Below are 55,295 nucleotides of genomic sequence, written 5' to 3'. Positions count from 1 at the left end.
GTTATGGCGATCTGGGCTGCCGGTCTGGGTGCGGCGGCGCAGTTCGGCAAGATTTCCGTTCTGTATGATGTGCTTGGGGCTGCCTATCCCGACCAAGCCGGGGTGGGTATTGCGCTTATGGTCTCCGTCGTGGGCATGGTGGGGCTGGTCTTCGGCACCACCGCCGGCATCCTGGTGACCCGCATCGGGCCGCGCCGGGCCATGCTTGCGGCTTTGGTGCTCGGCGCGGCGGTCAGCGTGGTTCAGTCGTGGTTTCCGCCCTTTGGCGTGATGATGGCAAGCCGCGTGCTTGAGGGTGTTTCGCATCTGGCCATCGTAGTGGTAGGCCCCACGGCGATTGCCGCTGTTGCGCCTCCGGCGCGGCAGGGGCTGGCGTTGTCGCTGTGGTCCACCTTCTTTGGGCTGACCTACGCCGTACTCTTCGCGGTTGCCCCGCCGCTGGTTGGGGCTGCGGGGCCTTCGGCGCTGTTCCTGGCCCATGCGGGCTGGATGCTGGCGATGGCTGTCATCCTGGCGGTGCTGATGCCGCGCGATCCGGCGAAGGCTCCGCCTGTGCCTGGTGGCTGGCTGCGCCGGCACATGGAAATCTACGCCTCGCCCCGTATCGCGGCGCCGGCGACAGGCTTTGTCTGCTATACGGTCACCTATGTCGCGCTGCTGACGCTGTTGCCTGGCGCTGTCAGCGAAGGCTGGGGCCAGGCCGTCGGCGTTGCGATGCCGCTGGTCTCGATTGCCGTTTCGCTCAGCCTGGGTGTCTGGCTGTTGGGCCGCATGTCGGCCGTCCGCGTGGTGCAGACGGGATTTGCAGCGGCTCTGGTCGGCGGTTTGGCCCTGGTTCTGGGCTGGGGCGTGGGTTGGGCGGAACTTACGGGGGCATTGATGCTGGCTGGGGCGCTTGGTCTGGTTCAGGGGGCAAGTTTCGCCGCGATTGCGCAACTGAACACCTCTGACGCCGACCGGGCAGGGGCGTCGGGGGCAATTGCCCAGCTTGGCAACCTTGGCACCACCACCGGCACGCCGCTTCTGGCATTCCTGCTCGTCAAGGCGGGTTTGACCGGCCTTGGCCTTTTCATCCTCGGCTTTTCCGCCCTTGGCATCGCCATCCACGCGGTGCAGGCGCGGCGCCGTGCGGTCAGCGGCTGACTGCCCCGCCGCCCTTCACCCAATCCCCCAGGCCGCCAAGGTTGTAGACCTCGCCATAGCCAAGGCGCTGCAGCAGCTGCGCGGCCATGCCCGACCTTGCGCCCGAAGCGCAGTAAAGCGCCACGGCCTTCGACGGGTCGAGTCGCTTGTCGTGGTCCGGATGCCTCGGGTCGGCCCGCATCGACAGAAGCGCCACGGGGATGTTGATCGCACCCTTCGCCATGCCCGAGGCGCGAACCTCGCCGGTCTCTCGGACATCCACAATGACAAGATCTCCCCGCGACAGACGGTCTGCGGCATCCTTGACGGTCAGGCGGGCAGCCGGGGCAGAGGGGCGGAGAAAGTTGAACATCGAAGGGTTCCTCGGACAAGCTGGGTTGTGCCGGCAATATATGCGAAAAGCAGAATATGTAAAGAGTGCTCGCCCCGCATTGACCGCCCCGGAATCCGGGCGACCGGCACAGTCACCGACGTATCGGCGGGCGACATCGGACAATGTTCACCCCTTGTTCACTATTTTCGGTTGGAGACTCGCCACGGATGACCTATCTCTTGTGCGCTGACCGGGGGCGCAACATGGCCGAACAGAAGTTCATCGAGGTGCGCGGCGCGCGCGAACACAATCTGAAAGGCGTGGACCTCGACATCCCGCGCGACCAGTTCGTGGTGATCACCGGCCTCTCGGGATCGGGCAAGTCCTCGTTGGCTTTCGATACGATCTATGCGGAAGGCCAGCGCCGGTATGTCGAATCGCTTTCCGCCTATGCCCGCCAGTTCCTGGACATGATGGGCAAGCCGGATGTGGACCATATCAGCGGCCTAAGCCCGGCCATTTCCATCGAACAGAAGACCACCTCGAAGAACCCGCGCTCGACCGTCGGCACGGTAACCGAGATTTATGACTATCTGCGCCTGCTGTTCGCCCGCGTCGGCACGCCCTATTCCCCGGCTACGGGCCTGCCGATCGAGGCGATGCAGGTGCAAGACATGGTGGATGCGGTGATGCGGATGGCGGAAGGCACGCGCGCCTATCTGCTGGCGCCCATCGTCCGCGACCGCAAGGGCGAGTACAAGAAGGAATTCCTGGAACTGCGCAAGCAGGGCTTCCAGCGCGTCAAGGTGAACGGCGCCTTCCATGATCTGGACGACCCGCCCATTCTGGACAAGAAGTTCCGCCACAACATCGACGTGGTGGTCGACCGCATCGTCGTCCGAGAGGGGCTGGAAACGCGGCTGGCCGACAGTTTCCGCACGGCGCTGAACCTGGCTGACGGCATCGCGATCATCGAAACCGCGCCTTCGGAGGGGGAAGGCGAGCGCATCACCTATTCCGAGAACTTCGCCTGCCCGGTGTCCGGCTTCACCATCCCCGAGATCGAGCCGCGCCTGTTCTCGTTCAACGCTCCTTTCGGCGCTTGCCCTGCCTGCGACGGCCTTGGGGTAGAGTTGTTCTTCGATGAACGGCTGGTCGTCCCCGACCAGAACCTGACCCTGTTGCAAGGCGCCATCGCGCCGTGGTCGAAGTCGAAAAGCCCCTACTTCACCCAGACGGTCGAGGCGCTGGCCAAGCACTATGGCTTCGACAAGAAGAAGAAGTGGAAGGACCTGCCCGAAGAGGTGCAGCACCTCTTCCTCTATGGCTCCAAGGGGCAGGAGATCGAGTTCCGTTATGACGAGGGTGGTCGGATCTACCAGGTCAGCCGCGTTTTCGAAGGCGTCATTCCCAACATGGAACGCCGCTACCGCGAGACCGATAGTGCATGGTCGCGCGAGGAGATGGAGCGGTATCAGAACAACCGCGCCTGCGGCACCTGCCATGGCTACCGCCTGAAGCCCGAAGCGCTGGCGGTCAAGATCGCCGGGCTGCACATCGGCCAAGTGGTCCAGATGTCCATCAAGGAGGCTTATGCCTGGGTCGGTACGGTGCCCGAAAGCCTGACCAACCAGAAGAACGAAATCGCGCGCGCCATCCTGAAGGAGATCGGCGAGCGCCTTGGATTCCTTGTGAATGTTGGCCTCGACTACCTGACAATGGCGCGCGCCGCCGGCACGCTTTCAGGTGGCGAAAGCCAGAGAATCCGCTTGGCCAGCCAGATCGGATCGGGCTTGACCGGAGTTTTGTACGTGTTGGACGAACCCTCGATCGGCCTTCACCAGCGCGACAATGACCGGCTTCTGACCACGTTGAAGAACCTGCGCGACCAGGGCAATTCGGTTCTGGTGGTGGAACATGACGAAGATGCCATCCGTGAGGCGGACTACGTCTTCGACATGGGCCCCGGCGCCGGTGTGCATGGCGGACAGGTCGTGGCCAAGGGCACGCCTGCAGAAATCGCCGCCGACCCGGCCAGCCTGACCGGCCAGTATCTTTCGGGCACCCGCCAGATCGTCGTTCCGCGAGAACGGCGTAAGGGAAGCGGGAAAAAGCTCACGGTGGTAAAGGCTTCAGGGAACAACCTGAAGAATGTGACAGCGGATTTCCCTTTGGGCAAGTTCGTCTGCGTCACGGGCGTCTCCGGCGGTGGCAAGTCCACGCTGACCATCGAGACACTGTTCAAGACTGCCGCGATGCGGCTCAATGGCGCTCATGAGACGCCGGCGCCCTGCGAAACGATCAAGGGGTTCGAGCATCTCGACAAGGTCATCGACATCGACCAAAGGCCCATCGGGCGGACTCCACGTTCAAATCCGGCCACTTACACCGGGGCCTTCACGCCGATCCGCGACTGGTTCGCCGGTCTGCCCGAAGCCAAGGCGCGCGGCTATCAGCCGGGTCGCTTCAGCTTCAACGTGAAGGGCGGTCGCTGCGAGGCGTGCCAGGGTGACGGCGTCATCAAGATCGAAATGCACTTCCTGCCGGATGTCTATGTGACCTGCGAAACCTGCAAGGGCCACCGCTACAATCGCGAGACTCTCGAAATCAGGTTCAAAGGCAAGAGCATAGCGGATGTTCTTGAGATGACTTGTGAAGATGCGCAGGACTTCTTCGCCGCCGTGCCCGCGATCCGCGAGAAGATGGATGCGCTGTGTCAAGTGGGTCTTGGTTACATCAAGGTCGGCCAGCAGGCCACCACGCTTTCGGGCGGCGAGGCGCAGCGGGTGAAGCTTTCGAAGGAGTTGTCGCGCCGTGCGACGGGGCGGACACTGTACATCCTGGACGAGCCGACCACCGGCCTGCATTTCGAGGACGTGCGCAAGCTTCTGGAGGTGCTGCACGAACTGGTGGAGCAGGGCAATACGGTGGTGGTGATCGAGCACAACCTTGATGTCATCAAGACTGCGGACTGGATCATCGACATTGGACCCGAAGGCGGCGATGGCGGGGGCGAGATCGTGGCCACCGGGACGCCCGAGGAAGTGGCGACGAATGAGCGCAGCCATACCGGACGTTACCTGAAGGACATGCTGAAGCCACGGCGGGTGGCGGCGGAATGATCGCGGCCACCTTCCGGCTTTTCATGGTGCTGGTCGGCGCGCTTGCGGCCGGGGTCACTCTGTTCTGGTTCTGGCTTGCGGTGGGGGTTCATCTCGACGGCTGGACGCTGCGTGTGGCGCAGCTGACGATCGGGGCGGCGGGCTTTGCCGCGCTGGCCTTTGTCGCGGGGCTGCGTTGGCAGCGGCTGGTGGCCCTGTCGATTGCGGGCATCCTGCTCGGGCAGTTGTGGTGGGCCTTCGTGCCGGTTCCCCATGAAGCGGACTGGGCGCCGGAGCTGGCGCATGGGGTGACGGCGACCGAGAATGCCGATGGGACCATCACGCTGGAGAATGTGCGGAACTTCAGCTGGACCTCGGAGGAGGACTTCGTTCCGCGTTGGGAGGCGCGGACGGTCGATCCGCGGAAGGTCGTGTCGGTGGATGTGTTCACGTCGGTCTGGGGCAATCCGCTGATCGCCCATACCATGCTGTCCTTCGGGTTCGAGGACGGGCAGCACGTGGCTTTCTCCAGCGAGATCCGGCGCCGGGAGGGGCAGGTCTATTCCACGCTTGGCGGCTTTGTTCGGGAGTTTCCGCTGATCCTGATCGCGGCCGACGAGAGGGACGTGATCCACGTGAGGACCGACGTGCGGCGGGAGACGGTGTCGCTTTATCCTCTGACGCTGGAGCCGGCGCAGAAGGAGGCGTTGTTCCGGGGGTTCGTGGATTTTGGCAACGGGCTGGCCGAGCAGCCTCAGTGGTACAATACCCTGACCGAGAACTGTACCACGGTGCCGTTCCGGATCGTGCGGCATCTGGGGGACCGGATTCCGCTGGACTGGCGGATCATCCTGTCGGGCAAGCTGTGGGAGTACCTGCATGACCGGGGGGTGCTGGCGCCGGGTCTGACGCCGGCCGAGATCCAGGAGAGGGCGCGGCTGCCGGTGTTCGGGCCCTTGCCGGCCACTGGGGTGGAATACTCGGCGGCGATCCGAAAGCCCTGGGACGGGCAATAGCGTCCGAGCTCGGACGCTTCATCGGATCGAACGATATCAATAACTTGCGTGACCACTTTAACTTGGACTTAACGCTTTGCCAAGGTTGCGGAGAAGCCTGGGCGCAGGCTTCGCAACCGCGCCTGGCCTATTCGGCCGGTTCGTGCGGAATGTGGACCAGATGGTCCAGCGTTTCGGTCGATTTGCCGCGATAGGACCAGGAGATCAGCGCCTCGTTGCCGTGGAGCGCCACGATGACGCCGGCGACATGGCCGCAGGTGGTTGCCACGTCATCGCCGACGTGGAAGGGGCCGTCGTCATGCGGCACGTCCTGAACATGATCTGCGCCTTCCTGTTGCCGGAAGGCCTCGAGCGAACGGGCGATGCTGTCATGGGGGACAGGGATTTTGGCTGTCATATGCGCCTCCTTTGCGATGTCCGCCGCACCGGCGCCGCCGTCGCGGCGGGTGGCGGGACTGGAACGATCCGAAGGGCGGACGGGGCGCCGCCTATGCGGAACGCAGCACCAGACTGCGCCGAGCGGGTCGCGGCGCCTTGATCTGCGTCAAGGAGGCGGGAGTTGACGTGACGTCAAGGGTGCGAAGGCCCCGGCAGGATTGCCGGGGCCTGGGGCGCAGGGATCAGGAAGCGGCGAGGTTGCGCAGAACGTAGTGCAGCACGCCGCCGTTTTCGACGTATTCGATCTCGATGGCCGTATCGATGCGGCACTTGATCTGGATCGTCTTCTTCGAGCCATCGGCATAGGTGATGGTGCAGGGCACCAGCGACAAGGGCTTCAGGTCGCCTTCCAGCCCTTCGATCGTCACCGTCTCGTCGCCCTTGAGGCCAAGGGTCTTGCGGTTTTCACCGGGCAGGAACTCGAACGGGATGACGCCCATGCCGACGAGGTTCGACCGGTGGATACGTTCGAAGCTCTCGGCGATGACCGCCTTGACCCCCAGAAGGGCCGTGCCCTTGGCCGCCCAGTCGCGCGAGGAGCCGGCGCCGTATTCGACCCCGCCAAAGATCACCAGCGGCGTGCCCTGGGCCTGATAGGCCATCGAGGCATCGAAAATCGAGGTCTGCTGGCCATCCGGTCCCTTGGTGTAGCCGCCTTCGACACCATCCAGCATCTCGTTCTTGATGCGGATGTTGGCGAAGGTGCCGCGCATCATCACTTCGTGGTTGCCGCGGCGGGCGCCATAGGAGTTGAAGTCGCGGGGCGCGACCTGACGTTCGGTCAGATACTTGCCGGCGGGGGTGGTGGGCTTGAACGATCCCGCGGGCGAGATGTGGTCGGTGGTGATCATGTCACCCAGCACCGCGAGGATGCGGGCATCCTTCACGTCCGAAATCTTGCCGGCGGTCTTGGCCATGCCGCGGAAGTAGGGCGGGTTCTGGATATAGGTGGAAGTCGGCGGCCAGTCATAGGTCTGGCTGTCCGTGGTTTCGACCGCCTGCCAGCGGGCATCGCCCTTGAACACGTCGGCGTATTTCTTCTGGAAGGCGGCGCGGGTGACGGTCGCCTCCACCAGTTCCGCGACTTCCTGGTTGGTCGGCCAGATGTCCTTCAGGTAGACCGGCTTGCCGTCCTTTGACGTGCCGATGGGGTCCTTGGTCAGGTTGATGTTCACGTCGCCCGCGATCGCATAGGCCACGACGAGCGGCGGCGAGGCCAGGTAGTTGGCGCGCACATCCGGAGAAATGCGGCCTTCGAAGTTGCGGTTGCCCGACAGCACGGCGGTGGCAACAAGGTCGTTGTCATTGATCGCCTTGGAGATCGCCGGATCGCCGAGCGGGCCCGAGTTGCCGATGCAGGTGGTGCAGCCGAAGCCGGCAAGGTTGAAGCCGAGGGCATCCAGGTCTTCCTGCAGGCCGGCAGCGTTGAGGTATTCCTCGACCACCTGGGATCCGGGGGCGAGCGAGGTCTTGACCCAGGGCTTGCGGGTGAGGCCGAGCGCGCGCGCCTTGCGGGCCACGAGGCCGGCGCCGATCATCACATAGGGGTTCGAGGTGTTGGTGCAGGAGGTGATGGCCGCGATCACCACCGAGCCGTCGCGGATGGTGAAGTCCTTGCCCTCGACCGGGGCGGATTTGCGGGCATCCTGATCGGCGGTTATGACGCCGCCGCCTTCTTCGGCCATGTCCTGCGCCGCGACGCTGGCATCCATGCCGCGATACTCGGCGACCGTCTTGTAGAAGGCACGGGCGGCGAGGTTCAGCGGCGTGTAGTCCTGCGGGCGTTTCGGGCCCGAGATCGCCGGCACGATGTCGCCCATGTCGAGGTGCAGCGTGTCGGTGTAGACGGGTTCGTAATCGTCCCCGCGCCACATGCCGTTGGCCTTGGCATAGGCTTCGACCAGGGCGATACGCGATTCTTCGCGGCCGGTGTTGCGCAGGTAGCGCAGGGTTTCATTGTCGATGGGGAAGAAGCCGCAGGTCGCGCCGTATTCGGGGGCCATGTTGGCGATGGTGGCGCGGTCTGCGAGCGGCAGGTGGTCGAGGCCCGGCCCGTAGAATTCCACGAACTTGTTGACCACGCCCTTCTTGCGCAGCATCTGCACGACCTTGAGCACGAGGTCGGTGGCGGTGGTGCCTTCCATCATGCGGCCGGTGAGCTTGAAGCCCACGACTTCCGGGATGAGCATGGAGACGGGCTGGCCCAGCATCGCGGCCTCGGCCTCGATGCCGCCGACGCCCCAACCGAGGACGGCGAGGCCGTTGACCATGGTGGTGTGGCTGTCGGTGCCGACGAGGGTATCCGGGTAGGCGACCATCTCGCCGTTCTGGTCGGTGTCGGTCCAGACGGTCTGGGCCAGGTATTCCAGGTTGACCTGGTGGCAGATGCCGGTGCCGGGGGGCACGACGCGGAAGTTGTTGAACGCCTTCTGGCCCCATTTCAGGAAGACATAACGCTCGATGTTGCGTTCGTATTCGCGCTCCACGTTCAGCTGGAAGGCGCGGGGGGTGCCGAATTCGTCGATCATCACCGAGTGGTCGATGACCAGATCGACCGGGTTCAGCGGGTTGATCTTCTGCGCATCGCCGCCAAGGCCGATGATGCCGTCGCGCATGGCGGCGAGGTCCACCACGGCGGGGACGCCGGTGAAGTCCTGCATGAGCACGCGGGCGGGGCGGTAGGCGATTTCGATGGGGTTCTTGCCGCCCATCTTGGCCCAGTCGGCGAAGGCCCTGATGTCATCGACGGTGACGGTCTTGCCATCCTCGAAGCGCAGCATGTTTTCCAGCACGACCTTCAGCGAGGCCGGGAGCTTCGAGAAATCGCCGAGCCCCGCGGCTTCGGCGGCGGGGATGGAATAATAGGCGACAGTCTGGCCGCCCGCAGACAAGGTCTTGCGGGTCTTGGCGCTGTCATGTCCGACGGTGACGGTCATGCGGGGCTCCTCTGGCGTGGCTTGCGGCGACGGTTTGGCGTGCCGGATTTTCCGCAGTGCAGCATGGTGTGCGAATGGGGAATCGGCAAGCTCTGGCGCCAATGTATGCAATTGTATGCCGAAACGCCAGTGCGGCATTCGTGCAAGTGCGCGCCGCGTTGTCGCGGGGACACGGGGGGCGAGGCTCGCAAAACCTTGATTGGCGGGCGGGCTTCGGGCGTTGGTAGAACGAGGCAGCCTTGGGGAACGGGACTGACCAGATGAAGGATGTGATCGGCGCAGCCTGTGGGCTGTGGATCGGGCTTGCGCTAGCGGCCCAGGCACAGTCGCCCGTTGTGGTGGAGCTGTTCACCTCGCAGGGGTGTTCCTCCTGTCCGCCGGCGGATGCCTTCATGGAGCGGCTGGTCGAGGATCCGGGCGTGATCGCGCTGTCGCTGCATGTGGATTACTGGGATTACATCGGTTGGGCCGATGCTTTTGCCAAGCCCCAGTTCACTGAGCGGCAGAAGGCCTATGCCCGTGCGGTGGGCAGCCGGATGATCTATACGCCGCAGATCGTGGTGGGGGGGCTGGACCGGGTGGAGGGCAGCCAGCCCGCCGTGGTGGAGGGGCTGGTGCAGAAGCACAACGCCGTTGCGCAGCCGGTGACGCTGGCGGCGACGCGGACGGGCAACCGGCTGGTGGTGCGGGCCGAAGCGGCGGCGCCGCTGGCGGGGCCGGCGCGGGTGCAGCTGGTGCGCTATCTGCCCGAGAAGACGGTGACCATCGAGCGGGGCGAGAATGCCGGCAAGACGGTGACCTATCGCAACATCGTGACAAGCTGGACGGTGCTGGGAGAGTGGGACGGTGCCGCCCCCTATGAGGTCGAGGCCGAGGTGGCGGGGCCCGAGCGGGCGGCGGTGATCGTGCAGGCGGCGGGGCCGGCGGGGGTGCTGGCGGCGGCGCGGGCGGATTAGCCTGCGGCTTCGCGGGCGAGGCGCTGGTCGTCGGATTTCCAGCGGCGCTGGCCCCAGAACCACTGGCCGGGATGGCGGCGGACCATGGCTTCGAGGCTGTCGTTCAGGGCCTGGGTCATGGCTTCGGGGGTGGTGTGGGGGATCGGGTCCTCGACCACCAGATCGAAGCTGAGGCCGTCTTCGCGGCGCAGGCCATAGACCGGGACCACGAGGCAATCGTATTTCAGCGCGAGTTCGGCGGCGGAAAGCGCGGTGAGCGCGGGGCGGCCGAAGAAGCGCAGTTCGGCGCCCTGTTTCAGGTGCCAGTCCACCAGCATCCCTGCCATGCCGCCGGATTTGAGGTGCTTGACCAATCCGCCCGTGCCGCGGCGGCCGCGGGGGAAGACCGGGCTGCCGAAGACCGAGATCAGGCGGCGGTAGCGGTCGTGGATCAGGGGGTTCAAGGGCGGCTGGTAGATGCCGCCGACCTGGATCCCGCGCGAGGCGAGATGGGCGCGCGGCACGTCGTAGCTGCCGAAATGGCCCGAGACGAGGATGACGGGCCGGCCCGCGGCGTGGGCGGCCAGGACGGCGTCGAGGCCCGCGCCTGTCACGCGCGCCTTGGCGGCCTGGGCCAGGAAGTCGCGGCCCGAGGCCAGTTCCACCATGGTGCGGCCCGTGTTGTCGGAGACTTCGTGCACCAGGCGGCCGATCTCGTGTTCGGAGAGGTCCGGCAGGCTGCGGGTGAGGTTCTGGCGGATCAGGGCGGGGATGCGAAAGAGCGGTGAGCCGACGCGGGCCGAGAGCCAGCCGCCAAGGCGCACGCGGCTGCGGTAGGGCAGGAGGAGAAGGCCCGCCAGAAGGGTGGCGAGGATGCCATAGGCGAGCCGGTCCCGAAGGGTGGGCGGCGCATCCTCGTCGCGGGGCTTGCGGCGCGCCATGTCAGGCCGCCGCCGGAACGGTTCGCGCCTCGGACCGCCACAGGAGGATGCCGGCCGAGACGATCAGACCGGCGCCGAGGATCGTGGTGATATCCGGGAATTCGCCGAAGAACAGGATGCCCCAAAGCGTGGCGAAGACCGTGCCGGCATAGCCGAAGGGGGCCAGCACCATCGCCTCGGCCTGCGAGAAGGCGCGGATGATGCAGAGCTGGGCCGCGGTGCCAAGCGCGCCGAGCACCAGGAAAAGGCCAAGGTCGGCCAGTGCGATCGGCTGCCAGTACCAGGGCAGGGCCAGGCTGGCGAGCGCGGTGGCGATCAGCGCGCCGAGGAGCATCGGTGTCCAGGCGGGTTCGCGCGGGCCGATGGCGCGGGTGAGAAGCGCGTTGATGGCATAGGAGGCGGCCGAGGCCAGCGGCAGGAGTGCCGCCCAGGTGAAGACCTCGGCGCCGGGGCGCACCACGACCAGCGCGCCAAGCGCCGCCAGCATTACGCAGAAGAGGCGGGCGGGCCCAAGCCTTTCGCCCAGGAAGACGGCGGCGCCAAGGGTGATGAGCACGGGGTTCACGTCGCCCAATGCCGTCGCCTCGGCCAGGCCGATGTGGTTGAGGCTGGCAAAGAAGAAGAAGGTGGATCCGATGGCCGTCAGGGCGCGGAAGAAGTGCATCGCCGGATAGCGGGTGCGGGCGTAGGTCACGGCGCGGCCGCGCAAGAGGAGCATCACGATGACAAGCTGGCCGACAAACCGTGCCCAGACCACAAGCGGCGCCGGATACCGCGCGACAAGGCCCTTTGCCGCCGCATCCATCGCGGTGAAGAGCACGACAGCGAGGAGGAGCAGCAGGATGCCACGGGTGGTTGGCGAAAGGGCGGCGAAGCGGGTCATGATGGGGCGCGACCCTAGGGGCGAGCCGGGGCAAGGGCAAGGCAGGCTTTGCCCCGTGTCCGGGACTTCGCCGGCGGATGATCAGGCGGCGCGCGGCCTTCGGGCCGCGCAAGACCTGTCTCTCCGCCGCGGCCAGAGCCGCGGCGGAGCCTGGGGGGCGTTCCGCCCCCGGCCCCGGCTTTGGCCGGGTCCTCCCCCCGAGGATATTTGAGAACAGAAGAAGGGGATTTTCGCCCCTAGTCCTCGTCCCGGCGCAGGACGAGTTCGCCCGCGCCCTCCAGCTGGCGAATGACCATGACGACGGCATTCGTCGCCTCTTCGCCCTCGCGCTCCTTGACGCGGCCACGGGCGGCCATTTCCTCGCGCAGTGCCTCGGCCAGGCGCTGCGAGATGTTTTCGAGGATGAAGTCGGCCACCGGCGCAAGATCGGGCTGGCGCTGCGCCCAGGCAACCGCGGTCACGGTCGTGAGCTGGTCAAGCTGGCGCAAAACCTTGGGCACATCGCGCGGCAGGAGCCGTTCGGGGATATGGCCGAAGGTGAAGAGCGCGCGGCGCACCTGTTCGGCGAAATCGGTGTCGGCTTCGGCCAGGCCCTTCAACACCTCATCCCGGGTCTGGGCCGGGGAGACATTCAGGATGGCGCCGACCCGTTCGACGGGGCCGGTTTCGAAGGCGCGGGGCGGGATGGCATCGAGCTGGGCCACCAGCGAGGCGCCGATGCGGCGCACGGTTTCGGGATCGACATTGCCGGTCATCGACACGGCATAGGCCACGCGGCGGGCGCGGTCGCCGGGCAGTTTGCCCAGAAGCTCGGCCGCCTTGGGGACGGGCAGCTTGGACAGCATGACCGCGGCGATTTCGGTGCTTTCCGCCTCGATCACCGGAAGCAGGCGGTCGGTGGCAAGGTTGGTGAGCCGGTCCCAGGGATCGGCCTTGGACGAGGCCCCGGCGAGGCGGCGCAGGCGGTTGGCGGCGGTGGTGCTGATATGGCCATCCATCATGCCAAGCGCGCCTTCGATCCCGCCAGGGAAGGCAAGGCCGACCTGTTCCAACTCATTCAGGAATTCGTCGACCACGGCGCCAAGGGTGATGCGATCGACCAGACGCATCTGGCCGATCTGTTCGGCAAGGGCAGCCTGCATGTGTTCTGGCAATGTGGCCAGCGGCAGGGTGGCCCCTTCGGCCAGCAGGAGCCGCACGATGACGGCGGCCTTTTCGCGAGGCGAAAGAAGGCGGGGGCCCCCCGGCGATGGGGGCGCCGGAGGGAAAGGACGCGCAGCCGGGGCTGGAGCGATGCGCGCAAGTTGGATGCCGGTTTCCGCGTTCATCTGGACCCCCTGATTCCCGATGCGGAAAGACTGGGGCCGCGCAGGTTAACCGGCGCTGAAGCCTAGCTGGTCGTCTTCATGCAGGTGCCGGTTTCCGCGTTCCACACCTGGTCGGCGGGGCAGGCCGAGGCGCTTTCCTGCTTGACCTCGTGGCCCGAGCACATGGCGAAAGCGAAGCCGGGCGCCAGGGTCAGGGCGAGGGCGGCAAGGGTCAGGCGTTTTTTCATCGTCGTCCTCCTTCGGGTTGGTCGGTATCGGGTTGTTCAGAAGCTGTAGGTGACGCCGGTGGCAATGGCCGTGGCCAGCGCCTGTTCGGCCCAGGTGCCCGCGCCGCCGCGGGCGCGGATTTCGTCGAGCTGCAGGCTGGCAAGCTGCACCTCGTTCATCTCGACCAGCATCTGGCCGAAATAGCTGCGGGCGAGGATGTTGTCGGGGTTCTGTTTCAGCGCGGCCTCATAGGCGGCGAGGCCGCCTTCCAGGTTGCCGGACTTGCGCAGGGCAAAGCCGCGATAGGTGAGCACGCGGTCAGTGTCCCCCTCGGTCATGGTGGCGAGGACGGCGAGCGCATCATCGGGGCGGCCGGCCCAGGCGAGTTCGCGCACGGCGCGGAAGCGGGTGTCGTCGTCGAGGCGCGAATCCTCGGGCATGGTGCAGGCCTTGAGCTTGTCGCTCCAGACCTGGCCCTTGGGGCAGACGGTGGTGGTTTGCGTCTGGGTCGGCGGGCTGCTGTCATCGGAGCCCACGGCGAAGGCGCCGGCGGGCAGAATGGCGAGGACGGCGGCGAGAAGCGGGTGGCGGAAGCGGGCAAGCTGCATCTGATCCTCCTGTCTGATGGGAGGGTAGCACGATTGACGCCGCGGCAAGGGGGGAATCATCCGTGACCGGACCATGGTCCGATCACGGATATGCGATCAGCTTTCGCCGAAGACCCGGGCGAAGATGCGGTCCACGTTCTTGGTGTGGTAGCCCAAGTCGAACTTTTCCTCGATCTCGGCGGGGGAGAGGGCGGCGGTGACTTCCGGATCGGCCAGAAGCTCGGACTTGAAGTCGGCGCCCTGTTCCCAGACCTTCATCGCGTTGCGCTGGACGAGGCGGTAGGCATCCTCGCGGCTGACGCCGGCCTGGGTGAGGGCGAGCAGCACGCGCTGGCTCATCACCAGGCCGCGGAACTTGTTCATGTTCCGCATCATGTTTTCGGGGTAAACCACGAGCCTTTCGATGACATTCGCCAGCCGGTGCAGGGCGAAATCCAGCGTGACCGTGGCATCGGGACCGATGGCGCGTTCGACCGAGGAATGGCTGATGTCGCGTTCGTGCCAGAGCGCCACGTTTTCGAGCGCCGGGGTGACGGCAGAGCGGACGAGACGCGCGAGGCCGGTGAGGTTTTCCGTCAGCACGGGGTTGCGCTTGTGCGGCATGGCCGAAGAGCCCTTCTGGCCGGGGGAGAAGTATTCCTCGGCCTCCAGCACCTCGGTGCGCTGCATGTGGCGGATTTCGGTGGCGATGTTCTCGATGCTGGAGGCGATGACGCCAAGCGTGGCGAAGAACATGGCGTGGCGGTCGCGCGGGATGACCTGGGTGGAGATGGGTTCGGGGGTCAGGCCCATCTGGGCGCAGACATGTTCCTCGACCGCGGGGTCGATGTTGGCGAAGGTGCCGACCGCGCCGGAGATGGCGCCGGTTGCGATTTCCGCGCGCGCGTTCACCAGGCGGGCGCGGCCGCGCGCCATTTCGGCGTGGAAACGGGCGAAGGTGAGGCCCATCGTGGTGGGTTCGGCGTGGATGCCGTGGCTGCGGCCGATGCGGACGGTGTCCTTGTGTTCGAAGGCGCGGGCCTTCAAGGCGGCCAGAACGCGGTCCATGCCGATGAGCAGCAGGTCGGCGGCGCGGGCGAGCTGGACGCTGAAGGTGGTGTCCAGCACATCCGACGAGGTCATGCCCTGGTGGACGAAGCGGGCCTGGTCGGGGCCGATCAGTTCGGCCAGGTGGGTGAGGAAGGCGATGACGTCGTGCTTGGTCACGGCCTCGATCTCGTCGATGCGGGCGACGTCGAAGGTCATGTTGCGGGCCTTCCAGACGGCCTCGGCGTTTTCCTTGGGGATGACGCCAAGTGCGGCCTGCGCGTCGCAGGCATGGGCCTCGATCTCGAACCAGATGCGGAACTTCGTTTCGGGCGACCAGATCGCCACCATCTCGGGGCGGGAGTAACGCGGGATCATGGCGGCGTCCTTCTGCTGGCTTGGGCTCGCGCCAGCCCTTAGAAGGCTTGGGGGAAGGGTGCAAGGGATGGCTGCGGCAATGCGGTGGGTCTGGGCGGCGACACTGGGGCTGGCGGGCGCGGCGATGGCGCAGGAGGCCCTGCAGGGCGAGGCGTTGGCAGCGGCCTTCGCGGCGCGGACCATCGTTGTGGAGGGTGTGACGATGGGCTTCCGGCAGGATGGCACGCTGCTCGTGGAGACGGGGGGCGGGGCGGCCCAATGGGGAAGCTGGCGGGTCGAGGGCGACCGGCTCTGCTGGCAGGCGGGCGGGCCGGAGGACTGCGGGACCGTTCGGGTGGACCGGGCGCATCTGTGGCTGACGGGACCGGGCGGGGTGCGCGAAGGGGTTTACGTGGACCTCTGAAACCCGTTTGCGGCCCGCGCGTTCCATGCCAGTCTGGCGCCACGACGGATCGGTAGCAGGAGAGCCAGGATGGTCGAGGTGGTGAAGGGCCGCGAGGTGACGGTGACCTTCGACGGGTCGAAATGCGTGCATTCGCGCAACTGCGTGCTGGGAAATCCCAAGGTCTTTGTGCCCAACGTCAAGGGGGAGTGGATCTTCCCCGATGCCGCTCCGGCAGAGGCCGTGCTGCGCCTTGGCTTCAACTGCCCGTCCGGCGCGATCCGGGTCAGCCGCAATGATGGCGAAGCGGGGTCCGAAGTGGCGCCGGTGGTGAACACGCTGCGCGTGCGCGAGAACGGGCCGCTGGCCCTGGAAGCGCCGATCCTGGTGCGGGGCGAACCGGCCGGAATGCGCGCCACGCTGTGCCGGTGCGGGGCATCGAAGACCAAGCCCTATTGCGACGGCAGCCATGCGGCGGCAGGGTTCGAGGCGACGGGCGAGCCGGCCGCGAAGGACAGCGTTGCGCTTGAAGTGCGGGACGGGCCGGTGGACGTGCAGCCGCAGCCGAATGGATCGCTGAAGGTGGTGGGCAATCTGGAGATCGTCTCGGGCACGGGCCGGACGGTGAACCGGGTGACGCAGACCTGGCTTTGCCGCTGCGGGCAGTCGAAAAACAAGCCCTACTGCGATGGCAGCCACAAGGCGGCCGGGTTTTTGGCGGAGTGAGGCGCGGAGCGGTGCGTGCAAGCACGCACCCTACCCACCCATGAGCCGCGCGTCGAACGGGTAGCTTGTCAGGTTCTCGCATCCCGTCTCGGTGATCAGCACCTGGTCTTCCAGCTTGATCGAGAAGTCGCCGCCTTCGGGCGACACCAGGGCCTCGACGCAGAGGACCATGCCGGGTTCGAGATGGGCGTCGAAGGCGCCTTCCATCCAGCCGTCGGGGTAGTGGACATAGGGCCATTCGTCGCAAAGCCCGACCCCGTGCATCTTGCAGGAGTACTTCTGCTTCCAGTAGCGGTCGTCCAACTGGTGGCCTTCGAACACAAGTTCGCGGATCGTCACGCCGGGTTTCAGCCGGGCCTGATGGTCGCGGATGTGGTCGAGCGCATGGGCGTAGGCCGAGATCATCGCATTGGTGGGCCGCGCATCGCCCACCCACCAGGTGCGCGAGATGTCGATGCAGATGCCATAGGCGCCGATCAGGTCGGTGTCGAAGGCGACGATTTCATTGTTCTGCACGATGCGGGGGCCGCATTCCTGGAACCAGGGGTTGGTGCGGGGGCCAGAGGCGAGGAGGCGTGTCTCGATCCATTCGCCGCCGCGGCGGATGTTGCCGGCGTGCAGTTCGGCCCAGATCGCATCTTCGCTGACATTGCCCTTCGGCACGTTGTCCCGCGTGAACGCCTCCATCTCGGCCACGGCGTTCTGACAGGCGACCATGGCGCAGCGCATGGCGAGGATCTCGTCGGGGGTCTTGATGGCGCGGGTGCGTTCGGTGACTTCCTCGCCTTCCTCGACGGTGAAGCCGATGGCTTCCAGCGCGCGGAGCCCGTGGACCATGATCTTGTCCACCGCAAGATGGCGGTTGGTGCCGGCATGGGCGCGCATCACCTCGTCCACCTGGGCGGCGAAGCCCTTGGCCGCCGCTTCGCCCCGGTCGCCGGTGGAGTTGTAGAAGAAGGTGGCGCCCGAGCGGAGTTCCTTCACCAGCGGGTTGAAGGTCACGAGAAAGGGCGAGTTCTTGTATTCCCACATCACCATGTGGCCATCTGCGCACAGAAGGCAGGCGCGGAACGGGTTGTGGGTGTTCCAGATCTGCATGTTGGTGGTGTCGGTCGCGTAGCGGATGTTCAGGGGGTCGAACATCAGAAGGCCGCCGTAATCGCGGTCGATCAGGGCTTGCGTCAGGCGTTTCCAGCGGTTTTCCCGCATCCGGGCAAGGTTGGGCGGCGTTAGGCCTGCGGCCTGGAACTCGCGGAAGGCAAGCTGCGTCGGGCCGATTTCCACCCGGTCGTTGTCGTTGGGGCTGCCGTCGCCAAGGCGGTCGCCGCGGCTCGGGTCGATCTTGCGGCGGTCGCGGTGGTAGTCGGTCATGGCGTTCTCCTGGCTGGCGGCAGGATCGGTCTGCTCGGAGGGGCGGGGCGCGTCTTCTAGCGACGGGCGCATGTCGGAAACCTGCGCCTGCGGCCGCGAGGGACGTGAGTATCTGGGCAAAGAAGAAACCGAGGTGGTGTTTTCTTTCCATCGGGCTTTGGCTAAGGCCTGCGCGCATGAGCGAACCGATCCTGCAATCCCGCCTTCCCTATGCCCCCTGGATGGAACCGCGCACCTGGCGTTTGCCGGGGATCGTTCCCGCCGAGCCCGGCAGCTGGCTGAGCGTGGACGATGCCTTTGCGGGCCAGATGGCCGAACGCGACCGGCTGATCGCAGAGCGTCCCGACGCGGTGGTGGGGATGCTGGAGCGGGCGCGGCCGGCGGCGGAGGAGCTGCTTGGGATGGTGCTGGAAAAGCTGCGGTCGGTGCCAGGATATGCCGTCGGTGGGGCTGAGGTCACCCGGCCCGATGGCGTGACGGTGCCGCTGGACAGGGCGGCGCCGATGCGGGTGCTGGGCCGCCTGGTGCAGGAGGATCTGTGCCTGCTGATGCAGGAGGGCGAGGAAGCGGTGCTGGTCGCCGCGGCCTTGTGCTTTCCGGCCAGCTGGACGCTGGCGGAAAAGCTGGGCCGGCCGATGGTGCGGATTCACGAGCCGGTGACGCATTACACGGAGGATGTGGCGAAGCGGGTTCAGCGCCTGTTCGATGCGATCCGGCCCGAGCAGCCGCTGCAGCGCTGGAACGCGCTGGTCTATGACGACCCGGAGCTGCATCAGCCGCGGCTGGAGGGGCAGCGCCGGCCTAGACCGGTGCGGCGGGATTACCTGCGGTCGGAGCGCCAGGTGCTGGTGCGTCTGCCGCAGACGCGGGCGGTGCTGTTTTCGATCCACACCCATGTGGTCGAGATCGCGCGGCTGGATGCGGCGGCCCGCGACTGCATGGCCGCCGCGGGGCTGTAAGCGTCAGAACGGCAGGCGCGTCACGATGTCGGCGGCGGCTGCGGCATGGGCAAAGCCGAAGACGGCTCCGGTAATGGCCATCGCGCGGGCCGAGGTGCGCAGGTCAACCCCCTGGCGCCAGGCCGAGGCGAGCAGTGTGGCGCCCACGGGTGGCATGACGATGGTGAGCGTGGCATTCATCGTCATGGCGGCGATGCGCTGTGCGTTGCTTTGGCCGTCTTCGTCATCCGCAGGATCATAGAGCGCGTCGCGAAGGCCGGCGAGTTCGGCCGAGCCGTGGCGGTGCTTCGGCGCCGGGGCCGCGCCTGCGGCCTCGATCCGGCGCAGGGCGCGGCGGCGCGCGGCCTTGCCTTCGGGCTTTGATTCCGCAGCCGGGGCGGCGGCCGCTGCCGCGGGGGGCTCGGTCGGTTTGCGCGGCGCGATGACCAGTTCGGCCTCGGGCAGCACATCCGGCGTGGCGGTCTCGTTTGCGGCATTGGTGCGCAGGGCGGCCTTGCGCGCGACCTGGGCGGTCTTTTCGGGGAAGGGGTGGCGGCGCAGCAGGCGGTCGACCAGGTCTTCCGTCACCGGTTCGGGCGGCACGGGCTTGCGTTCCGCCGGCGGCAGGGCATCGATCAGCGCGTCGATCAGATCCACGGTGACGGGCTCGGTCACGCGATGGTGGATCACCTGGTCGGCACCGAGGCTTTGGGCGGCGCGGCTGGCAATACGGTCGCACAGGCTGGCGTGACGGTCCGGATCGAAGGGCCCGGTAGCGGTTGGCGCGGGGCCGACCGAGATGGTCAGGCAGGCGGCGTGGCCGTTGTCGAGGTCGTCCGCAAAGCTCATTCCGACACGGGTGCCGTCCATGTCCATGAAGACGATGTCGTCGTGGTCCCAGGTCGTTTCACGTTCGCCGCCGATGCGGGCCAGCGCAGCGTCGAGGTCGCGCACGAGGGCGGCGAAAGGCTTCGTCGGGACGCTCGAAAAGAGGAGCTGGGCAATCGTGCTCGGAGTTTTGCTGCTCATGGTTTCGACTCCTTGGGCGTTCTTCATCCACAAGTTGCCGAGCAAATGTGCCGTGTTGATGCTCAATTTAGGAAAAATGAAGGGAATTGGTGGGGAGACGCCCGGGAGCCTGTCCATTTAGACAGGTTGATTACTTGAAGAATCTGGGGGCGCCAACCGGAATCGGTGCGAAAATGTGGCAGAAACCTGGCGACGACCGGTTGAACGCTGGGTGCCCCAGCCTTGCCCTTGTTCGGCAGCACGGGACAATTATTGGCTCCCGGTGCAAGGATATCGGATGAATGCGAACAATGCCCAAGCGGCGCCCATAGCATTGGGGCGGCTTCTGGGCGCGGGGTCCGCGAATCAACGGGAAAGGCGGAGATCCTCGCCGGAGAGATGGGAGTGGAGGGCGGCAGCGGCCCCGAAGGGCAGGAGCGCGATCACCATGGCTGTCGCGACCAGACGGGCCAGTGCGCCGCCGGGCGCGTGGGGTGCCTTGGGGGAGGGTTGGGGCGCGGGCCGATGGATTGCCTGATCCTCGCGAAGGACGGCCCGGATGGCGGCCAGCGTGGCATCGTCGTCCGAAACAGTCCGCGACGGCGTCGGTGCGGCCGGGCGCGGGAAGGCTCCGGCCAGGACTGCCCTGATCACCTGCGTGTCGGCGTCGAAGCCGGGCGTTTCTGCGCACAGCGATCTTGCGGCACTGCTGCAAAGCGACTGGGTTCCGGCTGCGAGGCGCGGCATGGTGTTGCGGGCTGCGGCCGCGCGCTCGGCACCCGCTTCCAGCCCGCGCTTTGTCGAGGCACGGGCATTGGCGAGCGAGACGCGCAGAAAGGACTTCAGGTCGAAGGGAGGTTGCTGTCGACCGTCAGCCCAGATCGGGGGGCGGTCAGGATGGGTGATGGCCCGGGACCGGGCACGAACCGGCTTTTGCACTCGCAAAGACATGTGGCACCCTTGTGGCGGCAGGCAGAAAAAAGGGCAGGAATGTGACGCAGCATGGCAAGAAAGCTGCCAAAATGTGGCAGGGGGCGGCCGGAAATGTGGCAAAAATCGGGCAGCCCCTGAACAAAGTGTTTCCAGCCTGGCGGAAGCAGGTGGCTCTGCTTGTCGTGGGGATGTTGGTTCAGCTTGCAGGGGCCGCTTCTGCGGGGCAAGCGGCTGCGCAGGAAAAGGCGCGGGCGCTGGAGCCCGAAGAGGCACTGGCCTATCGGGCCGTGGGGCGGGTGAACCTTGCGGGCAACCGCAGTTGCACGGGCACGCTGGTCAGCGAGCGGCTGGTGCTGACGGCGGCGCATTGCCTGTTCAACCCGGTGACCGGACAGCGCAGCGTGGCCGCGTCGATCCGCTTCGTGGCAGGTCTTTGGCAGACCGACTTTGCGGCGTTGCGGGGCGTGGCGAGAACCGCGGTGCTGCCGGGTTTTGCGCCTGGGGGCGACGTGGCGGATCTGGCGGTTCTGGAGCTTGATGAGCCTGTGAAAGACGTGGAGCCGATAACGGTGGCGCCCTGGGACGCGCATGGCCCGGTCGCCGTAGTGGCCTATGGACGCGACAGGGCGTGGCGGCCCTCGATCCGCGAGGGCTGTGGGGTGAGCAGGGCCGATATAGCCCTGGCCGTCCTGGATTGCACCGTCGTGCCGGGCGTGTCCGGGGCGCCGGTGCTGGTGGGGCAGGGCGATGCGATGCGTCTGGTTGCCGTGGTGTCGGCCAAGTACGGCAAGCCGGTCGAGGCCGGGCCGGCGCTGGTGGTGATGCCGGCGGAGCTGATGGCCGCGCTGGTGGCGGCACTGGAATGAAAAGGGCGCACCGCGAGGCGCGCCCTTCGGATGCCGGGGTGTGTGCCCTCAGCAGGAATAGTACATCATGTACTCGACCGGGTGCGGCGTGTGTTCGAAGGCATAGACCTCTTCCCACTTCAGCGCCATGTAGCCTTCCAGTTGGTCCTTGGTGAAGACGTCGCCGGCGAGCAGGAAGTCGTGATCCTTTTCCAGCTCTTCCAGGGCTTCACGCAGCGAACCGCAGACCGTCGGGATCTGCGCCAGTTCTTCCGGCGGCAGGTCGTAGAGGTCCTTGTCCGAGGCGGGGCCCGGGTCGATCTTGTTCTTGATGCCGTCGAGGCCGGCCATCAGCAGTGCCGCGAAAGCCAGATAGGGGTTCGCCGCCGGATCGGGGAAGCGGGCTTCCACACGCTTGGCCTTCGGGCTTTCCGTCCACGGAATACGGACGCAACCCGAGCGGTTGCGGGCCGAGTAGGCGCGCAGAACCGGGGCTTCGAAGCCGGGGATCAGGCGCTTGTAGGAGTTGGTGGACGGGTTGGTGATCGCGTTCAGCGCCTTGGCGTGCTTCAGGATGCCGCCGATGAAGTACAGGGCTTCCTGCGAGAGGTCGGCATACTTGTCGCCCGCGAAGAGCGGCTTGCCGTCCTTCCAGATCGACATGTTGACGTGCATCCCCGAGCCGTTGTCGCCCTTCATGGGCTTCGGCATGAAGGTCACGGTCTTGCCGTAGGCGGCCGCGACGTTGTGGATCACGTACTTGTACTTCAGGATGTTGTCGGCCTGCTGGGTCAGCCCGCCGAAGATCAGCCCGAGTTCATGCTGGGCGGTCGCCACCTCGTGGTGGTGCTTGTCGACCTTCATGCCCATGCGCTTCATCGTGGACAGCATTTCCGAACGCAGGTCCTGCGCCGCATCCACCGGGTTCACCGGGAAGTAGCCGCCCTTGTAGTTGGCGCGGTGGGCGAGGTTGCCACCCTCGAACACGGTGTCGGTGTTCCAGGCCGCGTCTTCGGCGTCGATCTGGAAGGACACCTTGTTCGGCTGCACCGAGTAGCGCACGTCGTCGAAGACGAAGAATTCGGCTTCCGGGCCGAAGTAGGCGGCGTCACCGATGCCCGAGGACTTCAGGTACGCTTCCGCCTTGAGCGCCGTGCCGCGCGGGTCGCGCGAGTAGGGCTCGCCCGTGTCGGGCTCGACCACGGTGCAGTGCACGCACATGGTCTTTTCGGCATAGAACGGGTCGATGTAGACCGAGGTCGGGTCCAGGATCAGCTTCATGTCGGACTGGTCGATCGACTTCCAGCCGGCGATGGACGAGCCATCGAACATGAAGCCTTCCTCGAACAGGTCCTCGTCGACCAGATCGGCAACCAGCGTCACGTGCTGGAGCTTGCCCTTCGGGTCGGTGAAGCGGATGTCGACATATTCGACCTCCTCTTCCTTCATCAGTTTCAGAGCATCCTTCACTGCGCTCATCATGCTGCCTTTCGCTGGTGTTTCCCTCTCGCCCGGCACAAGCCGGGCGCATTCCTCTTGGCGTCCGCGCCCTAGATGGCGTCGTCGCCGGTCTCGCCGGTGCGGATGCGGATGGCCTGTTCGACCGGGCTGACGAAGATCTTGCCATCGCCGATCTTGTCGGTGCGGGCAGCCGCGACGATCGCCTCGATCGCCGTGTCCACCATGTCGTCCGACAGGACGACCTCGATCTTCACCTTGGGTAGGAAGTCCACGACATATTCCGCGCCGCGGTACAGTTCCGTATGGCCCTTCTGGCGGCCGAAGCCCTTGACCTCGGTGACACTCAGACCCTGGATGCCCGCTTCCTGAAGCGCTTCCTTCACCTCGTCGAGCTTGAAGGGCTTGATGATCGCTTCGATCTTCTTCATGGGCGACTCCCTGCCTTTCGTCCCTTGTCGTCTGACCACTTCCCGCGGGAAGGGACAATTGGCTAGGGTGGGGCGTACCGGCGACCTTCGGGGATTCCGGGGGTGTCGCACAAATTTTATGCAAGCAGGTGAATTGATCATCGGTTTGCGAACGGAATGGGCATCTCCATGACAGAACTGCTGACCGCTGCCCAAATGCGCGCCATCGAACAGGCGGCGATTGCCAATGGCGAGGTCACAGGACTGGAGCTGATGGAGCGCGCGGGGCGTGGCGTGGTCGAGGCGATCTTCGCGGAATGGCCGGAGTTGCGGGCGGGGACGTTCCGGGCGGTCGTGCTCTGCGGGCCGGGCAACAACGGCGGCGACGGGTTTGTCGTGGCGCGGCTGTTGAAGGAGTGGGGGTGGGGGGTGGAGGTGTTCCTGTACGGGGACGCCGAGAAGCTGCCGCCGGATGCGCGGGTGAATTACGAGCGGTGGCGGGGGATGGGGGAGGTGGGTTGGATTAGGGCAGCCGACTTCAACAGGGCAGATGTGGTCGTGGACGCCATATTCGGCATCGGGTTATCGCGCGGGTTCGAAATTCCGGCGGCACTTAATCATGAGTATCACCACTTCCTGAGAGATGGGCTTTGGTGGACGGGCGAGACCCGCCCGCCATACATCGTTGCTATCGATATTACGTCTGAGTTGGACGCGGACTCCGGTCGCCGGCTGGAAACCTCGCAGGAATGGGGCGGGGAAATGGGTGCGCATCTCACGGTTACTTTCCACGCTCCTAAAGTCGGGCATTACCTCGACAGCGCTCCTGCCGCAGGCGGCCGACTTCGCGTCGTCGATCTGGGGATCGACGTTCCAGAACTTGATTCTTGGGACGAACGCCAAGTGAGGCAGCGGCAAATCGTCCAGCGCGTGGAACGACCCGAATGGAACATCTGGGGTCCATCCCTGACCAAGCGAAATCCTGAACCATCTGCGCCAGCCCACAAATTCTCTCACGGCCACGCCCTCGTCCTATCCGGTCCCCCCGGCCATGGCGGGGCAGGGCGTCTGGCCGCGCGCGGGGCGCTGAGGATTGGGGCAGGGCTGGTGACGGTGGGCTGCCCGCCCGAGGCGGTGGCGGAGAATGCGGCGCGGCTGGATGCGGTGATGCTGCGCGGGGTGGCGGATGGCGAGGTGCTGGCGCGGGTGCTGGAGGACCGGCGGATCAATGCGCTGTGCCTCGGGCCGGGGCTGGGGATGGGGGAGCGCGAGGCGGGGCTGGTGGCGGCGGCTTTGGGGCTGGCCGAGTGCCCCCCTCCCCCAACCCCTCCCCACAAGGGGGAGGGGGGCCGAGATGATCTGCCGACCCGCGGGACGGATGCCAGTGGAGGACTTCCCCTCCCCCTTGTGGGGAGGGGTCAGGGGAGGGGGGCGCGGGCCGTCGTGCTGGACGCAGATGCCCTGACGATGCTGTCACGCTCGCCCGAGTTGTTCGACGCCCTGCACAAGACCTGCGTGCTGACACCCCATGCCGGGGAATTCGCGCGGCTGTTCCCCGACATCGCGGCTAAGCTGGAGGCTCCGGCAGTGCGGGGGCCGGCCTATTCCAAGGTCGATGCCACGCGCGAGGCGGCGGCGCGGGCGGGCTGCGTGGTCTTGTTCAAGGGGCCGGATACGGTGATTGCCGCGCCGGACGGGCGCTGCGCCATCAACTCGGCGCATTACGACCGGGCCGCGCCCTGGCTGGCTACGGCAGGGTCGGGCGATGTGCTGGCGGGGTTCATCGCCGGGCTTCTGGCGCGTGGCTTTGCGCCCTTCGACGCGGCCTGCACCGCGGCCTGGCTGCATGTGGAATGTGCGCGAAGTTTCGGGCCGGGGCTGATTGCCGAAGACCTGCCCGAGGAATTGCCGAAAGTGTTCCGCGCGCTTGGGGTGTGAGGCAGATCGCCCCGGCCTGCGCCGGGGCGAGGCTCAGTACTCGCCGCCCTGCTGCCAGGGCTGGACGAGGTTGCCGAAGCGGGTAAAGCGGCCCTCGAAGCTGAGTTCCACCGTGCCGATGGGGCCGTGGCGCTGTTTGCCGATGATGACCTCGGCCTTGCCATGGGTCTTTTCCATGATCTCCTGCCAGGCGGCCATCTTGTCGAGTTCGTGGTCGGCGGGTTTTTCGCGTTCGCGGTAGTATTCCTCGCGGAAGACGAACATCACCACGTCCGCGTCCTGTTCGATGGAGCCGGATTCGCGCAGGTCTGAAAGCTGCGGGCGCTTGTCGTCGCGGCTTTCGACCGCGCGCGACAGCTGCGACAGCGCGACGACCGGAATGTTCAGTTCCTTCGCGATGGCCTTAAGGCCTTGCGTGATCTCGGAGACTTCCTGAACGCGGTTCTCCTTGGACGAGCCGCGCAGGAGTTGCAGGTAGTCCACCATCAGCACGTCGAGCCCGTGTGTGCGCTTCAGGCGGCGGGCGCGGGCGGCGACCTGGCTGATGGGCAGGGCGGGCGTGTCGTCGATGTAGAGCGGGCAGGATTCCAGCGCCTTGGCGGCCTCGACGAAGCGTCGGAACTCGGCCTCTGTCATGTCGCCGCGACGGATCTGCTCGGACGGCACTTCCGAGGCCTCTGACAAGATGCGCGCGGCCAGCTGTTCGGACGACATTTCCAGGCTGAAGAAGCCCACCACGCCGCCTTCGACAGCGCCTTCCGTGCCGTCGTGCGTGCGGCCGCGGCGGTAGGCCTTGGCGATGTTGAAGGCGATGTTGGTGGCGAGCGAGGTCTTGCCCATCGACGGACGGCCCGCGAGGATCAGCAGGTCCGACGGATGCAGGCCCCCCAGCTTCTTGTCGAGGTCGACCAGACCGGTGGAGATGCCGGCGAGACCGCCGTCGCGCTGATAGGCGGCGTTGGCGGAATTCACCGCCTCGGTCACCGCTTTGAGGAACGAGACGAAGCCGCGCTCGGCCACGCCCTGTTCACCCAGCTTGTAGAGCTTCTGTTCCGCCTCGATGATCTGGTCGCGCGGCTCGTTGTGGATTTCCACCTGCGCCGCCTTGGCCGAGATGTCGCGGCCAAGGGCGATGAGTTCACGGCGTACGGCCAGGTCATAGACCATCTGCGCATAGTCGCGCGCGGCATGGGCCGAGATCGCGGCGCCGGCAAGACGCACGAGGTAGGCCGGCCCGCCCAGTTCCTTCAACCCCGCGTCATCTTCGAAGAAGGGTTTCAGCGTCACAGGCGAGACGAGCGCGTTCTTCTGGATGCGGGCGGCCGAACGTTCGAAGATGCGCTGGTGGACTGGGTCGAAGAAATGCTCGGCGCGCACCAGGCTCGCGATGCGGTCATAGACATCGTTGTTGGTCAGGATCGCACCGAGCAGTTGCTGCTCGGCCTCGATATTGTGCGGCAGGACGTGTTCGGCTGTCTCGGCCGGAATCGGTTGTACTGGCGCAAGCGCCCGTATGGCGGTCTTGTCGGTCATTCCCATCCCCTGTCCCTGACCCCCTGCTGCCCGAAACCGCGACCGCCCGCAATCTGGGTATCTCTGGGGATAACCCTTGTGCCGGGGCGGGCCGAATCGTGAGCCGCCAAAGAGGGCGGATCGTCAATCTACCACATCTAGCGGCCGCAGCGAGGCTGACCCACCAGAGAGGTGAGTCGTTGAACGGAGTTATCCACGCTCATCCACAGCTGCCCGCCCGAATGGGGTGGCTCAGGGTGCCTTTCGTGCCTCTTGCCAGGCCCGTGGCGCCTTGAGAAACGACTCAACCTCGGCGAGAGTGGCCGGATCGAAGGCAGATTGCGCCCTCGCCTCGGCCAGAACGTCCCACCAGGTGCAGAGGTGGTGCAGCTTGACGCCGTGTTCGGCCAGCCGTTCCTCGGTGCCGGGGAAGATGCCGTAATAGAAGATCACCGCGGTATGACCGCAGGTGGCGCCCGTCTCGCGGATGGCATCGACGAACGAGAGTTTCGAGCCGCCGTCGGTTGTCAGATCCTCGACCAGCAGGACGCGCTGGCCTTCGGTCATGGCGCCTTCGATGCGGGCATTGCGGCCGTATCCCTTGGGCTTCTTGCGCACATAGGTCATGGGAAGCGCCAGGCGTTCGGCCACCAGCGCGGCAAAGGGGATGCCCGCGGTTTCGCCACCGGCAATGTTGTCGAAGGCTTCCATCCCGGCGTCGCGCATCACGGTGGCGGCCATGAAATCCATCAGCATCGACCGGATGCGCGGATAGGAGATCAACTTGCGGCAATCGATGTAGGTGGGCGAGGGCAGGCCCGAGGCGAGCGTGAACGGGGTTTCCGCGTTGAAATGCACCGCCTTGATTTCCAACAGCGCGCGGGCGGTCAGTCGGGCGATTTCGTCCCGGGGCGGGAAGCTGGCGGGGATCATGAGAACCTCAGTTGGCAGGTGCGGTGGGGGCGGGCAGGGGCCCAAGGCGTTCGGCCAGTTCCAGAAGGAAGCCGTGCAGCGTTTCGGTCAGGACCTCGCCGCCATTGTCGCGCAAAGCCTTGGCCGTACCGTTCAACTTGTCCACCGAGGCGGTCAGCGTCTGCACGTCGGTGCGCAGCCCGGTCAGTTGGGCCACCGCGGCGCTGTCGCCGGTGCCCGCCTTCGCGATAACGTCGGAAAGCCGTGCATCCAGCGTGGACAGATTTTCAAGCGTTGCGCTCAACGTGGCGACCTCGCCGGTCATCTGGCCCTTCAGGTCGGCGCCAAGAGCGGTGGCGGCGGCTTCCGCCGTGTCGGTGGCGAAATGCTGCACCCGGCCGATCAGGAGCCAGGTTCCGAACACCAGAAGCACGGCGAGCAGGAGCGTGGCGTTCAGCATCGCAAGGGCAAGCTGACGGAATGTCTGGCCGAAGGTGCGGTCTGGCATCGGGCTATCCTCAGAGGGTGACGGACCAGTGCAGGGCAAAGCCGGGGTCGAAAACGGTGACGGGACCTGCGCCGCTCTCGATCTTTGCCGGGTAGGTCACGGGTTCGCCCTTCGCCAGGGTGATCCGTGCCTCGTTCGGGGGCAGGCGGTAGAAGGCCGGGCCGTTCAGCGAGGTGAAGGCTTCCAGCCGGTCAAGCGCACCGTCCTGCTCGAACACTTCGGCGAGCATGGACATGGCATTGGTGGCGGTGAAGCATCCGGCACAGCCGCAGGCATGTTCCTTCAGATGGTCCGGATGCGGTGCGGAATCGGTGCCAAGGAAGAACCGCGCTTCGCCAGAGGTTGCGGCGTTGCGCAGCGCCAACCGGTGCTTTTCGCGCTTCGCCACCGGCAGGCAGTAGTAATGCGGCTTGATCCCGCCCGCGAGGATGGCGTTGCGGTTGATGATCAGGTGATGGACGGTGATCGTCGCGCCCAGGTCGGGCCCGCCGGCGCGGGCATAGGCCACGCCCTCTTCGGTGGTGATGTGTTCCATCACCACGCGCAGTCCGGGGATGCGGCGGCGCAGCGGGTCAAGCACCGTGTCGATGAACACCGCTTCGCGGTCGAAGATGTCCACTTCGGAGGCCGTGACTTCGCCATGCACGCAAAGCGGCAGGCCGATCTCGGCCATCTTCTCCAACACCGCCTGAACCTTGCCGAAATCGCGCACGCCCGACTGCGAGTTGGTCGTGGCACCCGCGGGGTAAAGCTTGACCGCTTTCACCAGGTCCGAGGCATGGGCCGCGGCCACATCGGCCGGATCGGTGCCTTCGGTGAGGTAGAGCGTCATGAGCGGCTCGAAGGACATGCCTTCGGGCAGGACGGCCAGGATCCGGTCGCGGTAAGCGGCGGCCTGGGCGGCGGTCACGACCGGGGGGACCAGGTTCGGCATGATGATGGCGCGGGCGAAGTGGCGCGCTGTCTCGGGCAGGACGGCTGCCAGCATCGCGCCATCGCGCAGGTGCAGGTGCCAGTCATCGGGGCGGCGGATCGTCAGGCTTTGGCTCATGTCTGCGCGGTAGCGCAAAGGGGGGCGCGGTTCCAGTGGAATCCGGGTCCGGGTTGCGGCTAGACTGGCGTGGAACGGGAGGACAGGCGATGGAATACACGGGCGGATGCCAATGCGGGGCAGTGCGGTTTCATGCCGAGGTGAGCCTGGACAACCCAGTCACCTGCAACTGCTCGCGCTGCCAGCGCCTGGGCTCGGTGCTGGCCTTCACGCCGCGGGCCTCGTTTCATCTGGACCAGGGCGGGGATAGCCTGACGGAGTATCTCTTCAACACGGGCACCATCCGTCACCAGTTCTGCAAGACCTGCGGGATCGAGAGCTTTGCCTGGGGTGCGATGCCGGACGGCACCCCCATGGTGGCGGTGAACATCAACTGCCTGGACGGTGTGGAGCCGCGCGAGATCGCCAAGACCGCCCACCATTACGACGGGCGGTCGCGCTGAAGATCAGGACGGTGGGGTGAGCCGCGCCTCCAGCGCGGCAAGCCGTTTCTGGAAGCCGGCGGATTTGAAGTGGCTGGCGACCCATCGTGTCGCGCGCAACTCTCGCGCCGTGTTGCCGCCGGCGGCCAGCTTGTCCATCAAGAGCCGGGCATAGACGCCAGAATTGCGCCTGAGCCGCCATAGTCGGGCAAAGCTGGAGCGTGTGAGCCCTCCCGCCATCGCCGCCTCGATCAGCCTTGCCGTTAGCCCCATGCTGTCGAACATGCGTTCCGGCGCCGGGCCAAGCGCGGGCGTGCGCAAGAGCGTGGCATAGGGCGCGCGGAACAGGGCGGCGTGCATCGCGTCCAGCGGTTCGGACGGGTCGTAGATCACGATGACCTCGGCCGCGCCTTCGGCCATTGCGGGGGCGTAGCCATAGCGCGAGGTGAAATCGAGCCGCCGCGCCGCAGGGTCACGCCTGTCCCAGCCGGCGAAGGCGGGGTCCTGGGTGGCGCGGGGCGCCATCAGCAAAAGGCTCGCGCCTGGGGCGGCAACCGAATAGGACGCCGCGGCATAACCGGCGGGCCCCGCACCATAGAACAGGACCTTGTCGAAATCCTCGAAGAAGGCATCGTCGACCAAACGGTCGAAGTAGCCCCAGACACCGGGGTCGCGATACCAGGTCTGCCCCTCGGCGATCAGGCACAGATGCGACCAGCCGCGGGCGCTGGCGATGGCATGGCCCTGCGGCAGCCCGTCCTTGCCCGCCCGGATGGCGGCGGCGGATTCGAATGTGACCAGCAGTGTGGTGCCTTCATCCGCGAAGAAGGCCCAGTGGCGCGGCCCGAGCGTCTGGAAATAGCCCGCCTCCTCGCCCACGCGGTCCAGTTTCGCGAGCCAATCCTCGGCCGGGCCAGTGGCGGTGATGTCGTCGCTGTCGGCGGGAGAGGTCATGCTGCGGCGTGTCCGTTTGGGGTTCTTGACCGGGAGTGTCGCAGCGCCAGAGCCTTCCGGCAAGGCGCTTGGGTTCACGGCAGTGGCGCCAAACGCGCAACAGTGCCAGGTGACTGTTTCCGGCGTTGAGGGCACTGTCCATTGGTCGCATGTGGTCCCCGGATGCTTGACCCTCACCCCGGCGCCGGGTGAGCATGAGGCCGCCCACGGCGTCGCCGGGGCAGGGAGAATCCTGCATGACTGACCTTCCCGGCTCGATCGACGCCACGGCAGAAATGCTGGCGGGTCAAGGCTACGTATCCCCCCGCGCGCTGTCGACCGTGGTGTTCCTGGCCCTGAAACTCGGGCGTCCGCTGTTTCTGGAAGGCGAGGCCGGCGTCGGCAAGACCGAGATTGCGAAGGCCATCGCCGCCGGTCTTGGGCGTCGCCTGATCCGCCTGCAGTGCTACGAGGGGCTGGATGCTGCCTCGGCCGTCTGCGACTGGAACTTCGCCGCGCAGATGATCGCGATCCGTACCGCGGAAGCGGCAGGGGGCGCAGACCGAGACGCGCTGAAGGGCGAGCTTTTCACCGAGGACTATCTGATCGAGCGGCCCCTGCTGGCCGCCATGCGCCCTCAGGCGGGCGGGGCCCCCGTCTTGCTGATCGACGAGCTGGACCGCACCGACGAGCCCTTCGAAGCCTTCCTGCTGGAGGCGCTGTCCGACTTTCAGGTCACCATCCCCGAACTCGGCACCATTCGCGCGCCCGAACCGCCCATCGTGATCCTTACGTCAAACCGCACCCGCGAGGTGCACGACGCGCTGAAGAGACGCTGCCTCTATCACTGGGTCGATTACCCCGACGCCGCGCGCGAGATGCAGATCCTTGCCACCCGCGCGCCCGAGGCTTCGGCCCGGTTGACCGCCGAGGTCGTGGCTTTCGTCCAGAAACTCCGGTCCGAGGATCTGTTCAAGAAGCCCGGCGTGGCCGAAACCATCGACTGGGCGAAATGCCTGGTGGCGCTGGACACGATCCAGCTTTCACCCGAAGTGATCGCCGACACGCTTGGCGCGATCCTGAAGTACCAGGACGACATCCAGAAGATCGCCGGGTCGGAAGCAGCGCGCCTCTTGTCCGAGGTCAAGCGCGAGGCAGCCTTCACATGACCCTGCTTCATCCTGGCTCAAATTCCCGACCGGGGGCGCGGGGGGTGTGAGCCTCCCGCTTCCGCCGCCGATGCCGGGCGCCGCCTCCCCCATGCCGCATGATCCCGGGGCCCTTCCCCGGAACATCGCCCATTTCGCGCGCGCGCTTCGCCGTGCCGGCCTGCCCATCGGGCCGGGCCGGGTGGTGGATGCGGTCCGCGCGGTCGAGGCGGCGGGCTTCACCTCGCGCGGGGATTTCTACCACACGCTGATGGCCTGCTTCGTAAGCCGCCCCGAACACCGCGCAGTCTTTGCCCAGGTGTTCCGCCTGTTCTGGCGAGATCCGCAGTTCCTGGAACACATGATGTCGCTGCTTCTGCCTGCTGTGCGCGGCGTGCAGGAGGACAAGGCGGCAGAAGCCGCCGAGCGCCGCGCCGCCGAGGCGCTTCTGGGCGAGAGCCTGCCGCTGCTGCCGCAAGCCGAAGAGCCGCCGCCCGAGATCGAGATTGACGCCCGCGCCACCGCTTCGGGCGAAGAGCGGCTTCGGACGCTGGACTTCGAGCTGATGTCGAACGACGAGATCGCCGAGGCGAAACGGATGCTGGCGCGGCTGGACCTTCCGGTGAAGCCGCTCGCCACCCGCCGCGGTGCCCCGGATGCGCGCGGTCGGTTGATCGACGCGCGGGCCTCTTTGCGCGCCGCGCTGCGCCGGGGGGGAGAGATGCAGCGCCTGTCCTACCGGGCCCCCCGGCCACGCTGGCCGAACCTGGTCGTGCTGTGCGACATCTCGGGGTCCATGTCGTCTTATTCCCGGCTGGTGCTGCATTTCGTTCATGCCGTCGCCAACCGGAAGGGCCAGGGGTGGGCGCGCGTCCATGCCTTCACCTTCGGCACAAGGCTCACCAACATCACGCGCCACCTGGCCAGGCGCGACGTCGATGCGGCGCTGAAAGCGGCGGGGGCAGAAGCGCAGGATTGGTCGGGAGGCACCCGCATCGGCTCATCCCTCCACGTCTTCAACCGCGACTGGTCGCGCCGGGTGCTGGGGCAGGGGGCGGTGGTGCTGCTGATCTCGGACGGGCTCGACCGCGACGATCCCGCGGCGCTTTCGCGCGAGATGCAGCGACTGCATCTGTCGGCGCGCCGGCTGATCTGGCTGAACCCGCTCTTGCGTTGGGATGGCTTCGCGCCAAAGGCGGCGGGCATCCGTGCCATGCTGCCCCATGTGGATTGCTTCCGCGCCGCCCATTCCATCGCCTCGCTGGAAGATCTGGGCGCGGCCATCACCGCGGCAGGCGATGCGGGCGAGCGTGACCGCCTGCTGGCCGCCATGGCCGATGCGCGATAGCCCGCCGGTGACCCGCAAGAGATAACACGGCGGTTGTTATCGCTTAGCACCGGCCTACCGTGTCAGTCCGGACCGGCGCCCGCAGTCCGGGCGGAATCGGCCCAGGATCGGGCTGCAAGACGAGGACAAGCCATGAAACGCCTTCTGACCACCACGACCGCCCTGGCGCTGGCCATCGCGCCGGTGACCCCGCTTCCGGTTTCGGCGCAGACCGTGGCCGCGGACGGAGCGGTGATCGGCGAGGACGGCACGGTGCTGTGCACCCCGACGGCCGAGGCGCCCTGCGACCTGGAGGCGATCACGCAGCAATTGCAGCAAGCTGCCGATCAGGCTGCCGCAGAGGCCGCTGCGCAGGCAGAGGCAGCGGCGCAGGCGGCCGCTGCGGCGGCCGAGGGCGAAGCGCAAGCACAGGCTGCGGCACAAGCTGAAGCCGAACGCCAGGCGGCGGAAGCCGCCGCTGCCGCGCAAGCGGAGGCCGATCGCCAGGCGGCGGAAGCTGCCGCTGCCGCCGAGCAAGCAGAAGCGGATCGCCAAGCCGCCGAGGCCGCTGCCGCCGCGCAAGCAGAGGCCGACCGTCAGGCCGCGGAAGCCACCGCTGCCGCCGCGCAAGCAGAAGCGGATCGCCAAGCCGCCGAGGCCGCTGCCGCTGCACAGGCAGAAGCGGATCGTCAGGCGGCGGAGGCTGCTGCCGCGGCCCAGGCCGAAGCCGAACGTCAGGCCGCCGAGGCTGCTGCCGCAGCCCAGGCGGAGGCCGAGCGTCAGGCCGCAGAGGCGGCGGCAGCCGAACAGGCCGCACAGGAAGCCACGCCGCCCGGACAGGATCCGGCCGATCCGGCTTCCGGGCAGTCCGCCGGCACGGATGGAACTGCGCAGCCTGCCCCGGTCATGATCCCGGATCAGACCCCCGGCCAGGACCAGGCCGAAACGCCGACCGGCCCGTCCGAGTCGCAGAACGGACAACCCAATGTCGAAGTTGCGGTGCCCGATCCGGCGACCCCGGCACAGCCGGAGCAGACGGCGGGTGAACAGCCTCCCGCGCCCGAAGAAGAGCCGGCGGTTCCCGTGGCCGAACAGACCATCAACCCCGAGGCCGTGACCACGCCGCCGAGCGAAGAGGAAGTGAAGGCGCTGACCGATCTTCTGGCCCAGCCCGAGGTCACCGCTGCCGATGCCACGGTGCCCGCCGTTGCCGCAGCGGCAGCTGCTGCTGCGGTGGCGGCCACCGATCCCGCTGCCGCGCCCCCCGCCGCGGCGGTGACGGAAACGGTGCTGACCGAGGGCGATACGCGCTCGTCTGCCGAGGATTTCGCCACCACCGCCTCGGGCAAGAAGAAGAACAAGGACAAGGGCCTTTCCGACTTCGAAAAGGCGGGCCTCGTCGCCCTTGGCGCCCTTGCCGTCGGCGTGCTGTTGTCGAACCGCGACCAGGTGGTGTCCAACACCGGCGACCGTGTCGTGGTGCAGCGCTCGGACGGCAACTATGCTGTCTACAAGGACGATGACGCCCTTCTGCGCCAGCCCGGCTCGGCCGTGAAGACCGAAACCTTCAGCGACGGCTCGACCCGCACCACGGTTACGCGCGACGACGGCACCTCGGTCGTGACGATCCGCGATGCCACGGGCCGCGTGCTGAAGCGCACCGCCTATGACACGCGGGGCCGCGAGATCGTGCTGATCGACGACCTCGCGCCGGAAAAGCCGGTTGTCGTGTCGACCCTGCCACGGCCCACTGCTCCCGTGATCTCGACCCAGGGTGGCGATCCCGAACTGGCGGCGGCGCTGGCCGCGATCCAGGCGCGCGACATCGGGCGGACCTTCAGCTTGCGTCAGGTGCGCGACATCAAGGAAGTCCGCGCGCTGGCCGCCACGGTGGATGTGGACAACATCACCTTCGACACAGGCTCGGCCGCCATCACTGCGGCGCAGGCCGAAAACCTGGCGGCCCTGGGGTCCTTCCTGAAGAAGATGCTGGCAAGGAACCCTGGCGAGATCTTCCTGATCGAAGGCCATACCGATGCCGTGGGCTCTGCCGCCGCGAACCTGGCGCTGTCAGACCGCCGGGCGGAATCCGTGGCTTTGGCGCTGACCGAGTACTTCGGCGTGCCGCCCGAGAACCTGGTGGTGCAGGGCTATGGCGAGGCCGACCTGCGCATCCCGACCGACCGGGACGAACGGCTGAACCGCCGTGTGGCCGTGCGGGTGATCACGCCGCTTCTGACCGTCGCCTCGAACTGACGCGACTGACGCGACCAAAGACCAGTGGCAGGGCGGCATCCGCCCTGCCATGATGCCATCCGGGAGGACCGGATGATGACTGCCACACATGACGCGATCCCGGAATGCGCGCTGGACTGGCACCGCAGGGGGCTACGGGCCGCGCTGGCCACGGTCGTGGAAACCTGGGGCTCGGCCCCGCGCCAGGCGGGCAGCCAGCTGGCCATCTCCGGCGCGGGCGAGATCATGGGCTCTGTCTCGGGCGGCTGCGTCGAGGGCGCTGTGGTGACCGAGGCGCTTGAGGCGCTGCAAGATGGCCAGCCCCGTCTTCTGACCTTCGGTGTATCAGACGAAACCGCCTTTGCCGTGGGGCTTGCCTGTGGCGGCACGATCCGCGTGCTGGTCGAGCCGGTGGGCGAGGGGCCTGCGGCGCTGTCTCCCGTCCTGCTGTCCGATCTGGTCGCGGCCCGGTCGGCGCGGCGCGCGGTGGCGCTGGAGGTTCGGCCCGAAGGCTGGTCGCGCCGCCTGCTCTCGCCGGGAGAGGACGCGGCGGCCGATGCGCGGTTCCGGTCGGACCGGTCAGGGATGGAGGAGGATGGCCGCTTCCTTGCCATCCACAACCCGCCCCTGCGGCTGATTGTGGTTGGCGCGGTTCACATCGCGCAACCCCTCCTGACGATGGCCCGGCTTTGCGGCTATGATCCGACGCTCATCGACCCGCGTGAGGCGTTCGGCTCTTCGGCGCGGTTTCCGGGCGAGACGATCCTGTCGGACTGGCCCGACGAGGCGCTGGCGGCGCTTGCGCCCGATGCCCGCACGGCCGTGGTCACGCTGACCCATGACCCCAAGCTGGACGACCCGGCGATCCGCGCGGCGCTGGCCTCGCCCTGCTTCTACCTGGGGTGCCTGGGGTCGAAGAAGACCCACGCCAGGCGGCTGGAGCGGCTGGAGGCCGCGGGGTTCACGGCGGACCAGATCGCCCGTATCCATGCGCCGGTCGGGCTGGACATTGGGGCGAAGTCGCCGGCCGAGATCGCTGTGTCGATCCTGGCGCAGGTCACGCAGGTCTTGAGGCTGGGCGGATGATCTTCGGCGAGGTGCCGCTCGATCGGGCACTTGGGGCGATCCTGGCCCATTCGCTGCCGGGGGCGGAGGGACGGCTGCGCAAGGGGCGGGTGCTGGATACGGCCGACCTCGCGGCGCTGGCCGCGGCGGGCGAGACCCGGGTGACGGTGGCGCGGCTGGAGCCGGGCGATCTGGGCGAGGATGCGGCCGCGGCGCGGCTGGCGGCGGCGCTGGTTCCCGATCCGGTGGCCGCGGGGCTGGCGGTCTCGGCCGCCTTCACGGGCCGGGTGAACCTGAATGCGGTCGGGCCAGGGATTGTGGAGGTGGACCCGGTCCGCGTCCACGCGCTGAACCGGGTGGACCCGGCCATCACGTTGGCGACGCTCGCGCCCTTTGCCCGTGTGACGGCGGGGGCGCTCGTCGGGACCGTGAAGATCATCGCCTATGCGGTGGCGGGGGCGGCGGTGGAGCGGGCCTGCCTGGGGCTGGCGGGGGCGCTGCGGGTTCGGCCGGTGGTGATGGGCGCGGCCGGGCTGGTGCTGACCGAGGTGCCGGGCCAGGACCCGAAGCTCGCAGCCAAGGGACGGCGGGCGGTGGAGGGGCGGCTGAAGGTCCTGGGGATGCGGCTGGCGGGGGTGGAGACGGTGGCCCATGACGAGGGGGCCATCGCGGCGGCCCTGGGCCGGGCGCCGGGAGAGATGGTGCTGGTCCTGACCGGCTCGGCCACCTCGGACCTGCATGACACCGCGCCCGAGGGGGTGCGGCGGGCGGGGGGGCGGGTGGAGCGGTTCGGGATGCCGGTCGATCCGGGGAACCTGCTGTTCCTGGGGCACCTGGGGGCGAGGCCCGTGGTGGGCCTTCCCGGCTGTGCCCGCAGCCCGGCCCTGAACGGGGCCGACTGGGTGCTGGAGCGGCTGGCCTGCGGGCTGGAGGTCACGGGGGAGGACATCGCCGCCATGGGGGTGGGCGGGCTTCTGAAGGAGATCAGGGTCCGGCCGCAGCCTCGGGAACCCGGGTGACGCCGGGGGGCGTCCGAGCTCGGACGCTTTGCCAGACCTTTTGATTTCAATGGGTTGCGGGCGCGCATTAACTTGGCGGTAAGAATTGCCTGACCGCAAGGGGTTGCTGCCGCGGTCTGCGGGGCGGGGTTCCGCAAAGCCGCAAGACAAGCAAACGGCTTCACGAGGCACACTTCCCGCCAGCGCCGCCATCCGAGCATAGCCTGGCCGGACCAGGTGCAAGCCGCTTCGGGGCGACCCGGTCCGGAACAGTGGCGCGCCTTACTTCGGCGCGACCATCATCACCATCTGCTTGCCTTCGAGCTTGGGCATCTGTTCGATCTTGCCCTTGTCGCCCACATCGGCCGCCACGCGGTTCAACAGTTCAAGGCCAAGATCCTGGTGCGCCATTTCGCGGCCGCGGAAGCGCAGGGTGACCTTCACCTTGTCGCCTTCTTCCAGGAATTTCAGCACCGAGCGCATCTTCACGTCATAGTCATGCGTGTCGGTACCGGGGCGGAACTTGATTTCCTTGATCTCGATGATGTGCTGCTTCTTGCGCGCTTCGGCCTCGCGCTTCTGCGTCTCGTACTTGAACTTGCCGAAGTCCATGATCTTGCAGACCGGCGGTTCCGCGTTCGGGCTGATTTCGACCAGATCGAGCCCGGCCTCTTCGGCGAGCATCATGGCCCGCCCGGGAGTCACGACACCGATGTTCTCGCCGTCGGCTCCGATGAGCCGGATTTCCTGTGCGCGGATTCGATCATTCACACGGGGTCCCGTTTCGCGCTGCGGCGGGGCGTTGTGGGGTCTGCGGGCTATGGCGTCGGTCCTTCTGCCGTTACGATGAGCGCGCGCAAGATAGCCACGGCTGCGGCAATCTTCAACCCGCAACCCGCCGGAGAGGCGGCGTCTCCGTTCCGATTCCGGCGGGTCACCGGGCAAGGGACTTCCAATATGCCGCAATGCGCACCATATCAGCGGCAGTCCGGGCACCCTGTCCGGGATGAGGAGTTGACCATGAACAAGACAGTCATCATCGGCGCGATCGTGATCGTGCTGGCGGGCCTCGGCTACTATCAGTTCTCCTATGTGCCGGCGCAACAGGCCGCCGCCCAGAAGGCAGAGGAAGAAGCCGCCGCCAAGAAGGCCGAGGAAGAGGCTGCAGCGGCCGCAAAGAAGGCCGAAGAGGAAGCCGCCGCCGCTGCCCAGTCCGCGACCGAATCTGCGACCACCGCTGCGCAAGATGCGGCCGCTGCCGCGACGTCGGCGGTTCAGGATGCTGCCACCGCGACCACCGAGGCCGCACAGGATGCCGCCGCCGCCACGGGTGAGGCCGCCGCCGATGCCGGCGCTGCCGCGACCGACGCGACCGCCGCGGTTTCGGACGCTGCGGCGCAGGCAATGGCCCTGCTGGACCCAGCGAATTTCGATGCCGACAAGATCACCGCGCTGATCGACAGCTCGCAGCTGGATGACGGCACCAAGGGCACCCTGAAATCGGCGGTTGCCGCCGCCAAGGCCAACCCGTCGCTGGTGGATGCAACCATCGCGCAGATCAAGACCGCGCTCGGCCTCTGATCCCTGCGAAGAGAATTGGCCGCGCTTCCCTTGGGGAGCGCGGCCTTTTCATGCCGGCCGAGGGCCGGACGTCGTGGCGCCGGTCAGTCGGTGACGATCAAGCGGTTGTTGCGGCAAAGGTCGGTGGTGGCTGCGACCTCTTCGCCGTCGGCGAAGCGGGCCCAGACACGGATCGGCCCGCAGCGAGTGAGCCTTGTGTCCAGCGCCACTGTGGAGTTGCCGGCGATGGGCTCGTGGCGGGCCATCAGCACATCGTCGATGACCTCGCCAGTGTCGGCGACCGGGAAGATCACCACCTCGACCAGCATCCGCGAGGCCTGGTTTTCCAGATAGATCACCAGGGGCGTATCCTTGGCGCTGGCCGGCAGGGCGGCCAACACAAGAAGGAAGGCCAGCCGCCGCATCAGATGCCGTCGCCGACGAAGGCCTTTTCCACCACGAATTGCTGCGGGTCGGAATTGGCGCCTTCGGTCAGGCCGAATCCTTCAAGGATGGCCTTCACGTCCACGTTGAAGGCGAGGCTGCCGCAGACCATGGCGCGGTCGTGTTCGGCATCCATCGGGGGGATGCCGAGGTCGGCGAAGACCTTGCCCGAGGACAGGTTGTCGGTGACGCGGCCCATGTGGTGGAAGGTCTCGCGCGTCGTCGTGGGATAGTAGACGAGCTTGTCGCCCACGACCTCGCCGATCAGCGGGTCATCCTTCAGGCTTTCCACCAACTGGCGGCCGTATTCCAGTTCGGCCACCTCGCGGCAGGTGTGCATCATGATGACCTGTTCGTATTTCTCGTAGGTCTCGGGGTCGCGCATCAGGCTGGCGAAGGGGGCGATGCCGGTGCCCGTGGCCAGGAACCACAGCCGCTTGCCGGGCAGGAGCGCGTCCAGCACCAGGGTGCCCACGGGTTTGGGGCGCAGGATGATCTCGTCACCCGGCTGGATGTGCTGAAGCCGCGAGGTTAGCGGGCCGTCGGGCACCTTGATCGAGTAGAATTCCAGTTCCTCGTCCCAGGAGGGGGAGGCGATGGAATAGGCGCGCAGGAGCGGTTTGCCGTTGTCGCCCAAGAGGCCGATCATCACGAATTCGCCCGAGCGGAACCGCAGCGAGCGCGGCCGCGTGACGCGGAAGGAAAACAGCCGGTCGGTCCAGTGCGTGACCTTCGTCACCGTCTGGGCGTCGGGCAGGTGGGGCTTTGCGGCTGCGGCGGCAGGGGCGGCGTCGTTCATCACGGTCGCTTCGGTCATGGATCGGGCTTTCGGAATACGTCTTTTCGGGGCGCGGGGGAACCCGGCTTTCAGGCCTTGAGCCGCGACTGATAGTCGTGGGACTGCCAGTCGGCGCGGAACTGCCACTGGTCCCAGGGTTGGCGTTGCGCCAGGTCATCGGGAATCTCGACCTCGTCGAAGCCCACGCGGCGGGCCATGGCGTATTGATCAGCGATCATCGGGCCATGGGCGCGCAGACGGCCCTTGTAACCCATCATCCGCAAGCGGCGCGCGATGGTGAAGGCGCGGCCGTCGCTGAAGGCGGGGGTGGTGACGCGGATGATCGAGAGGTTCGCCAGCTCGGCGCCAAGGCCGGACGGATCGTCGGTATGGGCAAGCTCCACCGCGCCCCGGTGTTGGGCGAGATCGGCGAGGGTCGCGAAGGTTTCAGGGGCGGGCGTCTGGAAGCCCTGGTCGGTGACAAGAACGCTCATGCGGCGGTTTCCTTCGGGATGCGAACGGCTTTTCCATCGATGAAATGGATGCCGCATTCGGTTTTTTCGCTGCCGCGCCAACGCCCTGCGCGGGGGTCTTCACCATCCTTCACCGGGCTGGTGCAGGGCGCGCAGCCGATTGATGGGTAGCCCTTGGCCACCAGCGGATGCCGGGGCAGCCGGTTTTCGACCATGTATTCGGCAATGTCCTCGCGGCCCCAATGGGCCAGCGGGTTGACCTTGATGCGGAAGTCGCCCTCGTTCTCGAAGAAGTCCACCGTCTCGCGGCCATTGCCCTGGAACCGCTTGCGGCCGGTGATCCAGCCGTCGAAGGTGGACAGCGCGCGTTCCAGCGGCTCGACCTTGCGGACGGCGCAGCAGGCATCGGTGCTGAACTGGTGCAGCGAGCCGTCGGGGTCTTCGAAGCTGACGCGCGAGGGGTTGGCGCGGATCGTGCGCACGTCGCAGAGGTTCAGCTTTTCGGCAACCTCGCGCTGGTAGTCGAGCGTTTCCTGGAACAGCATCCGCGTGTCGATGAACAGCACCGGCGTCTCGGGCGCGATGACCGAGACGAGGTGCAAGAGCACGACAGATTCGGCGCCGAAGGAGGAGACGAGAGCCACGCGGCCCAGGTCATCGTCCTTCAGTGCATGTTCCAGGACCGCGGTGGCCGAATGGTGCTTGTAGCGCGCGTTCAGCGCGGCCACACGCTCGGCCACGGGGCCGGAGTGCAGGTCACGCGGCATTGCGGGAGCCTTCCGCGCCATAGAGCGCGGTCTTGAACGGCTCCATCCCGACGCGGCGGTAGGCCATGAGGAAGGTTTCCTCCGGGCTGGCGCGCAGGTCGAGATAGGCGCGCAGGATGCGGTCGATGGCGGGAACGATCTCGTCATAGGCGAAGCCGGGGCCGGTCTTTTCGCCGATCACCGCATCCTCGCTGCCGTCGCCCCCAAGTGTGATCTGGTAGTTTTCCACCCCCGCACGGTCGAGGCCGAGGATGCCGATGTGGCCGACGTGGTGGTGGCCGCAGGCGTTGATGCAGCCCGAGATCTTGATCTTCAGCGGTCCGATCTCGTGTTCCAGTTTCACCGCGTCGAAATGGGTGGCGATTTCCTGCGCGATGGGGATCGAGCGGGCGGTGGCCAGCGCGCAGTAATCCATGCCGGGGCAGGCGATGATGTCGGAGACGAGGCCCACGTTGGCGGTGGCAAGCCCGGCCTTCAGGAGCTGCGCGTGGATCGCCGGCAGGTCCGACTTGTGGACATGCGGCAGGATGACGTTCTGTTCGTGGCTGATGCGGATGTCGCCGTGGCCATGGGCTTCGGCCAGGTCGGCGATCAGGCGCATCTGGTCCGAGGTCGCATCGCCCGGCGTTGCCCCATGCGCCTTGGTCGAGATGGTGACGATGGCGTACTGGTCGTTGCGGTGGGCGGCCAGGTTGGTGTCGGCCCAGGCGCGGAACGCCGGGTCGGCCTTGTAGAAGGCGTCAAAGGCATCGGTGGGCGCGTTGCCGAAGGCGGGCGGCGCGAAGGCCTCGCGGATGTCGGCCAGCAGCTTCTGATCGTTGCCGCCGAAAAGCGGGCGCAGTTCGGCGAAGCGTTCTTCCACCAAGCGGGTGATTTCTTCCTTGCCGGTCTCGTGCAGGGTGATCTTGATGCGCGCCTTGTACTTGTTGTCGCGCCGGCCAAGCGTGTTGTAGACGCTCAGCACCGCCTCGACATAAGGCAGCAGGTCCTCGACGGGCAGGAAGTCGCGCACCGTCATGCCGATCATCGGCGTGCGGCCCAGGCCGCCGCCCACGATGACCTCGAAGCCGGTCTCGCCGGCCGCGTTCTTCACCATACGCAGACCGATGTCATGCGCCTTGGTCACGGCGCGGTCATGCGGCGCGCCGGTGATGGCGATCTTGAACTTGCGGGGCAGGAACTGGAATTCCGGGTGGTCGGTGGACCACTGGCGCAGAAGCTCGGCGTAGGGGCGCGGGTCTTCGATTTCATCGGCTGCGGCGCCGGCGAAATGGTCGGCGGTGACGTTGCGCACCGTGTTGCCCGAGGTCTGGATGGCATGCATTTCCACATCGGCCAGCGCCGACAGGATGGCCGGCACGTCCGGCAGCTTCGGCCAGTTGAACTGGATGTTCTGCCGCGTGGTGAAGTGGCCGTATCCCTTGTCCCAGGTGTCGGCGATATAGGCCAACTGCCGCATCTGCCGGGGCGAGAGCGTGCCATAGGGGATCGCCACGCGCAGCATGTAGGCGTGAAGCTGGAGATACAGCCCGTTCATCAGCCGCAGCGGGCGAAACTCGTCCTCGGTCAGCGAGCCGTCCAGCCTGCGTTCGACCTGATGGGTGAACTGCGCCACACGGGCACGGACGAAGGCTTCATCGAAGTCGGAGTAGGAATACATGGCGCGCGGTCTCGGGCTGGCGATGGCGGTGCGTGGGAAGGCGAGGCCCCGGATCACGTCCGGGGCGCGTCAACGGGGTCAGGCGCGAGGCGAGGTGAGATCGGCCTGCTTGCCGTGGAAGTAGTTCGAAGGTCCGCGGGTGCGGAAGGCCTCGCGGAAATGGGTCGGTTCCGGCCCGTTCGCGCCGGCCTTCGCATCGGCCAGGTAAGCGCCCACGACCTCCAGCCGTTGCGACGCAGCGTGCAAGAGGCGCAGTTGCGCGTGGGCCTCGTCCTCGATCAGTTCGGCCTCGTGGTGGTGCGGCGTCCAGCGGTCATCCGCAGCCAGATAGACCACATCGCCTTCGCGAAGCCGGTTGGCGGTGACGACCTTGGGGGTGAAGCGGCGGGACATGGGCGCAATCCGTCTGTTTGATGCCGTGAATATAGGACATTTTCCCGGATTTCGGCCAGTGGCCCTTGCAGATAAGGAAGAATGTTCCGATACTGCGCCCGGTTTCGGCGGATTTCCCGCCAAACGGCAGGAGGCGCGAATGGCGGTCCGTCTGGACGAGATCGACCGGAAAATCCTTGTCGAACTTCAAGCCGATGCTGGCCAGTCGCTGGACGAGATTGCCCGGAAAGTGGGGTCGTCCAAGACGCCGGTGTGGAACCGCATCCGCCGGATGCGCGAGGCCGGCGTGATCACGCGGACCACCGCGATCCTCGATGCCGAGGCGCTTGGGCTGGAGGCCTGTTTCTTCGTGCTGATCCGCACCAGCGAGCACGAGGCGGAATGGCAGAAGAAGTTCCTCCGCACGCTGAAGGAGCGGCCCGAAGTGCTGGAGGCGCATCGGTTGGCGGGCGACATCGACTATATCCTGAAGGTCAGGGTCAAGAACGCACGGGCCTATGACACGTTCTATCAGGCGCTGATTTCCGAAGTGCGGATCTACAACGTCACCGCCCTTCTGAGCATGGAAGAGATCAAGGCGACCACGGTCCTGCCGATGTGAGGCGAGGGGGCCTTCTGCCCCCCATCCGAGGCGGGCCTCGGACTCCCCCCCCCGAGAGTATCTCCGCAAGGAGAAGCCCGTTTCTTCCTTGTCCTAATATTCAAACTTGTTTCGGGCCGGGATCAGGCTTCGTGCAGGGGCGCCACGATGCGGCCGGCGGCGGCGCGGGCGTCTTCGGGATCATGCGTGACCAGCACCACGGGCAGGCCGCGGGCGCGGGCGGTGGCGAAGGTCAGATCGCGGATCTGCTGGCGCAGGTCGAGGTCGAGCCGCGAGAAGGGCTCGTCCAGAAGGAGGGCGCGCGGTTCGGCCAGAAGCGTGCGCAAGAGCGCGACCCGGCTGCGCTGGCCGCCCGACAGCGTGGCCGGGTCGCGGCTCTGAAAGCCGTCGAGGCCGGCCTCTGCCAGCGCGGCGGCGATGCGGGCGGCGCGGTCGCGCCGGCCGGGTGGCAAGGCGAAGGCGAGATTGGCGCCGACCGACAGGTGCGGGAACAGCACGTCATCCTGGAAGAGGATGCCGATATGCCGGTCCTGAACCGGCAGGGTGGTGACATCGCGGCCGTTCAGCAGGATGCGGCCCGACAGGGTGAAGCCGCGCGGCAGGGTGCCGAGGATGGCGGCCAATAGCGTGGATTTGCCCGAGCCTGACGGGCCCATGACGGTGAGCACCTCGCCCGGCGCGATGGTGGTGTCGAGCGCGACCAGCGGGCGGCCGTGATGGGCGATGGCGAGGCGGTCGAGCTGCAGGGTCATGGCGCCTCTCCCATGCCGCGGCGATGGCGGAAGGCCAGGGCGGGCATGGCCAGGGCCAGCCAGAACCCCGCCATGGGCAGGAGCGTCTGCGCGATGGCCGCGGCGCCGGCGACACGCCGGCTGCCGCCGGAAGCGAGCGCCACGGCCTCTGTCGTCAGCGTCTCGACCCGGCCGCCGCCGATCAGAAGCGTGGGCAGGTACTGGCCGATTGACACGGCAAGGCCCACGGCGAAAGCGGTCAGCAATGGTCGCAGCAGCATGGGCAGGCGCAGGCGCCACAGGATGCGGGAGGGTGGCGCGCCAAGGGCCGCGGCAGCCAGCGCGATGCGCGGGTTCCAGGCGGCCCAGGCCGGCGCGAGGGAGAGCCAGACATAGGGCAGCACGAAGACGAGGTGGGCGGCGGCCACGGAAAGCCGGGTGCCTTCGGTCCCGGCTGCGAGGGTGAAGACCTGAAGGCCGGGCAGGAAGGCCACCTGCGGCACGACCAGGGGCAGCCAGATCAGCGCCAGAAGGCGGGGCCCGGGCGAGGTGCCGCGGCGGGAGAGCGATTCCAGCGCGGCCACGACCAGCGCGAGCGCGCTGGCCGCGGAGAGGATCGCGAGCGCAAGGGTGGTGCCGGTGCGGGCGGCGAGGCTGGCGCCATTCTGCGCCCAGGTGCCGAGGGTCAGGCTGGCGGGCAGGGCGGCGGGAAAGCTCCACGGCCCGGTAAAGGACCAGAGCGCCAGGCCCGCGAGGCCGGCGGCGAGGCTGAGGGTGGCGGTGGCGCCAAGGGTGGCGGCCAGGGGGCGCAGCACGCGGTCGGCACCGCGGCCGCGCCAGCCGGAGGTGGCGAGGGAGCGCGTCAGGCTGCATGTTGCCCGGCCGGCAAGGCGCCAGAACGCCAGCGCGGCCAGCACCAGCGCCAGCTGCAGGAGTGCGGCGGCGGCGGCCAGGCCGCGGTCGCTCAGGTCGGGGGCGGTCATCCACTGGGTGATGCGGACGGCGAGGGTGGGAGGCAAAGTGGGGCCAAGGATCAGCGCCATGTCCACCACCGTCATGCCATAGGCCAGAACCGCGGCCACCGGCAGGCGCAACTGGCGTGCCAGCGCGGGCCAGACGGCCAGCAGGAAACCCGAGCTGCGCGAATGGCCAAGGCTCGCCGCGACCGCCATCTGCCGGGCGGCATCGGTCTGGGGCAGGGCCGCGAGCGTCATCAACAGCAGAAAGGGCAGTTCCTTCGCGACAAGGCCCAGGGTCAGCGCCCATCCGCCGGGGTCGTTCAGGATCAGAAGGTCCGGCGGCTCGGTCCAACCGGTGGCCCAGGGCGAAAGCGCCCGGGCGATCCAGCCAGAGGGGGCGATGAGGAAGGCCAGCCCAAGCGCCGCGGCGGCATGGGGGACGGACAGGAGGGGGGCAAGGCCGCGGCGCAGAAGCGCGAAGGCCGCGGTGCCATGCAGGGCGGCGACGATCAGGGTGGAGAGTGTCAGCGCCGCGAGGCTGGAGACGAGGCCGGTGACCAGCGACAACCGGATCGAGGTGGCAAGGCCGGGCTGGTCGAAGAGCCGGCGCCATTCCTGAAGTCCGGGGGCATCGGGCAGGCCAAAGGCAGGGGCCAGCGCACCGGCAAGGCCGGCGGCGACCGGGGCGGTCAGGATCAGGGCAAGCAGGGCAGGCGGCGCCAGCGGCAGGAGCCGGGCGGCTGCCCTCACTGAGCCACCCCGTAACGGGCGATCCAGTCCTGCGAGACGCGGGTCATCCAGCTGGCATCGGGTTCCAGCAGCGCGGGACCCAGCCGGTCGGGCGGCAGGGTCGCCGGACCAAGCACCAGCGCATCGAACCGGGCGCGGTCGGGCTCGGGCAGGGCAGAGAGATCCAGCACCGTCTGGAAGCCCAGGACCGCCGGGTCGGCGGCACGGGCCTGCACCTCGGGGTCCAGCAGCAGGTTGGCGATGACCATCGCCCCCTCGCGGTGTGCCGCGTTGAACGGGATGGCCACGAAGCTCGCATTGCCGATGGTGCCGCCCTCCAGCGTGAAGGTGCGGATCGTGTCGGGCAGCGTGCCGGCGGCGATTTCGGCAGAGGCGCGGCCGGGGTTGAAGGCCAGCGAGACGGTGATCTCGCCGTCGGCCAGCAATTGGCCAAGGGCGGGCTCATTGGTCGGATAGGCCTTGCCCTGCCGCCAGAGCGCCGGGGTGATGCGGTCGAGGAAGGCCCAGAGGGGGGACACCTGCGCCTGGTAGGTCGCCTCGTCCACCGGCATCTGCATGGCGCCGGGATCGGCCATCGTGCCGTAAAGCACCTGCTTCAGGAAGGTCGTGCCCAGATAATCCGGCGGCTGCGGATAGGTGAAGCGGCCGGGGTTGGCGATGACCCAGTCGGCCAGCGCATCCAGGGTGCGCGGCGGCTCGGGCAGCTTCGCACTGTCGTATTCAAAGACCAGCTGCGCCATGGCCCAGGGGCTTTCCAGCCCCTCGGTCGGTTCGGTGAAATCCGTCACGGTGGCGGGCTTGCCCTTGGTGTCGACGAATTTCCAGTTCGGCAATTGGGTCGCGAAGGGCGCGCCCAGAAGGCCCTGCGCCTTCATGGCCGCGAAGTTCTCGCCGTTGATCCAGATGAGATCGACCGCGCCGCCCTCGGTGGTGCCGGCCTGCTGCTCGGCCAGAACGCGCGCCACGGCATCGGCGGTAGAGGCGAGCTTCACCTGAACCAGATCCACGCCGTACCTGTCGGTAGCAAGGCCACCCACCCAGTCGATGAAGGCATTGATCTTCGGGTCGCCGCCCCAGGCGTGCCAATACACGGTCTGCCCGCGTGCGGCCTTGACCACGGCCTCCCAGTCGGCTGTCTGGGCCCGCGCCCGGCCCTTGGGCACGGCGGAACCGAGTGTCGCCCAGGCGATCATCGTGGCGAATTGTCTGCGGTCCATCAGGCACTCCTCGTCAGCCGCGGAAGAGTAAGCCGCAGGCGGGCAAGCGCAAGGGCCGAAAGCGTGCAGCCGGGCACAGGCGCGTGATCGGGCGGGTGCCCTTGCAGCCCCCGGACCGCACCACTAAGACTCTGGCAAGACTTGACGCTGAACAGTGACCGAAAACCGAGGCAGGGCAAGATGCGCGATCCGATCGATACCTACATGAACACGCTGGTTCCCATGGTCGTCGAGCAGACGAGCCGGGGCGAACGCGCCTATGACATCTATTCGCGCCTGTTGAAGGAGCGGATCATCTTTCTCGCGGGCCCCGTGCACGACGGCATGTCCAGCCTGATCTGCGCGCAGCTTCTGTTCCTCGAGGCCGAGAATCCCTCGAAGGAAATCGCGATGTACATCAACTCGCCCGGCGGCGTCGTGACCTCGGGCCTGTCGATCTATGACACGATGCAGTACATCCGCCCGAAGGTTTCCACCCTGGTCATCGGGCAGGCCGCCTCGATGGGCTCGCTCCTGCTGACGGCGGGCGAAAAGGGAATGCGCTTCAGCCTGCCCAACAGCCGCATCATGGTGCACCAGCCCTCGGGCGGCTATCAGGGCCAGGCCACCGACATCATGATCCACGCGCAGGAGACGCTGAAGCTGAAGCGCCGCCTGAACGAGATCTACGTCAAGCACACCGGCAATTCCTATGAAACGGTCGAGGCCGCGCTGGAGCGCGACAATTTCATGTCGGCCGAGGATGCCAAGGCCTGGGGCCTCATCGACGAGATCCTCGACAGCCGCGGCAAGTCCGAGGACGAGACGAAGTAGTCGGCGCAGAAATCGGCAGGCCCCCGTTGACGCGGGGGCGGCCGGGCGATTTGGCGTTGTGGAGGCGGGGGCTTTGTCCTACGATTCCATGACAGGGGCGCAGGATGAGGCCCGGGAAGTCCCGGGCACAGGGAAGGGCGATGGCGAACAATACCGGCAGCGACAGCAAGAACACGCTCTACTGTTCGTTCTGCGGCAAGAGCCAGCACGAAGTGCGCAAGCTGATTGCCGGACCGACGGTGTTCATCTGCGATGAATGCGTCGAGCTTTGCATGGACATCATCCGCGAGGAAACGAAGACCACCGGTCTGAAATCCTCTGACGGGGTGCCGACACCGCGCGATATCTGCAAGGTGCTGGACGATTACGTGATCGGCCAGATCCATGCCAAGCGCGTGCTTTCGGTGGCGGTCCACAACCACTACAAGCGGCTGAACCATTCCGGCAAGGCCGGCGATGTGGAACTGTCGAAGTCCAACATCCTGCTGATCGGCCCCACGGGCTGCGGCAAGACGCTTCTGGCTCAGACGCTGGCGCGCATCCTGGATGTGCCCTTCACAATGGCCGATGCCACCACGCTGACCGAAGCCGGCTATGTCGGCGAGGACGTGGAAAACATCATCCTCAAGCTGTTGCAGGCGTCGGAATACAACGTCGAACGGGCGCAGCGCGGCATCGTCTACATCGACGAGGTCGACAAGATCACCCGCAAGTCCGACAACCCCTCGATCACCCGCGATGTCTCGGGCGAGGGTGTGCAGCAGGCGCTTCTGAAGATCATGGAAGGCACCGTGGCTTCCGTTCCGCCGCAGGGCGGGCGCAAGCATCCGCAGCAGGAATTCCTGCAGGTGGACACCACGAACATCCTGTTTATCTGCGGTGGCGCCTTTGCGGGGCTGGAAAAGATCATCGCACAGCGCAACAAGGGTTCGGCCATCGGCTTCGGCGCCGAGGTGAAGGACCCCGACGCGCGCGGCGCGGGCGAGCTGTTCCGGGAGCTGGAGCCGGAAGACCTTCTGAAATTCGGCCTGATCCCCGAATTTGTCGGCCGTCTGCCGGTGATTGCGACCTTGGAAGATCTGGACGAGGCGGCGCTGGTCAAGATCCTGAGCGAGCCAAAGAACGCCTTGGTGAAGCAGTATCAGAAGCTCTTCGACATCGAAGGTGTGAAGCTGTCCTTCACCGCCGATGCGCTGTCGGCCATCGCCAGACGCGCGATCAAGCGCAAGACCGGCGCACGCGGCCTGCGCTCGATCATGGAAGACATCCTCCTGGACACCATGTTCGAACTGCCCGGCATGGATGACGTGGAAGAAGTCGCCGTGAACGAAGAGGCCGTCAACTCGGGCGCAAAGCCCCTGATCGTGCATACCGAAACGCGCGAGAAAAAGCCCGCAACGGCGGGTTGATGATTGCCAAGCCAGGGAAAGGGCGGGCCAATTGGCTCGCCATTTTTTTTCGCGCCGAATTGGGAAAGAAGACTGCGGCCGTCGCAACGTAAAGGCCGAACAACTCTTTACAGTGCATTTGGTGCGCGTATCACATAGGTTGTGACGAGTGAGGAGCAACGGCCTTGTCGACTGTACTGTACACCTATGGTGAATTTGTCGTTCTGACCCCAGGAGAGTTCCTGGCCTATACGCAGATCCAGTACGCGCCCGGTGACACGACGACCACTGTCCAACTTGGCCTGTCGATCGCCGGCACCATCGACTTTTCGTCACGTCTGGGCATGGTGCCGGTCGAGCTCGTCGGGTCCACCGGGTCTGACAACGTCACCCTTGGCGGCGGCGATGACAGTGTCTGGGCGGATGCTGGCGACGACACGGTCTATGGCGGTGACGGCAACGACTCTTTCATGGGCGACTGGTTTCAGGATCCGGTCGTCGGCAACGACGTCCTGTATGGCGGGGCCGGCGATGACGAGTTTGCTGGCGGGTTTGGCAACGACTGGCTGTTCGGCGGCGACGGCAATGACATATTCAACGTCGTCGAGGTATCTGGTGGAAACGACACCGTTTTGGGCGGTGAAGGGTCGGACACCGTCTGGCTGTGGGATGGTTTCGATAACGGAATCCGCCGATTCGAGTTCAACTATCTCATGCTGGACGCTACCAGCTCGGTCGAATACTTCTATGTTGATTCCTACACATACGATGTCGGAGGAACCGACCGCGCGGATACCATCAACCTCAGCAACGCTTTGGCCTATACCTGGGATGGTTACGATTTCTCCGTGGGCCTTAAGTTCGATCTGAGGCTGGGGGCCGATACCTATGTCGGCGGTGCAGGAAAGGAAACGGTGATCGGCCGCGACGGCGGCGACCTGATCGCCCTGGGTGCCGGCGACGATCGGCTGGAAATCTTCGACGGTAATCTGGTTGGCGACACTCTAATCGGTGGCGATGGCAACGACACGCTTGTGATCGGCCAGTACTCGAATGCCTTCAGCGACTACTTCGGTGGCATAAGCGGACTGGGTCTCTCCGACAGCGGTTCCTTCGAGACAGTGATCATTTATGCGAGGGGACTGGTCGGAACGAATGAGTCTAATGTCTTCGACCTTGGCGGCGTGTATTCGTTGAACGTGATCGGTCCGTTCCAATTCGATCTTGCCGGGTCCAACGACACCTTCCGCGGCAGCGCGGCCTGGGACACGGTCTTTGGTGGTTCGGGCAATGATCGTCTGGAAGGGCGCAGTGGTGGAGACGCCCTGATCGGTGCCCAGGGTGATGACCTCCTGTACGGCGGCGGCGACGCTGACAGTCTCAATGGTGGGACGGGCAGGGACACACTTTATGGAGAAGCCGGAAACGACCTGCTGGTGATTTCCGGACGCCCCATGGACGCGGACGTGCTGTTCGGCGGTGTCGGCGTGGACACACTTCAATTCGAGGATGGTGTCAGTCTGGAGAGCATTGCCTTCGGTGCTGCGGTCGGCATCGAATTCGTCCGGGGCAGCGCAGGCATTACGGCGGTGAACGGCACCGAACTTGCCAATGTTTTCGACTTCAGGGGCGTTTCAAGCCAACCCGAGGCTCCCTTGCTTCGGTTCAACATGGGCGGAGGCAATGACATCGTCAACGCGGGTGCGCTCAGCCAACTGGACGTGAACGGAGGCGACGGCAACGACACTCTGACCGGAACCCTAGGCAACGACAGTTTCGTTGGCGGTGCCGGCAACGACGTCATGACCGGGGGCGCGGGCAATGACACCTACCGGGTGGATTCAGCCGGGGATGTGCTGATCGAGGCCCCCATCGGCAGCAGCATCGACACGATCGAGACGTTCATGGCGGAGTGGACGCTGGCCAATTACTTCGAGAACCTGACCCATTTCGGGTCCCTCACGTTCCTTGGTACAGGCAACAGTCTTGGCAACCGGCTTGTCGGGGCCTTGGCGTCCGATACCCTTTTTGGCCTTGGCGGAGCGGACTCCCTCTTCGGGGGGGCGGGCAACGATTTGCTCGAGGGCGGGGACGGCGATGACCTGCTTCAAGGCGATTCCTCGGCCGATACGCTGATCGGTGGCCTGGGCAACGACACATATGTCGTACACGACGGCCTGGACGTGATCATCGAAAGCGCGAACGGTGGCGTTGACACGGCCTTGGTCCACGTCAGCCTCTACACTTTGACGGACAATTTCGAGAACGGCACTATCGCCCTGTTGACCGGCGGCAAGCTTACAGGAAATGCAAGCGCGAACGTACTTCTGGGCGCCGCCGGCCGCGATACACTGATCGGCGGGCTAGGTAACGATACCCTCAATGGTCTCGAGGGCCTGAATTCCCTGATGGGGGGAAGCGGGAATGACACCTACATCTTCTCGGCCGGTACCATAATCGTGGAAGCGGCAGGCGAGGGGATCGATACCGTGCTGGTCAACGATGTCTCCTTCTCGCTTGTTGCCAACGTCGAGAACCTTGAAGCCCGCGTTACCAAAGGCACGGCGACACAGTTCGGGAATGAACTGGACAACGCGATCACACTCACCTACTCGGCCCTAAACCGCTCGGTCGGGAGCGCCATCTATGGCATGGACGGGAACGATACCCTGTCGATCATCAGCGAGGCGCCAGGCGGCTTCTACTATTCGGTGGATGACTCGCTCTATGGCGGATCCGGCGATGATACCTACATTCTGACCGCACCCACCTCGCCCGGTCTCTTTGTTGAGATGGCGAACCAGGGCCGCGATACGGTCCTGTCCGAGTCTAACGCTGTGCTGGATGCCAACATCGAGGTTCTGCGCCTGACCGGCACCGACGATGTCGATGGATTCGGAAACGCCATGTCCAACGTTCTCGTGGGCAATTCCGGCGCGAACAGCCTTTACGCGAGCAACGGCAAGGGCACCAACAGCGGCAGGGACACCCTGACGGGCGGCGAAGGTGCAGACAACTTCGTGTTCGGCGACCTGCAAAGCCAGGACCGCGTGACCGACATGCAGGCCGGTGTGGACCGCATTAGTCTCAGTTCCTTGACCTTCCAGGGCCTTTCGCGCGGCGAGCTGTCTGCGGATGCCTTCAAGGTGCTGGGGACCGAGCCGCTGGATGCCTCCGACCGCATTCTCTACCGCGCCGGCACGGGGCAGTTGCTGTGGGATCCGGACGGATCTGGCGCGGCAGCGGCCACGGTGTTTCTGGTCCTGGAGAACCGGGCGGCAGTCACGGCGGCCGACTTCTTCATCGTCTGAGCGGACGGGCTTCGGGCAAGCGGTTCAGAACCAGCCGCTGCCTTGAATCCCGCCATAACGCCGGCGAAGCGATGCCGCAGCACCGCGTCGGCTCTGGACCCCGGTTGCGGTTTCGGCCATACCGGGGGCGAACGACCTGGAGGCCCCGATGGAATTCCTCAAGCGCCTTGTGACCTGGTGGAACGGCCAGACCCTCACGACGCAGATCTACACCGCCCGGCACGGGCAGAAGGTGGGCGAGGACGAGCAGGGCAATGTCTATTACCAGACCCGCGACGGCAAGCGCCGTTGGGTCATCTACAACGGCGAGGCCGAGGCCAGCCGTGTGGGCCCCGAATGGCATGGCTGGCTGCACCACACCTGGGACAAGCCGCCGACCGAGGCTCCGCTGCCGCACAAGCCCTGGGAGAAGCCGCATCTGGAAAACCTGACCGGCACCGAAGCCGCCTATGTGCCGCCCGGCTCGATCCGCCGCGCCGATCCGCTGGTGCGCCGCGACTACGACGCCTGGGTTCCGGAGTGAGCCGCCGCTGATGTCTGAAAGCCGTGCAGAGGTTCTGGCCGGGGCCGTGGTGCTTGCGGCCGCGGTGGGGTTCCTGCTTTACGCAGGGCAGCAAACAGCCATGGGTCCGCAGGGCGGCACCTACGAGCTGAAGGCCAGCTTCCGCTCGGTCGAAGGCATCACCGTGGGGGGCGATGTCCGCCTGGCCGGGGTGAAGGTGGGCACCGTCACCTCGCTGAAGCTCAATCCTGAAACCTATTTCGCCGATGCGACGGTGGCCATCCAGAACGCGATCCAGTTGCCTGTCGATTCCACCATCCTGATCTCCTCCGAAGGGCTTCTGGGCGGCAACTTCGTCGAGCTTCAGCCCGGCGGGATGCCCGACATCCTGGCCCCCGGCGACGAGATCGAGGATACGCAGGGCTCGATCAGCCTGATCGCGCTCTTGATGAAGTTCGTGGGCGCCATGGCGGGCGACGGCTCTTCCTCGGACAGCAACGGATGAAGCGCGCGGCGCGCAGCCTGTGGCTTGCCGCTCTGCTGGCGGCCACCCAGGCGCATGCCGACGAGATGGTATCGGCCGAGGCGGGCGTGCTGCGCTGGCTGGACAAGCTGACCGGCCAGACCGAGGACGTGGAGCTTGGACGTGGCGAGTCGGCCACCTGGGGGCGCCTCAGCATCCAGATGGACGATTGCCGCTATCCCAAGGGCAACCCGGCCTCCGATGCCATCGCCCACCTGACCATCCGCGATTCGGAAGTCGAGGCCCCGGTGTTCTCGGGCTGGATGGTGGCCTCGTCACCCGCGCTTTCGGCGCTGGATCATCCGCGGTACGACGTCTGGGTGCTGTCCTGCGTCTATCCGGAATCCGAAGCGCCGCCCGAAGCCCCGCCAGAGGACCCTGAAGGCGCGGAAGAGCCGGCGCAGACCAACGAAGGGTAGGGCGCATAGCCCGGCGGATCAAAGCGCGCCGGCAGCGCCAGCGCGGCATCCAGGGCCCGGCGGTACCTGCCGCGCGGAATCTCCACCGCCCCCAGGCTCGCCAGATGCGGCGTCAGGAACTGCACGTCGAACAGCGCGTACCCACCCGCGCGCAGCCGATGCACCAGCCAGGCCAGCGCCAGCTTCGATGCGTCGGTGCGGCGCGAGAACATGCTTTCGCCAAAGAAGGCGCCGCCCAGGCTGACCCCATAGACCCCGCCGATCAGCGCGCCTTCTTCGCGCACTTCCAGCGAATGGGCATAGCCCAGGCGGTGCAGGTCCAGATACAGGGCGCGGATTCGGTCGTTGATCCAGGTCTCGGGCCGGTCGGCGCAGCCATCCACCACGCCCGCGAAATCGCGGTCCACCGCCACCTCCCACCCGCAAGTCAGGATCCGCCGCCTCAGCGAGCGCGAGATGTGGAACCGCTCCAGCGGGAAGACGCCGCGCTGCCGCGGATCCACCCAGTGAATCTCGGCGTTGTCCCGGCTTTCCGCCATGGGAAAGATGCCCAGGGCATAGGCGCGAAGCAGGATTTCCGGCGTGATGTCTGTCATTATGGTGTTGTGCCGGCAGCAATCCCGGCCTCTGCCG

At 66.6% G+C, this 55,295-nt stretch carries 53 protein-coding genes (1 of these 53 only partly in view); 23 read left to right on the top strand and 30 right to left on the bottom strand.

What is annotated here, in order from left to right; genetic code table 11:
• Window positions 1–1,143, top strand: the 3' portion of a protein-coding gene (locus JO391_RS07835) for an MFS transporter (RefSeq protein WP_220663903.1). It extends 18 nt beyond the left edge of the window; 1,143 of the gene's 1,161 nt are visible here — the last part of the coding sequence; its start codon lies beyond the left edge, outside the window; its stop codon occupies window positions 1,141–1,143.
• On the opposite strand, the gene JO391_RS07830 is transcribed toward JO391_RS07835, so the two are convergent.
• Entirely contained in the window at window positions 1,133–1,495 is a 363-nt protein-coding gene (locus JO391_RS07830; RefSeq protein ID WP_220663902.1) for a rhodanese-like domain-containing protein, read from the bottom strand. The genes JO391_RS07835 and JO391_RS07830 overlap by 11 nt on opposite strands.
• Window positions 1,496–1,719: 224 nt before the next feature.
• Between JO391_RS07830 and uvrA the strand changes: the two genes are divergently transcribed.
• Together uvrA and JO391_RS07820 are read left to right on the top strand one after the other, a co-directional pair.
• Entirely contained in the window at window positions 1,720–4,578 is a 2,859-nt protein-coding gene (gene uvrA / locus JO391_RS07825; RefSeq protein WP_220664487.1) for an excinuclease ABC subunit UvrA, read from the top strand.
• Window positions 4,575–5,573, top strand: coding sequence for an Lnb N-terminal periplasmic domain-containing protein (locus tag JO391_RS07820; protein ID WP_220663901.1), 999 nt, complete (start codon window positions 4,575–4,577; stop codon window positions 5,571–5,573). The genes uvrA and JO391_RS07820 overlap by 4 nt, the downstream gene beginning before the upstream one ends.
• Before the next feature lie 127 nt (window positions 5,574–5,700).
• Here JO391_RS07820 and JO391_RS07815 read toward each other — a convergent pair whose 3' ends face one another.
• A complete protein-coding gene (locus JO391_RS07815; RefSeq protein ID WP_220663900.1) occupies window positions 5,701–5,970 on the bottom strand; it encodes a hypothetical protein in 270 nt (89 codons plus the stop codon).
• 223 nt (window positions 5,971–6,193) lie between these two features.
• On the bottom strand, window positions 6,194–8,947 hold the full coding sequence (acnA, locus tag JO391_RS07810; RefSeq protein ID WP_220663899.1) for an aconitate hydratase AcnA: 2,754 nt from the start codon (window positions 8,945–8,947) through the stop codon (window positions 6,194–6,196).
• A 260-nt stretch (window positions 8,948–9,207) separates the two neighbouring features.
• On the opposite strand from acnA, the gene JO391_RS07805 reads away from it, so the two are divergent.
• Complete coding sequence (locus JO391_RS07805) at window positions 9,208–9,903, top strand: DUF1223 domain-containing protein (RefSeq protein WP_220663897.1); 696 nt, start codon at window positions 9,208–9,210, stop codon at window positions 9,901–9,903.
• Here JO391_RS07805 and JO391_RS07800 read toward each other — a convergent pair.
• From JO391_RS07800 to purB, 6 genes are all read right to left on the bottom strand, one after another.
• Window positions 9,900–10,823, bottom strand: coding sequence for a lysophospholipid acyltransferase family protein (locus JO391_RS07800; RefSeq protein WP_220663895.1), 924 nt, complete (start codon window positions 10,821–10,823; stop codon window positions 9,900–9,902). The two genes, JO391_RS07805 and JO391_RS07800, sit on opposite strands and share 4 nt — an antisense overlap.
• A gap of 1 nt (window position 10,824) precedes the next feature.
• Window positions 10,825–11,706 carry a DMT family transporter gene (locus JO391_RS07795; RefSeq protein WP_220663893.1) on the bottom strand — a complete coding sequence of 294 codons (882 nt, stop codon included), beginning with the start codon at window positions 11,704–11,706 and terminating at the stop codon, window positions 10,825–10,827.
• A gap of 236 nt (window positions 11,707–11,942) precedes the next feature.
• Window positions 11,943–13,034: a flagellar motor switch protein FliG gene (locus tag JO391_RS07790; protein ID WP_220663891.1), complete on the bottom strand. Its 1,092-nt coding sequence runs from the start codon at window positions 13,032–13,034 to the stop codon at window positions 11,943–11,945.
• A 62-nt stretch (window positions 13,035–13,096) separates the two neighbouring features.
• Complete coding sequence (locus JO391_RS07785; protein ID WP_220663889.1) at window positions 13,097–13,261, bottom strand: adenylosuccinate lyase; 165 nt, start codon at window positions 13,259–13,261, stop codon at window positions 13,097–13,099.
• Between the two features lie 36 nt (window positions 13,262–13,297).
• Window positions 13,298–13,849, bottom strand: coding sequence for a tetratricopeptide repeat protein (locus JO391_RS07780; protein WP_220663887.1), 552 nt, complete (start codon window positions 13,847–13,849; stop codon window positions 13,298–13,300).
• Between the two features lie 96 nt (window positions 13,850–13,945).
• A complete protein-coding gene (gene purB, locus JO391_RS07775) occupies window positions 13,946–15,253 on the bottom strand; it encodes an adenylosuccinate lyase (protein WP_220663885.1) in 1,308 nt (435 codons plus the stop codon).
• A gap of 67 nt (window positions 15,254–15,320) precedes the next feature.
• Here purB and JO391_RS07770 point away from each other — a divergent pair, with 67 nt between their 5' ends.
• Both JO391_RS07770 and JO391_RS07765 read left to right on the top strand, forming a co-directional pair.
• A complete protein-coding gene (locus tag JO391_RS07770) occupies window positions 15,321–15,656 on the top strand; it encodes a hypothetical protein (RefSeq protein WP_220663883.1) in 336 nt (111 codons plus the stop codon).
• Window positions 15,657–15,725: 69 nt separating this feature from the next.
• Window positions 15,726–16,361, top strand: a complete 636-nt coding sequence (locus JO391_RS07765; protein WP_220663882.1) for a CDGSH iron-sulfur domain-containing protein — start codon at window positions 15,726–15,728, stop codon at window positions 16,359–16,361.
• Between the two features lie 30 nt (window positions 16,362–16,391).
• On the opposite strand, the gene dddP is transcribed toward JO391_RS07765, so the two are convergent.
• Window positions 16,392–17,732: a dimethylsulfonioproprionate lyase DddP gene (dddP, locus tag JO391_RS07760; protein ID WP_220663881.1), complete on the bottom strand. Its 1,341-nt coding sequence runs from the start codon at window positions 17,730–17,732 to the stop codon at window positions 16,392–16,394.
• Window positions 17,733–17,908: 176 nt separating this feature from the next.
• On the opposite strand from dddP, the gene JO391_RS07755 reads away from it, so the two are divergent.
• The gene (locus JO391_RS07755) at window positions 17,909–18,691 is read left to right on the top strand and encodes a heme-dependent oxidative N-demethylase family protein (protein ID WP_220663880.1); all 783 of its coding nucleotides are present in this window, start codon (window positions 17,909–17,911) and stop codon (window positions 18,689–18,691) included.
• A gap of 3 nt (window positions 18,692–18,694) precedes the next feature.
• Here JO391_RS07755 and JO391_RS07750 read toward each other — a convergent pair whose 3' ends face one another.
• Both JO391_RS07750 and JO391_RS07745 read right to left on the bottom strand, forming a co-directional pair.
• A complete protein-coding gene (locus JO391_RS07750; protein WP_220663879.1) occupies window positions 18,695–19,699 on the bottom strand; it encodes a hypothetical protein in 1,005 nt (334 codons plus the stop codon).
• A 345-nt stretch (window positions 19,700–20,044) separates the two neighbouring features.
• Window positions 20,045–20,617 carry a hypothetical protein gene (locus JO391_RS07745; protein WP_220663878.1) on the bottom strand — a complete coding sequence of 191 codons (573 nt, stop codon included), beginning with the start codon at window positions 20,615–20,617 and terminating at the stop codon, window positions 20,045–20,047.
• Window positions 20,618–20,778: 161 nt separating this feature from the next.
• On the opposite strand from JO391_RS07745, the gene JO391_RS07740 reads away from it, so the two are divergent.
• Window positions 20,779–21,477, top strand: coding sequence for a trypsin-like serine peptidase (locus tag JO391_RS07740; protein WP_220663877.1), 699 nt, complete (start codon window positions 20,779–20,781; stop codon window positions 21,475–21,477).
• Between the two features lie 48 nt (window positions 21,478–21,525).
• Here JO391_RS07740 and glnA read toward each other — a convergent pair whose 3' ends face one another.
• Together glnA and JO391_RS07730 are read right to left on the bottom strand one after the other, a co-directional pair.
• Window positions 21,526–22,935: a type I glutamate--ammonia ligase gene (gene glnA, locus JO391_RS07735; protein ID WP_310795069.1), complete on the bottom strand. Its 1,410-nt coding sequence runs from the start codon at window positions 22,933–22,935 to the stop codon at window positions 21,526–21,528.
• A gap of 71 nt (window positions 22,936–23,006) precedes the next feature.
• Entirely contained in the window at window positions 23,007–23,345 is a 339-nt protein-coding gene (locus JO391_RS07730; RefSeq protein WP_220663874.1) for a P-II family nitrogen regulator, read from the bottom strand.
• Window positions 23,346–23,513: 168 nt separating this feature from the next.
• Between JO391_RS07730 and JO391_RS07725 the strand changes: the two genes are divergently transcribed.
• Window positions 23,514–25,262, top strand: coding sequence for an NAD(P)H-hydrate epimerase (locus JO391_RS07725; RefSeq protein WP_220663872.1), 1,749 nt, complete (start codon window positions 23,514–23,516; stop codon window positions 25,260–25,262).
• 33 nt (window positions 25,263–25,295) lie between these two features.
• Here JO391_RS07725 and JO391_RS07720 read toward each other — a convergent pair whose 3' ends face one another.
• The 4 genes from JO391_RS07720 to pyrC form a co-directional block, all read right to left on the bottom strand.
• Window positions 25,296–26,795 (bottom strand): replicative DNA helicase, encoded by a 1,500-nt coding sequence (locus JO391_RS07720; RefSeq protein WP_375155691.1) that lies wholly within the window; start codon window positions 26,793–26,795, stop codon window positions 25,296–25,298.
• A gap of 231 nt (window positions 26,796–27,026) precedes the next feature.
• Window positions 27,027–27,707, bottom strand: coding sequence for an orotate phosphoribosyltransferase (locus tag JO391_RS07715; RefSeq protein WP_220663870.1), 681 nt, complete (start codon window positions 27,705–27,707; stop codon window positions 27,027–27,029).
• A gap of 7 nt (window positions 27,708–27,714) precedes the next feature.
• The gene (locus tag JO391_RS07710; protein ID WP_220663868.1) at window positions 27,715–28,194 is read right to left on the bottom strand and encodes a hypothetical protein; all 480 of its coding nucleotides are present in this window, start codon (window positions 28,192–28,194) and stop codon (window positions 27,715–27,717) included.
• A gap of 10 nt (window positions 28,195–28,204) precedes the next feature.
• On the bottom strand, window positions 28,205–29,245 hold the full coding sequence (gene pyrC, locus JO391_RS07705; protein WP_220663866.1) for a dihydroorotase: 1,041 nt from the start codon (window positions 29,243–29,245) through the stop codon (window positions 28,205–28,207).
• A gap of 89 nt (window positions 29,246–29,334) precedes the next feature.
• Here pyrC and JO391_RS07700 point away from each other — a divergent pair, with 89 nt between their 5' ends.
• Window positions 29,335–29,688 carry a GFA family protein gene (locus JO391_RS07700; protein WP_220663864.1) on the top strand — a complete coding sequence of 118 codons (354 nt, stop codon included), beginning with the start codon at window positions 29,335–29,337 and terminating at the stop codon, window positions 29,686–29,688.
• A 3-nt stretch (window positions 29,689–29,691) separates the two neighbouring features.
• Here JO391_RS07700 and JO391_RS07695 read toward each other — a convergent pair whose 3' ends face one another.
• The gene (locus tag JO391_RS07695) at window positions 29,692–30,621 is read right to left on the bottom strand and encodes a hypothetical protein (protein ID WP_220663862.1); all 930 of its coding nucleotides are present in this window, start codon (window positions 30,619–30,621) and stop codon (window positions 29,692–29,694) included.
• A 236-nt stretch (window positions 30,622–30,857) separates the two neighbouring features.
• Between JO391_RS07695 and JO391_RS07690 the strand changes: the two genes are divergently transcribed.
• From JO391_RS07690 to JO391_RS07670, 5 genes are all read left to right on the top strand, one after another.
• Entirely contained in the window at window positions 30,858–31,769 is a 912-nt protein-coding gene (locus tag JO391_RS07690) for an AAA family ATPase (protein ID WP_220663860.1), read from the top strand.
• A 91-nt stretch (window positions 31,770–31,860) separates the two neighbouring features.
• Window positions 31,861–33,096: a vWA domain-containing protein gene (locus JO391_RS07685; protein ID WP_259444855.1), complete on the top strand. Its 1,236-nt coding sequence runs from the start codon at window positions 31,861–31,863 to the stop codon at window positions 33,094–33,096.
• A 132-nt stretch (window positions 33,097–33,228) separates the two neighbouring features.
• The gene (locus JO391_RS07680) at window positions 33,229–35,331 is read left to right on the top strand and encodes an OmpA family protein (protein ID WP_259444854.1); all 2,103 of its coding nucleotides are present in this window, start codon (window positions 33,229–33,231) and stop codon (window positions 35,329–35,331) included.
• A 75-nt stretch (window positions 35,332–35,406) separates the two neighbouring features.
• Window positions 35,407–36,396, top strand: a complete 990-nt coding sequence (locus tag JO391_RS07675) for an XdhC family protein (protein ID WP_220664483.1) — start codon at window positions 35,407–35,409, stop codon at window positions 36,394–36,396.
• Window positions 36,393–37,394, top strand: a complete 1,002-nt coding sequence (locus JO391_RS07670; protein ID WP_220663858.1) for a molybdopterin-binding protein — start codon at window positions 36,393–36,395, stop codon at window positions 37,392–37,394. The genes JO391_RS07675 and JO391_RS07670 overlap by 4 nt, the downstream gene beginning before the upstream one ends.
• Window positions 37,395–37,655: 261 nt before the next feature.
• Here JO391_RS07670 and infC read toward each other — a convergent pair whose 3' ends face one another.
• Entirely contained in the window at window positions 37,656–38,144 is a 489-nt protein-coding gene (gene infC / locus JO391_RS07665) for a translation initiation factor IF-3 (RefSeq protein WP_259444853.1), read from the bottom strand.
• 249 nt (window positions 38,145–38,393) lie between these two features.
• Between infC and JO391_RS07660 the strand changes: the two genes are divergently transcribed.
• On the top strand, window positions 38,394–38,954 hold the full coding sequence (locus JO391_RS07660; protein WP_220663856.1) for a hypothetical protein: 561 nt from the start codon (window positions 38,394–38,396) through the stop codon (window positions 38,952–38,954).
• Between the two features lie 83 nt (window positions 38,955–39,037).
• Here JO391_RS07660 and JO391_RS07655 read toward each other — a convergent pair whose 3' ends face one another.
• The 6 genes from JO391_RS07655 to JO391_RS07630 form a co-directional block, all read right to left on the bottom strand.
• Complete coding sequence (locus JO391_RS07655; protein WP_220663854.1) at window positions 39,038–39,358, bottom strand: hypothetical protein; 321 nt, start codon at window positions 39,356–39,358, stop codon at window positions 39,038–39,040.
• On the bottom strand, window positions 39,358–40,194 hold the full coding sequence (locus tag JO391_RS07650) for a ferredoxin--NADP reductase (RefSeq protein WP_259444852.1): 837 nt from the start codon (window positions 40,192–40,194) through the stop codon (window positions 39,358–39,360). Before JO391_RS07650 ends, JO391_RS07655 begins: the two co-directional genes overlap by 1 nt.
• Before the next feature lie 50 nt (window positions 40,195–40,244).
• Window positions 40,245–40,649, bottom strand: a complete 405-nt coding sequence (locus tag JO391_RS07645; protein ID WP_220663852.1) for a DUF934 domain-containing protein — start codon at window positions 40,647–40,649, stop codon at window positions 40,245–40,247.
• Window positions 40,646–41,395 carry a phosphoadenylyl-sulfate reductase gene (locus JO391_RS07640; protein WP_220663850.1) on the bottom strand — a complete coding sequence of 250 codons (750 nt, stop codon included), beginning with the start codon at window positions 41,393–41,395 and terminating at the stop codon, window positions 40,646–40,648. Before JO391_RS07640 ends, JO391_RS07645 begins: the two co-directional genes overlap by 4 nt.
• Entirely contained in the window at window positions 41,385–43,055 is a 1,671-nt protein-coding gene (locus JO391_RS07635; protein WP_220664480.1) for a nitrite/sulfite reductase, read from the bottom strand. Before JO391_RS07635 ends, JO391_RS07640 begins: the two co-directional genes overlap by 11 nt.
• 78 nt (window positions 43,056–43,133) lie before the next feature.
• Window positions 43,134–43,448 carry a DUF2849 domain-containing protein gene (locus JO391_RS07630; protein ID WP_220663848.1) on the bottom strand — a complete coding sequence of 105 codons (315 nt, stop codon included), beginning with the start codon at window positions 43,446–43,448 and terminating at the stop codon, window positions 43,134–43,136.
• A 139-nt stretch (window positions 43,449–43,587) separates the two neighbouring features.
• Here JO391_RS07630 and JO391_RS07625 point away from each other — a divergent pair, with 139 nt between their 5' ends.
• The gene (locus JO391_RS07625; protein ID WP_220663846.1) at window positions 43,588–44,049 is read left to right on the top strand and encodes an Lrp/AsnC family transcriptional regulator; all 462 of its coding nucleotides are present in this window, start codon (window positions 43,588–43,590) and stop codon (window positions 44,047–44,049) included.
• A gap of 122 nt (window positions 44,050–44,171) precedes the next feature.
• On the opposite strand, the gene JO391_RS07620 is transcribed toward JO391_RS07625, so the two are convergent.
• The 3 genes from JO391_RS07620 to JO391_RS07610 are packed head-to-tail and all read right to left on the bottom strand — an operon-like array spanning window position 44,172 to window position 47,682.
• Window positions 44,172–44,801, bottom strand: a complete 630-nt coding sequence (locus JO391_RS07620) for an ATP-binding cassette domain-containing protein (protein WP_220663844.1) — start codon at window positions 44,799–44,801, stop codon at window positions 44,172–44,174.
• The gene (locus JO391_RS07615; RefSeq protein WP_220663843.1) at window positions 44,798–46,489 is read right to left on the bottom strand and encodes an ABC transporter permease; all 1,692 of its coding nucleotides are present in this window, start codon (window positions 46,487–46,489) and stop codon (window positions 44,798–44,800) included. Before JO391_RS07615 ends, JO391_RS07620 begins: the two co-directional genes overlap by 4 nt.
• On the bottom strand, window positions 46,486–47,682 hold the full coding sequence (locus JO391_RS07610) for an ABC transporter substrate-binding protein (RefSeq protein WP_220664479.1): 1,197 nt from the start codon (window positions 47,680–47,682) through the stop codon (window positions 46,486–46,488). Before JO391_RS07610 ends, JO391_RS07615 begins: the two co-directional genes overlap by 4 nt.
• 204 nt (window positions 47,683–47,886) lie before the next feature.
• Between JO391_RS07610 and clpP the strand changes: the two genes are divergently transcribed.
• The 6 genes from clpP (at window position 47,887) to JO391_RS07555 (ending at window position 54,662) form a co-directional block, all read left to right on the top strand.
• Window positions 47,887–48,519, top strand: a complete 633-nt coding sequence (gene clpP, locus JO391_RS07605; protein WP_220663842.1) for an ATP-dependent Clp endopeptidase proteolytic subunit ClpP — start codon at window positions 47,887–47,889, stop codon at window positions 48,517–48,519.
• A gap of 140 nt (window positions 48,520–48,659) precedes the next feature.
• Window positions 48,660–49,928, top strand: a complete 1,269-nt coding sequence (gene clpX, locus JO391_RS07600; RefSeq protein ID WP_220663841.1) for an ATP-dependent Clp protease ATP-binding subunit ClpX — start codon at window positions 48,660–48,662, stop codon at window positions 49,926–49,928.
• Between the two features lie 164 nt (window positions 49,929–50,092).
• Window positions 50,093–53,218 (top strand): calcium-binding protein, encoded by a 3,126-nt coding sequence (locus JO391_RS21435; protein ID WP_310795065.1) that lies wholly within the window; start codon window positions 50,093–50,095, stop codon window positions 53,216–53,218.
• Window positions 53,219–53,366: 148 nt separating this feature from the next.
• Entirely contained in the window at window positions 53,367–53,741 is a 375-nt protein-coding gene (locus JO391_RS07565) for an NADH:ubiquinone oxidoreductase subunit NDUFA12 (protein WP_220663840.1), read from the top strand.
• 10 nt (window positions 53,742–53,751) lie between these two features.
• Window positions 53,752–54,225: an outer membrane lipid asymmetry maintenance protein MlaD gene (gene mlaD / locus JO391_RS07560; protein ID WP_220663839.1), complete on the top strand. Its 474-nt coding sequence runs from the start codon at window positions 53,752–53,754 to the stop codon at window positions 54,223–54,225.
• Window positions 54,222–54,662: a DUF2155 domain-containing protein gene (locus JO391_RS07555; RefSeq protein WP_220663838.1), complete on the top strand. Its 441-nt coding sequence runs from the start codon at window positions 54,222–54,224 to the stop codon at window positions 54,660–54,662. Before mlaD ends, JO391_RS07555 begins: the two co-directional genes overlap by 4 nt.
• Here JO391_RS07555 and aat read toward each other — a convergent pair.
• Complete coding sequence (gene aat / locus JO391_RS07550; protein ID WP_220663837.1) at window positions 54,578–55,258, bottom strand: leucyl/phenylalanyl-tRNA--protein transferase; 681 nt, start codon at window positions 55,256–55,258, stop codon at window positions 54,578–54,580. The genes JO391_RS07555 and aat overlap by 85 nt on opposite strands.
• Window positions 55,259–55,295: the final 37 nt, after the last annotated feature.

Source organism: Neotabrizicola shimadae, from assembly GCF_019623905.1.
Lineage (GTDB): Bacteria > Pseudomonadota > Alphaproteobacteria > Rhodobacterales > Rhodobacteraceae > Neotabrizicola > Neotabrizicola shimadae.
The sequence above is the reverse complement of the archived record's forward strand: the minus strand, read 5'-3'. Positions and strand labels throughout refer to the sequence as shown.

Bases quoted from the DNA above. Each gene is read 5' to 3' on its own strand.
- JO391_RS07830 (WP_220663902.1), bottom strand. From the start codon at position 1,495: ATGTTCAACTTTCTCCGCCCCTCTGCCCCGGCTGCCCGCCTGACCGTC.
- uvrA (WP_220664487.1), top strand. From the start codon at position 1,720: ATGGCCGAACAGAAGTTCATCGAGGTGCGCGGCGCGCGCGAACACAAT.
- JO391_RS07820 (WP_220663901.1), top strand. From the start codon at position 4,575: ATGATCGCGGCCACCTTCCGGCTTTTCATGGTGCTGGTCGGCGCGCTT.
- JO391_RS07815 (WP_220663900.1), bottom strand. From the start codon at position 5,970: ATGACAGCCAAAATCCCTGTCCCCCATGACAGCATCGCCCGTTCGCTC.
- acnA (WP_220663899.1), bottom strand. From the start codon at position 8,947: ATGACCGTCACCGTCGGACATGACAGCGCCAAGACCCGCAAGACCTTG.
- JO391_RS07805 (WP_220663897.1), top strand. From the start codon at position 9,208: ATGAAGGATGTGATCGGCGCAGCCTGTGGGCTGTGGATCGGGCTTGCG.
- JO391_RS07800 (WP_220663895.1), bottom strand. From the start codon at position 10,823: ATGGCGCGCCGCAAGCCCCGCGACGAGGATGCGCCGCCCACCCTTCGG.
- JO391_RS07795 (WP_220663893.1), bottom strand. From the start codon at position 11,706: ATGACCCGCTTCGCCGCCCTTTCGCCAACCACCCGTGGCATCCTGCTG.
- JO391_RS07790 (WP_220663891.1), bottom strand. From the start codon at position 13,034: ATGAACGCGGAAACCGGCATCCAACTTGCGCGCATCGCTCCAGCCCCG.
- JO391_RS07785 (WP_220663889.1), bottom strand. From the start codon at position 13,261: ATGAAAAAACGCCTGACCCTTGCCGCCCTCGCCCTGACCCTGGCGCCC.
- JO391_RS07780 (WP_220663887.1), bottom strand. From the start codon at position 13,849: ATGCAGCTTGCCCGCTTCCGCCACCCGCTTCTCGCCGCCGTCCTCGCC.
- purB (WP_220663885.1), bottom strand. From the start codon at position 15,253: ATGATCCCGCGTTACTCCCGCCCCGAGATGGTGGCGATCTGGTCGCCC.
- JO391_RS07770 (WP_220663883.1), top strand. From the start codon at position 15,321: ATGGCTGCGGCAATGCGGTGGGTCTGGGCGGCGACACTGGGGCTGGCG.
- JO391_RS07765 (WP_220663882.1), top strand. From the start codon at position 15,726: ATGGTCGAGGTGGTGAAGGGCCGCGAGGTGACGGTGACCTTCGACGGG.
- dddP (WP_220663881.1), bottom strand. From the start codon at position 17,732: ATGACCGACTACCACCGCGACCGCCGCAAGATCGACCCGAGCCGCGGC.
- JO391_RS07755 (WP_220663880.1), top strand. From the start codon at position 17,909: ATGAGCGAACCGATCCTGCAATCCCGCCTTCCCTATGCCCCCTGGATG.
- JO391_RS07750 (WP_220663879.1), bottom strand. From the start codon at position 19,699: ATGAGCAGCAAAACTCCGAGCACGATTGCCCAGCTCCTCTTTTCGAGC.
- glnA (WP_310795069.1), bottom strand. From the start codon at position 22,935: ATGAGCGCAGTGAAGGATGCTCTGAAACTGATGAAGGAAGAGGAGGTC.
- JO391_RS07730 (WP_220663874.1), bottom strand. From the start codon at position 23,345: ATGAAGAAGATCGAAGCGATCATCAAGCCCTTCAAGCTCGACGAGGTG.
- JO391_RS07725 (WP_220663872.1), top strand. From the start codon at position 23,514: ATGACAGAACTGCTGACCGCTGCCCAAATGCGCGCCATCGAACAGGCG.
- JO391_RS07720 (WP_375155691.1), bottom strand. From the start codon at position 26,795: ATGACCGACAAGACCGCCATACGGGCGCTTGCGCCAGTACAACCGATT.
- JO391_RS07715 (WP_220663870.1), bottom strand. From the start codon at position 27,707: ATGATCCCCGCCAGCTTCCCGCCCCGGGACGAAATCGCCCGACTGACC.
- JO391_RS07710 (WP_220663868.1), bottom strand. From the start codon at position 28,194: ATGCCAGACCGCACCTTCGGCCAGACATTCCGTCAGCTTGCCCTTGCG.
- pyrC (WP_220663866.1), bottom strand. From the start codon at position 29,245: ATGAGCCAAAGCCTGACGATCCGCCGCCCCGATGACTGGCACCTGCAC.
- JO391_RS07700 (WP_220663864.1), top strand. From the start codon at position 29,335: ATGGAATACACGGGCGGATGCCAATGCGGGGCAGTGCGGTTTCATGCC.
- JO391_RS07695 (WP_220663862.1), bottom strand. From the start codon at position 30,621: ATGACCTCTCCCGCCGACAGCGACGACATCACCGCCACTGGCCCGGCC.
- JO391_RS07690 (WP_220663860.1), top strand. From the start codon at position 30,858: ATGACTGACCTTCCCGGCTCGATCGACGCCACGGCAGAAATGCTGGCG.
- JO391_RS07685 (WP_259444855.1), top strand. From the start codon at position 31,861: ATGCCGCATGATCCCGGGGCCCTTCCCCGGAACATCGCCCATTTCGCG.
- JO391_RS07680 (WP_259444854.1), top strand. From the start codon at position 33,229: ATGAAACGCCTTCTGACCACCACGACCGCCCTGGCGCTGGCCATCGCG.
- JO391_RS07675 (WP_220664483.1), top strand. From the start codon at position 35,407: ATGACTGCCACACATGACGCGATCCCGGAATGCGCGCTGGACTGGCAC.
- JO391_RS07670 (WP_220663858.1), top strand. From the start codon at position 36,393: ATGATCTTCGGCGAGGTGCCGCTCGATCGGGCACTTGGGGCGATCCTG.
- JO391_RS07660 (WP_220663856.1), top strand. From the start codon at position 38,394: ATGAACAAGACAGTCATCATCGGCGCGATCGTGATCGTGCTGGCGGGC.
- JO391_RS07655 (WP_220663854.1), bottom strand. From the start codon at position 39,358: ATGCGGCGGCTGGCCTTCCTTCTTGTGTTGGCCGCCCTGCCGGCCAGC.
- JO391_RS07650 (WP_259444852.1), bottom strand. From the start codon at position 40,194: ATGACCGAAGCGACCGTGATGAACGACGCCGCCCCTGCCGCCGCAGCC.
- JO391_RS07645 (WP_220663852.1), bottom strand. From the start codon at position 40,649: ATGAGCGTTCTTGTCACCGACCAGGGCTTCCAGACGCCCGCCCCTGAA.
- JO391_RS07640 (WP_220663850.1), bottom strand. From the start codon at position 41,395: ATGCCGCGTGACCTGCACTCCGGCCCCGTGGCCGAGCGTGTGGCCGCG.
- JO391_RS07635 (WP_220664480.1), bottom strand. From the start codon at position 43,055: ATGTATTCCTACTCCGACTTCGATGAAGCCTTCGTCCGTGCCCGTGTG.
- JO391_RS07630 (WP_220663848.1), bottom strand. From the start codon at position 43,448: ATGTCCCGCCGCTTCACCCCCAAGGTCGTCACCGCCAACCGGCTTCGC.
- JO391_RS07625 (WP_220663846.1), top strand. From the start codon at position 43,588: ATGGCGGTCCGTCTGGACGAGATCGACCGGAAAATCCTTGTCGAACTT.
- JO391_RS07620 (WP_220663844.1), bottom strand. From the start codon at position 44,801: ATGACCCTGCAGCTCGACCGCCTCGCCATCGCCCATCACGGCCGCCCG.
- JO391_RS07610 (WP_220664479.1), bottom strand. From the start codon at position 47,682: ATGATCGCCTGGGCGACACTCGGTTCCGCCGTGCCCAAGGGCCGGGCG.
- clpP (WP_220663842.1), top strand. From the start codon at position 47,887: ATGCGCGATCCGATCGATACCTACATGAACACGCTGGTTCCCATGGTC.
- clpX (WP_220663841.1), top strand. From the start codon at position 48,660: ATGGCGAACAATACCGGCAGCGACAGCAAGAACACGCTCTACTGTTCG.
- JO391_RS07565 (WP_220663840.1), top strand. From the start codon at position 53,367: ATGGAATTCCTCAAGCGCCTTGTGACCTGGTGGAACGGCCAGACCCTC.
- mlaD (WP_220663839.1), top strand. From the start codon at position 53,752: ATGTCTGAAAGCCGTGCAGAGGTTCTGGCCGGGGCCGTGGTGCTTGCG.
- JO391_RS07555 (WP_220663838.1), top strand. From the start codon at position 54,222: ATGAAGCGCGCGGCGCGCAGCCTGTGGCTTGCCGCTCTGCTGGCGGCC.
- aat (WP_220663837.1), bottom strand. From the start codon at position 55,258: ATGACAGACATCACGCCGGAAATCCTGCTTCGCGCCTATGCCCTGGGC.